This window comes from Streptomyces sp. NPDC047515 (genome assembly GCF_040643055.1).
Lineage (GTDB): Bacteria > Actinomycetota > Actinomycetes > Streptomycetales > Streptomycetaceae > Streptomyces.
Genome location: NZ_JBEYTM010000024.1, coordinates 1 through 56,034, shown reverse-complemented (window position 1 = coordinate 56,034; position 56,034 = coordinate 1). Strand labels below are relative to the sequence as shown.

Genomic DNA, 56,034 nt, shown 5'->3' with positions numbered 1-56,034 from the left:
CGGCGTAGAGCGCCTTGCCCTGCCGTACCGCCGAGTCCAGCGCGCCCATTGTCTCTTCGAGCGGGGTGTCCGGGTCGAAGCGGTGGGAGTAGAAGATGTCGACGTGGTCGAGCCCGAGCCGGGTGAGGCTCTGGTCCAGCGAGGAGAGCAGATTCTTCCTGGACCCCCACTCCCCGTACGGGCCGTCCCCCATCCGATAGCCCGCCTTCGTCGAGATGACGAGCTCGTCCCGGAGCCGGGCGAAGTCCGTTCCCAGCGCGCGTCCCATCGCGGTCTCGGCGGCGCCGGGCGGCGGTCCGTAGTTGTTGGCGAGGTCGAAGTGGGTGATGCCGAGATCGAAGGCCCGGCGCAGGATCCGGCCCTGGCTCTCCGGCGTCCGGTCGCCGCCGAAGTTGTGCCACAGGCCGAGGGAGACCGCGGGAAGCAGCAGACCGCTGCGCCCGGTGCGCCGGTAGGGCATGGAGTGGTAGCGGTCGGCGGACGGCAGGTACATGCGGGCTCCACGGAAGAGGGGCGGTTGCGGTGGGCAGGGTCCAGGTTCACGTCCAGGTTCACCGAGAACGATCCAGCAGTCCAACAGGAGATTCCGCTGGGATTCAGCGACTACATTTCTCAATCATGGAATTGCGCCAGCTGGAACACTTCGTCGCCGTCGCCGAGGAGGAGCACTTCACCCGTGCCGCCGAACGCCTCGCCGTGTCGCAGTCCGGCCTCTCCGCCTCCGTCCGGGCCCTGGAGCAGGAGCTGAGGACCCCGCTCTTCAGCCGCACCACGCGCAGCGTGCGGCTGACCGAGGCGGGACGCGCCCTGCTGGTGGAGGCGGAGCGCACACTGGCGGGCGCGCGGGCGGCCAGGGACGCTGTCGACGCGGTACGCGGACTGCTGCGCGGCACCCTGTCGGTGGGCGTCGAGCAGTGTGTGCCGGGGGTGCATCTTCCGCGTCTGCTGGCGGCGTTCCACCGCAGGCATCCGCTGATGGAGATCCGGCTCCGTCAGGAGGGCACCACGAGTCTGGTGGACGGGGTGGCCGCCGGGCGACTCGACGCCGCCTTCGCCGCGACCGTCAGCTCCGTCGAGTGGCGCGGTGAACTCCTCCCGCTGGCACGTGAGCCCATGGTCGTGCTCTGCGCCCCCGGCCACCGGTTCACGGCGGCGGACCGCGTCGCGTGGGACGAACTGACCGGTGAGTCCTTCATCGACTTCCATCCGGACTGGGGGCCGCGGCGAGCGGCGGACGGGGCCTTCGCCGAGGCGCGGGTGCGGCGCGCGGTGGGCCTGGAGGTGAACGACGTGCACAGCCTGCTGGAGCTGGTGCACGAGGGGCTCGGGATCGCTCTGGTGCCCCATCACTTCTCCCGCAAGCCCGAGGCGCGAGGGCTGACGGCGGTCGCGCTCGAAGGGCCTCGGCAGCCTTGCTACGAGAGTGCCGTGGTGCTCCCGGCGGTCCGGGCTATGAGCCCGGGCGCGCGGGAGTTGATGGCACTGCTGCGGAGCGGCGAGGGGACGTGAGGGCGGTCCGCCCGGACCTCAGCCGACGGCGGGCGTCGTGGCCAGTACGAACCAGCGCGCGGGCAGGTCGACACGGGTTCCGTCGGGCAGGTACGCGGTCTGGGCCAGGGCGGTGTCACCTTGGGCCAGCGTGGTCAGTCCGGCCGCCCGCAGCAGCCGGGGCACCTCCTCCGCGCTGACGCTCGCCGGTTTGAGCCCGTGCTCCAGCACCCGGCGCAGCTTCTCCGGCGGACCGTCCGGGCCCTGCGCCACCTGCTGGAGCACCGCCTTGGAGTCCGGGGTCAGCTCGGCGACGAACGCCCGGCCCCGCTCCCCCAGCAGCGTCGCGACCGCCGCGGCGACGGCGGGCCTGACCTCGGCCTCGCTCTGGTGGATCACCGCACGCATGTAGACGTTGGTGTCACCGATCCGTTCATGCAGGGCCGTCACGGCCTCGGAGTCGCCCAGGTCGAGCTGGGCGAATTCGACGACGCCCTCGGTGTCCGCGCGGCGTGCGTGCGCGATCGCCGCGTGCGAGAGGTCCACACCTATCGCGCGCCCGAAGCGGGTGGCGAGATAGCGGGTCTGGGTGCCGTTCCCGCAGCCGAGGTCGACGACGGGCAGTGCGGTGTCGGCGTACGGCAGGAGCAGTTCGGTGTGAGGGACGGAGCTGAGGGACGGGTCGGCGTCCCAGATCGCCTCACCGGGCGTGTCCGAGGTGGCGGACCAGTAGCCCTCCCACGCATCGCGGTACCGCTCCGACACGCCCATGGTCACTCCCGAGTCCATTGATTCCGAGGGATGTTGCTCAGGTCCGGACTACCGCCCCGGAGAGGTGGCGGCAAGACCACGCACAGCGTCCACCCCTCCGCGACGACATCCTTCACCAGGTGTGCGACCTGGGGCGCAGAACCCGGCCAAGTGCCCGTTCGAATCAGACCTCGTGGCCCACGAGTCCGTCCTCCTGTCAGTCCTCGTGCCCCAGTTGCAGGTCGCGTTCCGTGCGTCCGCCGCCGGCGACCTGGAGGACGGTGGCCACCGGCGGGTACCCGGCCGCGATCACCGTGTACTCACCGGTGGAGAGGTCCACGAACCGGAACGCCCCGTCGGGCCCGGTGGTGAGCGTGTCGACCACGTTGCCCGCCGCGTCCAGCAGCGTGACCCGGGCGTCCTCGACGGGCCGGCCACCGCTCGCCCGTACGATGCCGCGCAGCACCGCACCCCCGGCGAGTTCGATGTCCTGCCGGGTCTCCCTGGCGGCCTGCACGCTCACCGGCAGCGCGGCGGGCCGGAAGGCGGGGGCGCTGGCGGCGAGGGTGTACTCGCCGGCCACCAGCTCCGAGATCACGTAACCCCCCTCGCGACCGCTGCGGGTGGACGCGACCACGTCGCCGCGCACGTCGGTGAGGGTGACTGCGGCATCGCGCACCGGGATGCCGTCGGCGGTGACGACGATCCCGGCGAGACGCCCGGCACCGCCGAGCACCACGTCCAGCTCGACGGGCCGTTCGCCCACGGTGACACTGACGGCCTGCGGCTGGTGCCCGCCCGCCGCGGCGATGAGAACGTACGCACCGGCGCCGGGCACGCTCAACGCGTACCTCCCGTCCTCACCGCTCGCGCCCCGCCCGACCTGCTGCCCCTGGACGTCGATGAGGGTGAGGGCGGCGCTCGGGACCTTGGTGCCGTCGGGGTGCTGGACGCTGCCGCTCACCGGCACACCCGACAGGTACACGGGCGGCGGCGGGGCGGCGGCGGGGCGGGCTGCGGGGATCGGCGCCGACTCGGTGGTGGACTCGGCGGCGGATTCGGGGCTGTGGTGGGACACCAGCGGTTTCTCCTTGAGGAAGAAGGCGAGGAACAGGCCGAGCACGAGCACCGGCACGAGGTAGAGGAAGATCCGCGGCATCGCGTCGGCGTACGCCTGGATATAACTGTCGCGCAGCGCGGGCTCCATGGCGTGGACCAGCTGCGGGGAGATCGACTCGGGGTCGGGGAGGTCGGCGCCGGACGGCAGGCGGGCGGCGAGCGCGTCCGCGAGGCGGCCCGCGAAGAGCGTCCCGAAGACGGCGGCGCCGACGCTGCCGCCGATCTGCCGGAAGTAGTTGTTGGCGCTGGTGGCGGCGCCGAGGTCGGCAGGCTCCACGGAATTCTGGACCGCGAGCACCAGTACCGGCATGATCAGGCCGATCCCGATGCCGAGCACCGCCTGCGCCAAGCTGTATTCGAGGCGCGGGGTGTCCGTTTCGAGCCGGGAGAGCAGCCACATCCCGAGGACCGAGAACGCTCCGCCGAGGATCGGATAGACGCGGTATCGGCCGGTGCGGGAGATCAGCTGGCCGGAGACGACGGAAGCCCCGACGATGCCACCCATCATCGGGAGCATCAGGAGACCGGATTCGGTGGCCGAGGCGCCGTCGACCATCTGCAGGAAGGTCGGCAGATAGCTCGCGGCGCCGAACAGCGCGACTCCGACCACCGCGCCGACGAGGGCGGTGACATTGAAGATGGAGTCACGGAACAGCCGCAGCGGGATGATCGGTTCGGCTGCCCGGCGCTCGACGACGAGGAACAGCAGGGCCGTTCCGGCGGCTCCGGCGGCGAGCCCCAGGATCGTGCGTGACCCCCAGGCGTACTCCGTCCCGCCCCAACTGGTCAGCAGCACCAGACAGGTGGAGGCGGCCGCGAGCAGCAGGGCGCCGAGGATGTCGAGGCGCGACCGGACGGTGGACCGGGGAAGTTTGAGGACGACGGTGATGACGGCGAGGGTGATCAGGCCGAACGGGACGTTGATGTAGAAGCACCAGCGCCAGGAGGCGTGGTCGGTGAAGAACCCGCCCAGCAACGGCCCCGCGACCGAGGCGAGGCCGAAGGCGGCGCCGATGAGCCCCATGAACCGGCCGCGTTCCCGTGGCGGTACGACATCCGCGATGATCGCCTGGACACCGATCATGAGTCCGCCGCCGCCGATGCCCTGGACGGCCCGGAAGGCGATCAGCTCGTCCATGGTGCGGGACCAGCCGGCCAGCGCGGAACCGATGACGAAGACGACGATGGCGAACTGGAAGACGCCCTTGCGGCCGAAGAGATCGCCGAGCTTTCCGTAGATCGGCAGGCCGATGGTGGACGCGAGGAGGTACGCGGTGACGGCCCAGGACATCTTCTCCAGGCCGTGCAGCTCACCGACGATCTTCGGCAGTGCCGTGGCGACGATCATCTGATCGAGCGCCGCGAGCAGCAGCGTCAGCATCAGTCCGAGGAAGACCAGCCGGATGTGGCGGGGACTGGTCTCCGGCTCGGCGGACGGGGCGGGGGCGGCCTCCTCCCCGGCGGGCGGCGGCGAGGGCGGCGGAATCGGCAGCGTGGTCGCCGCCTCGGCGGCCCCCGTACCGTTCGGCTCGTCCTCCAACAGAGTGATCCCACCCACCACGTGCCGCTCCCCTCGTCGCGTCTGCGCCGCCCATTTCTCGCATTGCGCGATAAGGGACGGCAAACGCGACGAGGGGGCGCTGACAGCGCACTCGGGGGGCTTAGCTCCCGGTCGGAGCCACTACGGCGCACAACCGGCGGGCCGAGAAGACCACCCGAACCGGTGAGGCCGGTCAAGCGCGCGTGGAGCTACTTCTCGACCTCGGCGGCGAGGTTGCTCAGCAGCTCGTCGTAGATCCGCCCAAGCCCCTTGGGCGCGAAGGTCTTCTCGAAGAATCCGCCGATGCCTCCGGCGCCGTTCCAGACGGTCGAGACGACCGTCTTCGACTTGCCCTCACCGGCCGGAGTGACGGTCCAGGTGGTGACCATCGAGGAGTTGCGGTCCTTCTCCACGAGCTGCCCGTCGGTGGGCTCGGTGACCTCCAGCAGGCAGTCGCGCACCCGCTTGCTGGTGGCCTGGAGCTTCCAGTGGACGAGCGTGCCCTCGCCGTCGCCGCCCTCGCGCACCTCGTACTCGCTGAAGTGTCCGGGCAGCACCTTGCGCCGGGCCTCCTGGTAGTCGGCCAGCGCGTCGAACACCGTCTCCGCGTCCGCCGCGATGACTCGCTCCGTCGTTGCCTCGACCTGCGCCATGGCTGTTCCTCCAGCACTCGGTTGTTCGGGGGTGTGCTGAGCCAACCACCTCGGGGAACCTCCTTCAAAATCCGGGCCGGGACGAAGGGGAGAAAACGATCAAGGGAACAAGTGTTCTATTCTCTGTCCAGCGCTACCGAGGAGGCGTCCATGCGCTGGGACAATCTGGTCGAGAACACCCGGGAGGCCGGGACCGGCGCGCTCTTCGCCGCGGACGCGGTGACCACGCGCACCTTTGACACCCCCGAGTTCAGGGGGATCACCTTCCACGAGATCCGGGCACGCTCGATCGTGAACCGGGTGCCGGGCGCATCACGGATGCCGTTCGAGTGGACGGTCAATCCGTACCGGGGCTGCACGCACGCGTGCTTCGCCCGCAAGACCCACAGCTATCTGGACCTCGACACCGGGATCGGTTTCGACTCCCAGATCGTCGTCAAGATCAACGCCCCGGAACTGCTGCGCGAACGGCTGGCGTCCGGCCGCTGGCACGGCGCACACATCGCCATGGGGACCAATGTCGACTGCTATCAGCGCGCCGAGGGCCGTTACCGGTTGATGCCCGGCATCATCTCGGCGCTGCGCGATCACGCGAACCCGTTCTCCATCCTGACCAAGGGAACGCTCATCCTGCGCGACCTGGAGCTGCTGCGGCAGGCCGCCGAGGTCACCGACGTCGGCATCTCCGTCTCCGTGGGCTTCGTCGACGAGGGGCTGTGGCGCACCGTGGAGCCCGGCACCCCCTCCCCCGGGCGCCGCCTCGACGCCGTGCGCACCCTGAGCGAGAACGGCATCGACTGCGGCGTGCTGATGGCGCCCGTCGTCCCGTTCCTCGGCGACCATCCGGACCAGTTGCGCGCAACGGTCCGGGCGATCGCCGCGGCCGGGGCGACCTCGGTGACCCCGCTCGTGCTGCACCTGCGGCCCGGCGCCCGGGAGTGGTACATGCGATGGCTCGGGCAGCACCACCCCCGGCTGGTGCGGCGGTACGAGCGGCTGTACGCCGAGGGGCCCTACGCGCCCAAGTGGTACCAGCGGCGCATCACGCGCCACGTCCACGAGCTGGCGACCGAGTTCGGCATCGGCCCCTCGCACCACGGCCCGGCCCGCAGGCTCCCCGTACGCCGGGAGCAGCGGCCACCGCTCGACGGTCCCGGGTCCACCCAGCTGACCCTGCTCTGACCCGGCAGCCCCGGCACGGGCAGGGCCGGCACGGGCAGCCCCGGCACGGGCAGCCCCGGCACGGGCAGCCCCGGCACGGGCAGGGCCGGCGCGGGCAGGGCCGGCGCGGAAGAGACAGGCAAACGGGTCAACTCTCAGCAGAACATGTCCTCCCGGACGCGAATGCGGGGAGCATGCGGCGGGGGCTGCGCCACGCGCGGCCGTCTTTCCCCCACCACGGGAGGCCATATGACGAAACGTCCAGGAATTCTGTTCGCCGTCGGGGCGACGGTCGCCGGTCTGGTGACCGCCGCCCCTTCCCCGGCAACCGCCGACGCCGGCGCGCGGCGCGCCGCAGCCCAGCTCGATTGGACCGACTGCGGCACCGCGTCGTATCCGCGGCTGCAGTGCTCATCGGTCAGCACTCCGCTCGATCATGACGATCCGTCGGGCCGGCAGATCACCCTCGCCCTGTCCCGGATCCCGCACACCGCGAAGACCTTCCAGGGGCCCTTGCTGGTCAACCCGGGCGGCCCGGGGGGCAGCGGCCTGTCGATGGCCGGCTTCGTCGCGTCCTCGCTGCCGAAGGCCGTCGCCGCGCAGTACGACGTGATCGGCTTCGACCCGCGCGGCGTCGGGAAGAGCGAGCCCGCGCTCGACTGCGTGCCGAAGTACTTCGATCCGCTGCGTCCCGACTCGACGCCGAACTCGCCCGAGGTCGAGCAGGCCAACCGGAACCGGGCCGCCTCGTTCGCGAAGGCGTGCGGGGAGAAGTACCCGGACCTGCTGCCCCACATGGACACGGTCAGCGCCGCCAAGGACCTCGATGTGATCCGGCAGGCGACCGGCTCCCAGCAGCTCAACTACTTCGGCTACTCGTACGGGACCTACCTCGGCGCGGTGTACGCCAAGCTGTACCCGGAGCGGGTGCGGCGCCTGGTGCTCGACTCGAACGTGGACCCCGAGGGCGTCTGGTACGAGGACAACATCGGCCAGAACTACGCCTTCGACGCCCGCCACAAGGCGTTCGCCGCCTGGGTGGCGAGGCACGACACCACGTACGGGCTCGGCAGCGATCCGGCGAAGGTCGAGGGCGCCTGGTACGCGATGCGCGAAGCCGTCCGGGCCCACCCCGCGGGCGGGAGGGTCGGAGCGAGCGAACTGGAGGACACCTTCCTGCCGGGCGGCTACTACAACGGCTACTGGCCCTACCTGGCCGACGCGTTCGCCGCGTATGCGCACGACCACGACCAGGAAGCGCTCGTGGAGGCGTACAAGCGGTTCGGCGCGGTCGACTCGAAGGGCGACAACGGGTACTCCGTGTACTCGGCCGTGCAGTGCCGCGACACCCCGTGGCCCCGCCAGTGGAACACCTGGCGCAATGACAGCTGGAAGGTGCACGAGAAGGCACCCTTCTTCACCTGGAACAACACCTGGTACAACGCGCCATGCGCGGACTGGCCGGTGGAACCGCTGAACCCGGTACAGGTCTCCAACAGGAACCTGCCGCCGGTGCTGCTCTTCCAGGCCACCGAGGACGCGGCCACGCCGTACGAGGGCGGGATCACCCTGCACCGCAGGCTGCACGGTTCCAGCCTGGTCGTCGAGCAGGGCGGTGGAAATCACGGCATCACGCTGAGCGGCAACGACTGTCTGGACACCTATCTGGCCGACTATCTCGCCAAGGGCACCGTCCCGCGCGGCGAGGGCGGCCGGGCCGACGCGGACGCGGTCTGCGCCAAGTCCCCCGACCCGCAACCACTGACCGGCAGGGCCGCGGCGAAGGCGGCCGGGGGAACGGGTACCGGCAGCAGGGGCGGCATCCTGCACGGCCTGCTCGGCTTCCGCGGCTGACGGTCCGCGGACCGGGCCGATATCCGGTACGGGTCATCCTGGCGTATGCGTCAGGATGACCCGCATGACGATACGGACCGGGCCCGGTGTGCTCGTACGGGACATGGAGGTCGACGACTGCGAGGCCGTCGCGGAGGTCCGGGTGCGCGGCTGGCAGTCCGCGTACGCCGGGCTGATGCCGCAGTCGTATCTGGACGCCATGGACGTCGCCGAGGACGCGGAACTGCGCCGTGGATTCTTCGCCGAGGGCAACCCGGTGGTGAATGTGGCGGCCGAACGCGCGGGCCTCGGCGTGATCGGCTGGGGTTGCTACGGCCCGTACCGCGAGGACGGCAGGCGACTGGACCGGGGTGAGCTGTACGCGATCTATGTACTGCCCGAGCAGATCGGGACCGGGGCCGGGCGCGCCCTGATGGCGGAGCTGCTCGCTCGCGCCGCCGCGGACGGCTTCCCGGACCTGGCGCTCTGGGTGCTGAGGGAGAACGGCCCGGCCCGCCGCTTCTACGAGCGCGCCGGCTTCCTTCCCGACGGCGCCGAAGAGTCCTTCGAGGTGGACGGCGTGCTCGTGCCCGAGCTGCGGTACGTACGCGCTCTCGGGCTCCCCGGCACGGTCTGAACACGTCCGCGCCCACCGGCACACGGGGTGCCGCCCGGGGACGAGACATCCGCCCGTCCTCAGACCCCCCGCAGCCGGCTGAGCGCGTCGCGGGCCGCGCCGCCCAGCCGCGGGTGCGGGAGGGCCGCCTCCAGGAGGGGACGGGCCCGTTCGTCCCCCAGCTGTCCGAGCCCTTCCACGCAGGCCAGCGCCACGCGCCAGTGCGGTTCCTCCGGGCTCAGAAGCGGCTCCAGGGTGGTCATCAGCGCCGGTACGGACTCCGGGGCCCGGAGCGCCGTGAGCAGCCGCACCGGATGCAGGGCGTAGGCGGTGCGCAGGGTGTTGGTCGCCAGGGCGGCGGCGGCCCGGGGGGTGCGGGGGTCGCCGAGGCGCTCCAGGGCGTGGGCGGCGCAGACGCAGCGCTCCGGGTCGCGGTGGTTGAGCAGCAGGACAAGCGCCTCGAAGGCCCGCCGGTCACCGGCGCAGCCGAGCCGGAAGGCAGCGATCTCCCGCGCCCAGAGCGGGCGTTCGGCTTCCACGAGGACACCGGCCAGTTCCTCGTCGTCGTCGGTGGCGAGCAGCCTGTGGTACGCCGCGGACTCCCCCGCCTCGTCGGCCAGCCGGTCCGTCAGCGAGCGGAACTCCTCATCCATGACCCTCAGCGTATCGACGGGAACACTGTGTATCGAGAGCCGGGGTGAATGTGACATGGCGCACGGTGCCCCAGGACTGGCGCGCTCGTTACCCACCGGTTAAGTTCATGTGAGCGGGACACACTCCCCGCTTACTCCGGTGGCCTGGTGACGCAGCCACTCGGAGTGCTTGTCGGTTCGGCATCTTCGCGAGACGTGACTCCGGGACAGAGTCCGTCGCCCCTTCCCGGTCCGGGCGTGCCCAACACGCTCCGGCCCCGTGCACCACGACACGCAATTCCCGCACGCCAGGCGCCCATTCGTCCTCTCGACGCGCGCCGTGCTTCCTCACAGTCGTCACTCATTCTCTGGAGTCCCGTGATGGACACCCCGCTCAGCACCATCGCCGTCGTCGGCCTCGGCACCATGGGCACCGGCATCGCCGAGGTCCTCGCCCGCGCCGGCCACGAGGTCATCGGTATCGACATCAGCGAGGCGGCCACCCGTCAGGCCGTCGCCTCCCTGGAAGCCGCGACCGCCCGCGCCGTGCGGCGCGAGCGGATCACGGAGCAGGAGCGGAGCCACGTCCTCGCCCGGTTCCGCACCTTCGGTGACCTCCGGGCCGCCGCGGAGGCGGAGCTGGTCATCGAGGTCGTGCCCGAGTCGTACGAGATCAAGCAGCAGGTCTTCCGGGAGCTCGACACGGTCGTCTCCCCCACCGCGATCCTGGCGACCGGCACCAACGCCCTGTCGGTGACCCGGCTGGCCGCCGAGTCGCTGCACCCCGAGCGCGTACTCGGCCTGCACTTCTTCAATCCGGCGCCCGCGATGAAGCTGGTCGAGGTGGTCTCCTCGGTGCTGACCGCGCCGCCGGCCGTCGAGGCCGTCACCGAGCTGGCCCGCAGCCTGGGCAAGGAGCCGGTCGCGGTCGGGGACCGGCCGGGCTTCGTCGCCGACGGGCTGCTGTTCGGATACCTCAACCAGGCCGCCGCGATGTACGAGGCGAACTACGCCTCCCGTGAGGACATCGACGCGGCGATGAAGCTGGGCTGTGGCCTGCCGATGGGCCCGCTCGTCCTGCTCGACCTGATCGGGATCGACACCGCCCGCACCGTCCTGGAGGCGATGTACTCCGCGTCGCACGACCGGTTGCACGCCCCCGCTCCCGTGCTCAGGCAGCTCAGCGAGGCGGGGCTGACCGGCCGCAAGTCGGGCCGCGGCTTCTACACGTACACCGGACCCGGCAGTCCGACCGTGGTGCCGGACGCGCTGACCCCGCGCGAGAGCGCGGGAACGGCCACCGGGCGCACGGTGCGTTCGGTGGGGGTCGCGGGCTCCGGCACCATGGCTTCGGGGATCGCCGAGGTCTTCGCGAAGGCCGGCTACGACGTGGTGCTCGCCGCCCGCGGCCAGGAGAAGGCGGACGCGGCGAAGGTCCGGATCGGCAAGTCGCTGGAGCGTTCCGTCTCCAAGGGGCGGCTGACGGCCGAGGCGCGGGACGAGACACTGGCCCGGGTCACCGCGGCCGGTTCGCTCGACGTCTTCGCCGATGTCGATCTCGCGGTCGAGGCGGTCGCCGAGGACCTGACGGTCAAGCAGCAGCTGTTCGGGACGCTGGACAAGGTCTGCAAGCCCGGTGCCGTGCTCGCCACCACCACCTCGTCACTGCCGGTCGTGGCGATCGCGCGGGCCACCTCGCGTCCGCAGGACGTCATCGGGATGCACTTCTTCAACCCGGCGCCCGCGATGAAGCTGGTCGAGGTCGTCCGTACGGTGCTCACCGCGGACGACGTCCACGCCACCGTCCGTGAGGTGTGCGTCAGGGTCCGCAAACACCCGGTGGACTGCGGGGACCGGGCCGGTTTCATCGTGAACGCGCTACTGTTCCCCTATCTCAACAACGCGATCAAGATGGTCGAGGCGCACTACGCGAGCCTCGACGACATCGACGCCGCGATGAAGCTGGGCGGCGGCTACCCGATGGGCCCGTTCGAGCTCCTCGACGTCGTCGGGCTCGATGTCTCACTCGCCATCGAGAAGGTGCTGCACAGCGAGTTCCGCGACCCGGGCCTGGCCCCGGCGCCACTGCTCGAACATCTGGTGGCCGCCGGCTGCCTCGGTCGCAAGACGGGGCGCGGCTTCCGCGAATATGCCCGGCGCTGAGCCGGGGACCGGCTGGGGAGGGCTGCTCGACCCGTCGGGCGGCCCTCCCCCGCAGGCGCGTTCCCCCTCACCGATGCAGTACGTTCACACCATGTCCCAGCCCGCCAAGTCCCCCCGTGTCTCCGCCGCGCCCGACACCGCGGAGAGTGCCGCAGGCACCCGCGCCGCCGGTGCCGCAGGCACCCGCGCCGCAGCCCAACGGCTCAAAATGCGCCGCGAACTGGCCGCCGCGGCGATGGAGCTCTTCGCCACGAAGGGGTACGAGGCGACGACCGTCGACGAGATCGCGGGTGCCGCGGGCGTCGCCCGGCGAACCTTCTTCCGGCATTTCCGCTCCAAGGAAGAGGCGATCTTCCCCGACCACGACGACACCCTCGTGAGGGCCGAGGCCGTCCTCAACGCCGCCCCCGCGCATGAGCACCCGCTCGACACCGTCTGCCGCGGCATCAAGGAAGTCATGAAGATGTACGCGGCGAAGCCCGCGGTCTCCGTGGCGCGTTACAAGCTGACCCGCGAGGTTCCCACGCTGCGTGAGGCCGAAATCGCCTCGGTGGCCCGCTACGAGCGGCTGTTCACCCGGTATCTGCTGGGCCATTTCGACGAGCGCGACCACCATGTCGGCAATGACGACCCGTTGCTCGCCGAGGTCGCGGCATCCGCCGTCGTCACCGCGCACAACCATGTGCTGCGCCGCTGGCTGCGAGCGGGCGGCGAGGGCGATGTGGAGGCCCAGCTCGACCACGCCTTCTCGATCGTCCGCGACACGTTCGGGAGCGGCATCGGCGCGGGCCGGATCGCCGGTGCCGAACCGTCGAAGCAGCCGGCAGCCTTGGTGGCGCCCCAGGGCGAGGTACTGGTCGCGGTGGCGCGCACGGACGCGCCGCTCGACGAAGTGATGCGGACGATCCAGCAGGCGCTTGAGGACCGCTGAGCGAGGGGGCGGGCCGGCCGGTCCCACCACCCGGCCCGCGCGCCCGACGGCCGGGGGTGCCGAAACCCGGTTGCCCCGTCCGCACCCCGGTGCTGTGGTGTGCGGATGAATCATGATCGCGACACACTTCTGGCCCTTTTCGACCGCGAGATGCGCGAACGCGCCCGCCCCGACGGCCCCGGCGTCCGGATCGAACGCACCGGTGGCGTCGTACGCCAGGTCGGCACGGCCCACGACTGGAACGGTGTGGTCTGGTCGGCCCCGGACCTGGATCCGGCAGGCGCGGACGCGGCGATCGCGGCGCAGGTGGCGCACTGCACAGCTCTCGGACATGACGAGTTCGAGTGGAAGCTGTACGCGCACGACCGGCCGGCCGACCTGCCGGAGCGGCTTCTCGCCGCCGGTTTCGAGGCACAGGAGCCGGAGGCCCTGCTGGTCGCCCCGGTGGCGGACCTCTCGACGACGGTGGAGCTCCCCGAGGGCATCCGGCTGCGCACCGTGAGCGACGCGGACGATGTGGAGCTGATGGCCCGCGCCCACGAGCGGGCCTTCGGTTCGGACTGGTCGCGGCTGCGGCATCAGGTGCTGGCCAGGCTGGCCGAGGGTCCGGACGGTTTCGTGGGCGTCCTCGCGATGGCGGGCGACGAGCCGGTGAGCTCGGCCAGGATGGAGCTGTACCCGGGCACGGGCTTCGCAGGGCTCTGGGGCGGCGGAACGGTCCGGCCGTGGCGCGGCAGGGGCATCTACCGCGCCCTGGTCGCCTTCCGCGCCCGGATCGCGGCGGAGCGCGGCTACGACTACCTTCAGGTCGACGCCTCCGACCAGAGCAGCCCGATCCTCCAGCGACTCGGATTCCTGGCCCTCAGCACCACGACCCCGTACGTGTACCGGCCCTCGCGCTGACCGCATTCAGCAGGACGTAACCACCCAGAACACCCCTCCCCTTGCTCATGCGTGCCCTGCGGGTGACAAGTGAGAGAAATTGTTGGCACCGAGTGCCTTGCCAGGTGTCACGGAGTGCCATACGTTGAAGTTGTCCGGGCGGTCGGCGTGCTGAGATCTCGCGTACGCCGACTGTCCCCGCAAGCAAGGTGCCTGCGCGCCCGGACGCCTGCGTCACAGGCAAACCCTTCTGCTCCACAGAGCAAGCCGCAGCCTTACCAGCCGAACCGACGGCAGCACCTCCACACCACACAGCTCCCCGTCTGCTTGCAGGGACTCTCAAGCGTTCCCTCAGCGCCCCCATCCGCCGGAGGCACACCATGAAGGAAATCCTGGACGCGATCCAATCGCAGGACAGCACAGCCGCGGACTTCGCGGCCTTGTCCATCCCTGAGTCGTACCGCGCGGTGACCGTGCACAAGGACGAGACGGAGATGTTCGCCGGGCTGGAGACCCGCGACAAGGACCCCCGCAAGTCACTGCACCTCGACGAGGTCCCGGTGCCCGAACTCGGGCCCGGTGAGGCACTGGTCGCCGTCATGGCGAGCTCGGTCAACTACAACTCCGTGTGGACCTCGATCTTCGAGCCCATGGCCACCTTCGGCTTCCTGGAGCGCTACGGGAAGCTCAGCGAGCTCACCCGGCGCCACGACCTGCCGTACCACGTCATCGGCTCGGACCTCGCGGGCGTCGTCCTGCGCACCGGCCCCGGTGTCAACGCATGGCACCCCGGCGACGAGGTCGTCGCGCACTGCCTCTCGGTCGAGCTGGAGTCCTCGGACGGCCACAACGACACGATGCTCGACCCCGAGCAGCGCATCTGGGGCTTCGAGACCAACTTCGGCGGCCTGGCGGAGATCGCGCTCGTCAAGTCCAACCAGCTGATGCCGAAGCCTCAGCACCTCAGCTGGGAGGAGGCCGCGGCTCCGGGCCTGGTCAACTCCACCGCGTACCGCCAGCTCGTCTCGCGCAACGGCGCGGGCATGAAGCAGGGCGACAACGTCCTGATCTGGGGCGCCAGCGGCGGACTCGGTTCATACGCCACGCAGTTCGCCCTGGCGGGCGGCGCCAACCCGATCTGTGTCGTCTCCAGCGAGCAGAAGGCGGACATCTGCCGGAAGATGGGCGCCGAGGCGATCATCGACCGCAACGCCGAGGGCTACAGGTTCTGGAAGGACGAGCACCACCAGGACCCGCGCGAGTGGAAGCGGTTCGGCAAGCGCATCCGCGAGCTCACCGGCGGCGAGGACGTCGACATCGTCTTCGAGCATCCGGGCCGCGAGACGTTCGGCGCCTCGGTGTACGTGACCCGCAAGGGCGGCACGATCGTCACCTGCGCCTCGACGTCCGGCTACAACCACGAGTACGACAACCGCTACCTGTGGATGTCACTGAAGAGGATCGTGGGCTCGCACTTCGCCAACTACCGCGAGGCGTGGGAGGCCAACCGGCTCGTGGCCAAGGGAAAGATCCACCCGACGCTGTCGAAGGTCTACTCCCTGGAGGAGACCGGCCAGGCCGCGTACGACGTCCACCGCAACCTCCACCAGGGCAAGGTCGGCGTGCTGACGCTCGCCCCGCGCGAGGGCCTGGGCGTGCGCGACCACGAGCTGCGCGAGAAGCACCTCGACGCCATCAACCTGTTCCGTGACGCGTCGGCGGAGCGGACCGACGAGCACAGCAGGAACGTCTGACATGACAGGCCGCCAGAAGGACCGCCCGTGGCTCATGCGGACGTACGCCGGCCACTCGACCGCCGAGGCGTCCAACGAGCTCTACCGGCGCAACCTCGCCAAGGGCCAGACGGGCCTGTCGGTCGCCTTCGACCTGCCGACGCAGACCGGCTACGACCCCGACCACGTCCTCGCCCGCGGCGAGGTCGGCCGGGTCGGGGTGCCGGTGTCGCACCTGGGTGACATGCGCCTGCTGTTCCGGGACATCCCCCTGGAGCGGATGAACACCTCGATGACGATCAACGCCACCGCGATGTGGCTGCTGGCGCTCTACCAGGTGGTCGCGGAGGAACAGGGCGCCGACATCGCCGGGCTCCAGGGCACCACGCAGAACGACATCGTCAAGGAGTACCTCTCGCGCGGGACACACGTCTTCCCGCCCGGTCCCTCGCTGCGGCTGACCACCGACATGATCACGTACACGGTCAACCACATCCCGAGGTGGAACCCGATCAACATCTGCAGCTACCACCTGCAGGAGGCGGGAGCCACTCCGGTCCAGGAGATCGCGTACGCCCTGTCGACGGCCGTCGCGGTCCTGGACGCCGTGCGCGACTCCGGCCAGGTGCCCGAGGAGAAGTTCGGCAACGTGGTCGCCCGGATCTCCTTCTTCGTGAACGCGGGCGTCCGCTTCATCGAGGAGATGTGCAAGATGCGCGCCTTCGGCCGCATCTGGGACCGGATCACCCGCGAGCGGTACGGCATCACCGATGCCAAGCAGCGCCGCTTCCGCTACGGCGTCCAGGTCAACTCCCTCGGTCTGACCGAGGCACAGCCGGAGAACAACGTCCAGCGCATCGTCCTGGAGATGCTGGCCGTCACCCTGTCCAAGGACGCCCGTGCCCGCGCCGTCCAACTGCCGGCCTGGAACGAGGCGCTGGGGCTCCCCCGGCCCTGGGACCAGCAGTGGTCGCTCCGTATCCAGCAGGTGCTCGCGCACGAGAGCGATCTGCTGGAGTACGAGGACATCTTCGCGGGATCGCACGTGATCGAGGCCAAGGTCGACGAGTTGGTCACGGAGTCGCTCGCCGAGATCGACCGGATCGAGGCGATGGGCGGCGCCATGGCGGCCGTCGAGTCCGGCTATCTGAAGTCGGAGCTGGTCTCCTCGCATGCCGCACGCCGGGCCCGGATCGAGGGTGGCGAGGAGAAGATCGTAGGCGTCAACATCTACGGGACGACGGAACCCAACCCGCTCACGGCGGACCTCGACGGGGCCATCATGACGGTCGATCCCGCCAACGAGGCCGGGGTCGTCGCGGCCCTCCACGAGTGGCGCGACAACCGCGAGGAGGCCCGCGCCACCGACGCGCTGGCCGCGCTGAAGAAGGCCGCCGCAGGCACCGAGAACATGATGGAAGCGACCCTGGAGTGCGCCCGCGCGGGCGTCACGACCGGCGAGTGGTCCTGGGCGCTGCGTGATGTCTTCGGCGAGTTCCGGGCCCCGACGGGCGTCTCGTCCGCTCCGGTCGCGGTGACCGCGGAGCCCGGCACACCGCTCGCCCTGGTCCGCGAGAAGGTCGCCCGCACGGCAGCCGACCTGGGCGCCGGGCGGCTGCGGCTGCTGGTCGGCAAGCCGGGCCTGGACGGGCACTCCAACGGCGCCGAGCAGATCGCCGTACGGGCCCGTGACGCCGGATTCGAGGTCGTCTACCAGGGGATCAGGCTGACCCCCGAGCAGATCGTCTCGGCCGCCCTGGCCGAGGACGTGCACTGCGTCGGTCTGTCGATCCTGTCCGGCTCGCACGCCGAGCTCGTGCCGGACGTGCTCTCCCGGCTGCGCGAGGCGGGCGCCGCCGACATCCCGGTGATCGCCGGCGGGATCATTCCGCCCGCCGATGCCGCCGCCCTGGTCGGGGCCGGTGTCGCCGCCGTATTCACCCCGAAGGATTTCGGTATCACGGAGATCATCGGCCGTATCGTCGACGAGATCCGGAAAGCGAACAAGCTCGACCCTCTGGAGGTCCCCGCATGACTGCCGTCAACCGCCTGCGTCCGCGCCGCTCGTGCCTGGCCGTGCCCGGCTCGAACCCGCGGTTCCTGGAGAAGGCCCAGGGCCTCCCGGCCGACCAGGTCTTCCTCGACCTGGAGGACGCCTGCGCGCCGCTCGCCAAGGAGGGCGCCCGGCACACCATCGTCGACGCGCTGAACAACGGCGACTGGACGGGCAAGACCCGGGTCGTGCGGGTCAACGACTGGACGACCCACTGGACGTACCGCGATGTCATCACGGTCGTCGAGGGCGCCGGCCAGAACCTCGACTGCATCATGCTGCCCAAGGTCCAGGACGCCCAGCAGGTCGTCGCCCTCGATCTGCTGCTCACCCAGATCGAGAAGACGATGGGCTTCGAGGTCGGCAGGATCGGCATCGAGGCGCAGATCGAGAACGCCAAGGGCCTGGTGAACATCGACGACATCGCGGCCGCCTCGCCCCGCCTGGAGACCCTGATCTTCGGCCCGGCCGACTTCATGGCGTCGATCAACATGAAGACCCTGGTGGTCGGCCAGCAGCCGCCCGGGTACGGCGCCGACGCGTACCACTACATCCTGATGCGCATTCTGATGGCGGCCCGTACGCACGACCTCCAGGCGATCGACGGCCCGTTTCTGCAGATCCGCGACGTGGACGCGTACCGCGAGGTCGCGGGCCGCGCGGCGGCGCTGGGCTTCGACGGCAAGTGGGTGCTGCACCCCGGTCAGGTGGACGCGGCCAACGAGGTGTTCTCGCCCTCGCAGGAGGACTACGACCACGCGGAGCTGATTCTCGACGCGTACGAGTGGTGCACCTCCGAGGAGGGCGGCAAGAAGGGCTCGGCGATGCTGGGCGACGAGATGATCGACGAGGCGAGCCGCAAGATGGCGCTCGTCATCGCGGGCAAGGGCCGGGCGGCCGGTATGCAGCGCACCTCCAAGTTCGAAGCACCGGAGGCCTGATCATGCAGTTCGGACGCACCTTTGAGGAGTTCGAGGTCGGTGCAATCTACAAGCACTGGCCCGGAAAGACGGTCACCGAGTACGACGACCACCTCTTCTGTCTGCTGACCATGAATCATCACCCGCTGCACATGGACAGCAACTACGCGGAGAGGACGACCGACTTCGGAAAGAATGTTGTAGTCGGCAATTACATCTATTCCCTGCTGCTCGGCATGTCGGTTCCGGATGTCTCCGGAAAGGCGATCGCCAATCTTGAGGTCGAATCGCTGAAGCATGTCGCGCCGACCTTCCACGGCGACACGATCTACGGCGAGACGACCGTCCTGGACAAGACCCCGTCAAAGTCCAGAAGCGACCGCGGAATCGTCCATGTGGAGACGAGGGGATACAAGCAGGACGGCACGCTCGTCTGCGTGTTCCGTCGCAAGGTGATGGTCCCCACCGAGAGGTACATCAAGGAGCGTGGCGGAGAACAGCCCGGCCGCCCCGAGCTGAACCAGCCTTCGCAGAAGAACGTGGAGAAGTAGCCATGACACGACTCGCCCAGACTGCCGGTCTCAACGACGTCCAGCAGGAAATCCTCTCCACGGTCCGGGATTTCGTCGACAAGGAGATCCTTCCGGTCGCGACCCAGCTGGAACACCGTGACGAGTACCCGACCGAGATCGTCGAGGGGCTCAAGGAACTCGGCCTCTTCGGGCTGATGATTCCCGAGGAGTACGGGGGCCTGGGCGAGTCGCTTCTCACCTACGCGCTGTGCGTGGAGGAAATCGCCCGCGGCTGGATGAGCGTGTCGGGAATCATCAACACGCACTTCATCGTGGCGTACATGCTCAAGCAGCACGGCACCCAGGAACAGAAGGACACGTTCCTGCCCCGCATGGCGCTGGGCGAGGTCCGGGGCGCGTTCTCGATGTCCGAGCCGGCACTGGGCTCGGACGTCTCGGCGATCACCTCCAAGGGCGTCAGGGACGGCGAGGAGTACGTCCTGAACGGCCAGAAGATGTGGCTGACGAACGGCGGCACGTCCTCGCTCGTCGCCGTCCTGTGCCGGAGTGACGAAGGCCACCCCGAGGGCACCGCCCCGCACAAGTCGATGACGACGTTCCTGGTCGAGAAGGAGCCCGGATTCGGCGAGGTCCGCCCCGGCCTCACCATTCCCGGCAAAATCGACAAAATGGGTTACAAGGGTGTCGACACCACCGAACTCATCATGGACGGGCTACGTATTCCGGCCAATCGAGTGCTGGGCGGCACCACCGGTCGAGGGTTTTACCAAATGATGGACGGCGTCGAGGTCGGCCGGGTGAATGTGGCCGCGCGTGGCTGCGGTGTCGCTCAGCGTGCGTTCGAGCTGGGCGTTTCCTACGCCCAGCAGCGTCAGACCTTCGGAAAACCGATCGCCCAGCACCAGGCGATCCAGTTCAAGCTGGCCGAAATGGCCACCAAGGTCGAGGCCGCCCATGCGATGATGGTCAACGCAGCACGCAAAAAGGACTCCGGGGAGCGAAACGACCTGGAGGCAGGGATGGCGAAGTACCTCGCCTCCGAATACTGCAAGGAAGTCGTCGAGGACGCCTTCCGAATCCATGGCGGCTACGGCTTCTCCAAGGAGTACGAGATCGAGCGCCTCTACCGGGAGGCGCCGATGCTGCTGATCGGTGAAGGTACCGCCGAGATCCAGAAAATGATCATCGGGCGCCGACTCCTTGAGGAGTACCGGTTCCAGGGGTGATTGTCCCTTTCGAGGCGATTTAGTCGCGAAGAAGATCACACCCTGTCACCCTCAGGCGGTGCCTTCAAGCCGTCCGACTCGGCTGCTGGCTTGCCCAGTTGCTGCTCGCAACCGATAGCATCGCCGGAAAAGCCGCCGTCCCCCGTTGCCAGCGCGGCATCATCCGCTACGAAGGTCATCCATGCCCGACAGCCAAACCTCTGCACCGCGCGGCGGAGTCCGCCTTGCGCGCGGAGCTTCGCCGTGGCTCCTCCCGACCGTCGCCACCGCGGCGCTCAGCCTCACCCGGGCCCGCAAGTCCGGACGCTGGGCCGCGGTGGCCGTGCCCACCACCGCGCTCGCGGCGGGCATGCTGTGGTTCTTCCGCGACCCCGAGCGTGAGATCACCCAGGGCCGGGTCATTTCGCCGGCCGACGGCGTGGTGCAGAGCATCATGCCCTGGAAGGACGGGCGCACCCGCGTCGCGATCTTCATGAGCCCGCTGAATGTCCACGTCAACCGTGCGCCCCTGGCCGGCACGGTCACCTCGGTCGAGCACGTCCCCGGTGGATTCGTCCCGGCGTTCAACAAGGAGAGCGAGAACAACGAGCGCGTTGTCTGGCACTTCGACACCGAGCTCGGTGACATCGAGATGGTGCAGATCGCGGGTGCGGTCGCCCGTCGTATCGTCCCCTACGTCCCGCAGGGAACGAAGGTGGAACAGGGCGAGCGGATCGGTCTGATCCGTTTCGGCTCCCGGGTCGACATCTACCTTCCGGAAGGTATCGATGTCGCGGTCGAGGTCGGCCAGGCCACCACCGCGGGGGTGACTCGAATTGACCGTGATTGATCCCGACACACAAGCCGGCTGGGTGCCCGAGTCGGAGTCCGAGGAGGACGCCGGCGAGGACATGCCGCTCTCTCTGCGGCTGTCGATAGCGGACACCCTCACTCTTGGCAACGCCACCTGCGGCTTCATGGCGGTGTACTTCACCACCACCGGAATCCTCATCCCGCACCTCACGGGCAGCGACGAGAGCGGCATGGCCCGGCACTCCGCGGCCACCGCGGTGATACTGATGCTCCTGGCCGCGGTGTTCGACCTCTTCGACGGGCTCGTGGCACGCAAGCTGCGCTCCTCGCCGATGGGCGCCGAGCTGGACAACCTCTCGGACCTGATCAGCTTCGGGCTCGCCCCGGCGTACTTCGTTCTCGTGTACGGCATGGTCGCGGACGACGCACACCAGCGGGTTTCGGCGCTGGCGGCGATCGTGGTGCTGCTGGCGGTGGTGCTCAGGCTTGCCAGATTCTCCTGCGTGACCATGAAGGACGGCATGTTCCAGGGCATGCCGAGCCCCTTCGGAGCGCTCACGGTCGTCTCGATCGTGCTCCTGGAGCTGCCCTTCGTGCCGACGCTGCTCGCCATCGTCGGTGTGGCGTGGCTGATGGTCAGCAGGGTCGAGTACCCGAAGCCGCGGGGCGTCCTCGCGGTGGCCATGCTCAGCTGGATCGTGGCAGCGATGGGGCTCCTCGCCGCCTGGGCGTTCGACGCCCCCGGCGGTCAGCTGCTCCTCCAGACCGGCTGTGCGCTCCAGGTGGTCCTGGGAGCGGTCATCCCGCTCTTCGCGACGGCACGGAGGGTGAATACCTTCCGCGGCAATCGGCGTGAGGCACGGACAGCTCAGCTGCCGTAGCAGTACAGAACGCATATGGAAGGGCCCCGGGTGTTCCCCAGCACCCGGGGCCCTTCCGTACGCGCCGGGGCCGTATTGCTCCGTATTGCCTGGGCCGTCCCGCAGATGGCGTGGGTCGCATGCCGTGGGTACGGTCCGCGGACGGGCGGTCGGCGGGCACCACCGCGCCGCTTTCATCAGCCGGGTACGAGCGTCATCAGCCGGGTACGAGCACGGCGGCCCCATTGACGCGGTCGGCCGCCAGATCGTTCAGTGCCCGGTCCGCGCTGCTCAGCGGGTAGGTGCTCACCGTGGCCCGGATGCCCACCCGTCGGGCCAGGGCAAGGAATGCGCGGCCGTCCTCACGGGTGTTGGAGGTGACGCTGCGCAGATTGCGCTCCTGGAACAGATGGCGCTGGTAGTTCAGCACGGGAATGTCCGACAGATGGATCCCGGCGATGGCCAGGGTGCCCGACCTGTCCAGTGCCTCCATGGCCACCGGCACCAGGTCGCCGACGGGTGCGAACAGGATGGCCGAGTCCAGGGGCTCCGGCGGGCGGTCGTAGGCGCCGCCCGCCGACGCGGCGCCGAGCTCCAGAGCCAGCGCACGCGCCGCCGGGGAGCGGGTGAGCACGTGGACGGTGGCACCCTCGGCGAGGGCCACCTGGGCCGCGAGGTGGGCCGACGCTCCGAATCCGTAGATCCCGAGCCGTCCGCCCTCCGGCAGTGCGCTGCGCCGGAGCGAGCGGTACCCGATGATCCCCGCGCAGAGGAGCGGCGCGAGCCGGGCGGCGTCCTGATCCTCCGGAAGCCGGTAGGCGAACGCCTCCGGGACCAGCGCGGTGTCGGCGAAGCCGCCGTCCGCGTCCCAGCCCGTGTAGCTGGACCGCGGGCAGAGGTTCTCCCGGCCGCCACGGCAGTACCGGCAGCGTCCGCAGGTTCCGCGCAGCCAGGCCCCGCCCACCCGCTCACCGACGCGGAACAGGCCCGCCCCGTCGCCGACCGCCGCCACCCGGCCGACGATCTCGTGGCCGGGAACCGTGGAGGGGCGGTGCGGAAGGAGATCGCCCTCCGCCAGATGGAGGTCCGTGCGACAGACACCGCACGCCTCGACATCCAGCAGCAGCTCCCCCGGACCGGGATCAGGCACTCTGCGACGCACGTGCGCCAGGGGCCCGGTGCCGATCGGACCTGGTGCACGGACGGCCCAGACGCTCTGCTCGGCCGGGACGGACGCGGAGACTGCCACACATCCAGCCTGCGGCGGCGGAGTCGAGGAGGCAACCTCCTGCCGCCGGGCCCCTGCACCCGGCGGCAGGAGGGCTAAGGTTTCATCAGGGGCACTCCCAGACGCCCAGGGATGTCATGCACCGACACCGCAGCGCACCGGACAGTACCCAGGAGCTCCTGGTCACCCTCGGGCGTCTGGTCGATCAGGCGTTGGAGAACATCAGGCTCCAGCGAGCCCGCGCGGAGCTGGGCATGGCGCTGCAGCGGCACATGCTCCCGGCCGAGCTGCCGCAATTCCCCGGCATCCGGATCGCGGCCCGTTACTCGCCCTCGCAGGACGGTCTGGCCGTCGGCGGTGACTTCTACGACGCGTTCGCCATGAAGGACGGAGTGGCGGGGATCGCCATCGGCGATGTGCAGGGGCACGGGGTGGAGGCAGCCGCCTTCATGGGTGAGGCCCGTGCCAGTCTCAGGGCCCTCGCCAGCGTCACGGGTGACCCCGGGGAGGTGCTGGCCTGCGCCAACGACCTGCTGATCTCGCTGGGCTGTGACCTGTTCACGACCTGCTGTCTGCTGAGCGTCGTCCCGGAGAGCCGCGAGCTCTCCATTGCCCGCGCCGGGCACGTCCCGATCATCTGGGGCACCGACACGGGCGACTCGGGCGTCTCCCTGGACGCCGGCGGGGTGCCTCTCGGAATACTGCCCGGCCAGCAGTACCCCGTGACGCGTCGACGACTGGTACAGCCCGGGTATCTGGTCCTGGTGACGGACGGCGTCGTGGAAGGACCGGCCTACCCGATGGACGAGGGGCTGGCTGCCGTGTCCGGGCTGATCGCCTCGGCGGACGGGAGCGATCCCGAGGAGCTGGCTTCGAGGGTGATCCAGGTGGCGGACCTGACCGGTCATGAGGACGACGCCGCCGTCCTCGTCATCCGCTGCGACAGCGGGCCGGGCGCCGGCCGGGGCCTGTCCGGCGGACCGGATCCGCCTCCGTGATACGCCGGGCGGGTCCCGGCGCCGAGAAGCGCCGTGCGCCGGTTCCGCGGCCGCCGACCGTGCACCGGACGGGGGGCGTGCCCGTGGACGTCACGCGTTCGTCCGCTCCATCGGCGTGGCGTCGGCGCGCCTGACCGCTCGGGACTCCTCGGCCTGGTGTCTGATGCTGCTGTGGTGGACAACGCACGGCTCCGGCAGCACACGGCCACCGTCCTGACGTTCGTGGCAGTGGCCGTCAGCTACTACGCGACAGGCCGTCTGGGACTGCTCCAGCAACTGGTGCGCGGGCAGGTCACGCCCCTGTGGCCGCCGACCGGGATCGCGGTCGCGGCACTGCTCCTGTTCGGTGTGCGGGTCTGGCCCGGAATCGCGATCGGCGCCCTCGCCGTCAACATCTTCCTCGGGCCTTCCGTACTTCCCGTACTGGTCATAGCGGCCGGCAACACCCTTGCCCCGCTCTGCTCCTACCTGATGCTGCGCCGGGCCGGATTCCACAACGATCTCGACCGTCTGCGGGACGCGCTGGCGCTGGTCTTCCTCGGTGCGCTGGGCGGCATGCTGGTCAGCTCGACCGTGGGCACCGGCACCCTGGTCCTGTCGGGGGCGCTCCCCTCCGGTGAGTTCTGGCCGACGTGGTCGGTGTGGTGGACGGGCGACGCCATGGGCGTCATGGTCGTCACTCCGTTCCTGCTCGTCCTGCGCAGGTTCCGGTGGCCGGGCGACGCCGGCCTGTTCAGATGGGTCGAGGGGGCAGCCCTGGTGGCGTGCGCGGTGGCGGTCACCGTCGTGGCCACCGACGCCCAGGCCTCCCTGCTCTTCCTCGTGTTCCCCATCCTGATCTGGGCCGCCTTCCGCTTCGAGCGGGCCGGCGCCTCGTGCTGCGCACTGGGCGTGTCCCTCATCGCGATCCTCGCCGCCGGACGGATGGTCGGCCCCTTCGCCCATCGCGGTCTTCTCACCAACATGATCACGCTCCAGGCCTTCAACGGAGCCGTCTCGCTCACCGCTCTGCTGCTCGCGGCGGTCGTCACCGAACAGAACCGCACTTACCAGGAAATCAAGCGACTCTGCGTCCAACTCTCCGAGAAAGTGGCACGGCAGGACATCTGAATCACTCCATCGGCCGTGCGACGGGTGCGCGCCCCCGCGATCCGACGCAGGCTGATGGTCGAACGGCACCGCGACGAAGGCAACCGGACGCCGACATTCGGGCGGACGGGCGCCGTAAGAGGTGGAGCCATGCCCCGTGTGTCTGCGAATGTCCATGTATCCCGCCCCGCTGACGAGATCTTCTCGTTCCTACGGGATCCACGGAATCTGGCCGTGTGGTCGTCGACCATAGACCACGTGATCGAGGGCCCGATCATCACGGAATTCGGTGACGAGTACACCTGCAAGTTCCCGGGCAGGCGCCGGGCGCACCGTCTCACGTGCACCGCGAGCGCGCCCGTCGAGTACCTGGCCTTCCGCGGGGCCTGTATGTGGACCCCGCTGGGCCGTCACTCCCCGGAGCTCGAATTCCGGCTGAGTCCGAGCCGACACGGAACGATGGTCGATGTGTCGGTCAAGCCCCATCTGGACGGCGGGATGATCATTCTGGCCCCGTTCGTGACGATGGCGTGGCGTCGTGACCTGCCGTCGGAGCTTCGGTGTCTCGCGGAGCTGCTCACCGACGGCGACCTCACCGACGAAGGACAGGACGGTGGTAACGGAGCGGGCCCCGACTCCGACCCGAGTGACGGTCAGGACGCGGAGCCCTCCGTGGGCTGACCCGGTGGAAGCAGGGGGTGGGGTGCGTCCTGCTGCGCAAGCCCGCCCCACCCACCCCACACTCAGCCCACCCGCCCCTGCCGAAACAGAGAGCAGGCCCCCAGAACTCGCTCCGGCCCGCCTCGTCAGCCCTCCGTCTGTCCATGAGCGCCGGACGGGCTCGCGGGGCGGTCGCGATCCGGGTGGGCTACAGCAGGAAGTCGCGCGCGAGCGCCTCCGACGCACGTTCCAACAGCGGGCCCGCCTGGGCCATGGAGACCGCAGGGTCCGGTTCCAGGTCGGCGAGCGCGTACGCGCGGCTGATGCCCGCGGCGGTCAGTGCTTCCGGTGGCAGGGCGAGACGGCCGCAGACCGCCACCACCTCGATGCCCGCGGCGCGGGCGGCCGCGGCCACGCCTGCCGGGGCCTTGCCGTGGAGGGTCTGCTCGTCGAGCGACCCCTCCCCGGTGATCACCAGCGTGGCGCGCGCCAGCGCCGGGGCGAAGCCGAGGACGTCGAGCATCACCTCGATACCGGGACGGAACCGGGCGCCGAGAGCGACCAGCGCCCCGTATCCGATGCCGCCGGCCGCACCCGCCCCGGGCAGCGCAGCGTGTTCCGGGCCGAGGACGGACGCGTAGTGGGCGAGCGCGGCGTCGAGGGTCGCGATGTCCTCCTCCGTCGCGCCCTTCTGCCGGCCGTACACCTCCGGGGCACCCTTCGGGCCCGTCAGCGGGTTGTCGACGTCACTGGCGAGGATGAGGTCCACGTCGGCCATGCGCGGATCGAGGCCGGACAGGTCCGCCTCGGCCAGGTCGGCGAGCCCGCCGCCACCGGGACCGACGGGCTTGCCGTCCGCGTCCAGGAAGCGGGCCCCGAGTGCGGCCAGCATGCCCGCACCGCCGTCCGTGGTCGCGCTGCCGCCGACGCCGAACACGATCGTCCGGGCACCCGCGTCGAGCGCCGCGGCCAGCAGTTCGCCGGAGCCGTACGTCGTGGCCGTGAGCGGAGCGAACGTCCCGGCGGGGAGGTGCTGGAGGCCGGAGGCCTCGGCCATCTCCACCACCGCGGTGGTGTCGCGCAGCGCGTACGCCGCGGTCACCGGATCACCGAGCGGCCCGGTGACCAGCGCCTCACGGCGCTCGAACCCTGCGGCCACCGCCGCCGCCACCGTGCCGTCGCCACCGTCCGCCACGGGCAGGGTCTCGACCCCCACATCGGGGACGACGCGCCGCAGCCCGGCCGTCACCCGCTCCGCGACCTGCACGGCCGTGAGCGAGCCCTTGAACTTGTCCGCCGCGACGAGCACGCGTGCGGTCTCCATCACTGCTCCGTCCGCCACCTTGAATCCCTTGCTTTCGAACAGGCAGTCGCGCCGCCCCCGACCCTATCGGCAGCGCACAGCCGCTGCCCAGAGCCGTCTCACTCCGGCGCCTCCCCCACTACGCTGCCCGCGTGACCACCACTGACTACGCCACCTACATCGCGGGGCTCCCGCGGGTGCTGGCCGCCGCCGCCACCGTGTTCCGGGACGCCCGCGGGCACGTACTGCTCGTCGAGCCGAACTACCGGGAGGGCTGGGCGCTGCCCGGCGGGACCATCGAGTCCGACACCGGCGAGAGCCCCCGGCAGGCCGCGCACCGCGAGACGGTCGAGGAGATCGGTCTCGATGTGGAACCGGGGCGGCTGCTCGCGCTCGACTGGGCGCGCGGCCCGGAGCGGCCCCCGATCGCCGCGTATCTGTACGACGGCGGAGTGCTGGACGAGACCGCCCTGAAGGCGATCCGGCTGCAGGAGGAGGAACTCCTGTCCTGGGAGCTGGTCGACCGTGACGACCTCGGCCGTTATCTGCGCGACGATCTCGCGATGCGTCTGAGGGCGGCACTGGACGTGCTCGACTCGGGCGCCGGCGCGGTGGAACTGGAGGACGGCCGCCCGGTCGCCGGCTGACCCGCGGGCCCGCCCGCCTCCCGTGTGCACCGCTCGACGCGTTCAGCCGGTATTCCCGTTGTGTCCCGTTGCGTTGACGGACCGTCGGCTGATAGTCCGGTCGTCTGCTGCCGGACACCCTCGTTCATGTGTCATTGGTCCGCAGTGCACGCTCGACCGGCATCATCCGAACTCCACGACAGCGGAGGGATCATGCGCACGCACACGGGACACCTCGGCGGACTGCTGGCCACGATCGTCGCGGCGTTCGCCTGTACGGCGGTGGTCACCACGGCGTCGACCGCCACCGCGGAGCCGGCCTCGGCTCCGGCCGCACACCGCGAAGTGCCGCTGTCGGTCGACGGCGGCGCCTGGCAGTCGGGCCATGTCCAGGGCATGGCCATCGACCGCCGCAAGGGCTTCATGTACTTCTCGATGACCAACCTGCTGGTCAAGACCGATCTCAAGGGCAGGCCGGTCGGCTCGGTCACCGGCTTCACCGGCCACCTCGGCGATCTGGACTTCAACGAGAAGGACGGCAGGGTCTACGGCTCGCTGGAGTACAAGGAGGCGAAGTCCTTCTACATCGCGATCCTCGACGTCGACCGCATCACCCGGATGGACATGGACGCCGAGTCCACGGGGGTCGTCTCGACCGTCTACCTCAAGGAGGTCGTGAAGGACTTCACCGCCGACATGAACGGCGACGGCGTCTTCGACGGTGACACGGGCGATACACCCGACCACCGATACGGCTGCAGCGGCATCGACGGCGTCGCGTTCGGACCGGCGTTCGGTGACCGGCGCGGCAGTCGTGGTGAGCGCAGGCTGACGGTCGCGTACGGTGTGTACGCCAACACCAGCCGTACGGACAACGACCATCAGGTGCTGCTCCAGTACGACGTCACACGCTGGAAGAAGTACGAACGCCCGCTGACCGAGTCCGCCCCGCACACCAGCGGACCCGCCCACGTCGACGGCAAGTTCTTCGCCTACACCGGGAACACCACGTACGGCGTGCAGAACCTGGAGTACGACGGATACAGCGGCAACTGGCTGATGGCCGTCTACAAGGGCACCAAGCCCGGCTACCCGAACTACTCCGTCTTCGCGCTGGACGGTGCGAGGAAGCCGGTGCGCGGCATCGTCCGCGGGCAGCGGAAGCCGGAGCGCGGTCTGCTGCTCCCCCTGCTGCGTGCGGGGGCGCACGACGCCGCGACGGACACCTACGGGTGGCCGGCCCCGGGGCAGTACGGACAGTACGGGCTCGTCTCGCTCGACGACGGACGGTTCTACGTCGCGCGCAGCGGCACGGTCCAGGACGGCGGCGTCACCAAGCAGACCGCCCGCGCCGTGCTGAACACCTGGACCGGCGGGACCCCGTCGCCGTTCAGCCCGGTCCCGGCTTCTGCCGGGTCCACGGGATCCGGCACCGGGTGAAATGACCTCGCAGGCGGCGGCCGGTGCTGCATAGGCTCGTTCCATGACTCTCGTCGCGATCCTCAGCGGCGCCGGCATCTCCACGGACTCCGGCATCCCCGACTACCGTGGGCCCAACGGGCTCTGGCGCAAGGACCCGGAGGCCGAGAAGCTCGTCACCTACGACTTCTACATGGCCGATCCCGAGATCCGCCGCCGCTCCTGGCAGATGCGCCGTACCAGCGCGACCTGGGGCGCGGAGCCGAACGCGGCCCACCGCGCGGTGGCGGAGCTGGAGCGGTCCGGCGCCCCGGTGCGGGTCATCACCCAGAACGTCGACGGTCTGCATCAGCTCGCCGGTCTCCCCGCCCGCAAGGTCCTCGAACTGCACGGAACCGCGCGCGAGACGGTCTGCACCCGCTGCCGTGCCCGCTCCCCGATGGCCGAGGCGCTGGCCCGGGTCGAGGCGGGCGAGGCAGACCCGCCGTGCCCGGCCTGCGGAGGCATTCTGAAGTCGGCGACGGTCATGTTCGGTGAGCGGCTCGATCCGGTGGTGCTCGGTGAGGCGATGTCGATCGCCAAGGCGTGCGAGGTGTTCATCGCGGTGGGTACGACGCTGCAGGTACAGCCCGCCGCCTCGCTGGCCGGGATCGCGGTGGACAACGGGGCGCGGCTGATCGTGGTGAACGCGGAGCCCACGCCGTACGACGAACTGGCCGACGAGACCATCCGCGAGCCCATCGGCACGGCGCTGCCGGTGCTGCTGAAACGGCTGACCGCCACTTCGGGCCCGAGCGTGGGCCCCTGCGGAACGGACTCACCGGCCTGAGCACGGGTGCGGCCGAAAGATGACGCCAGTTGGACGTGAACGGGGCCGACGAAGTGGCGGAGCTGCTCGTGAAGTCCGGGTTCCGTGACAGGCCCGGCTGGTCCGTGAGGCGGACGCGAGGGAGAGCCCCCCGCATGCCTTCCTGCTGATGGTCGAGCCCGTGGCGGTCCGGTGGAGCCGGTGCACCTCCCCCGGTCACAGCACCGGGGCACCGCCTCGTCGCCCGTCGGACGGCCCTCAGTGATCGAGTTCCTGCTGTACGCGGCGAGAGGGACGGAACGTGTACAGGTCGAGGATCTCGGGCGGGTCCACCAGGCCGGGGCCGCCCGCCTCGACCCACGCGGCGATGTCCCGCACGGCATCCTGGTCATTGACCAGCCCGAGCCAGACCGGCCGGCCGCCCGCCCTGCGCCCCTGTGCCGAGGGCTGTACGACGACGACGTCGGCCTGCTCACAGGCGTCCAGGCACTCCACAGCTCGGACCGTGGCCGTTTCGCCGAGCGTGCGGCGCAGCTCGGCGAGCTGAGCGGCGTGGTCCACATCCGGGATCTTCGGTGCTCCGCAGCAGCAGCCGCGGCAGACACTGACGGTGGGCCGGGGCGTGCCCTGGGCGGGGACGGCCTTGCGGGCGCGGCGGCTCATGCGGGGGCACTTCCGGTGCGGGCGCGGATGATCACCGTGGGACTGTATCGATCCCCGCCTCCGGATCGAACACCTGCACTGCGCCGTCGGCCGGTGCGGTACTGTTGATGGCTGCGAAGGGGAGTAGCCCCGCAAACCGGTCGTCGACACACTGGAGCCCTCGGGTTCCCGGTGGCCGGGCCCGTAGAACGGTACGGGCGGGCGAGACCTTCGGTCAGGTATGACAGGCCCGCGCCCCGTGGGCGCTGACGTCATGCCGGGCCGAGTGGTCCTCCGAAAGCCCGCATGGCGCTTCGCGAAGGCCCGGGGCCCGGCTCTCACAGAAAGCCACCCGGAATGCACCTCGACCCCCTGGCGATCCTCACCGCCTTCGGGCTGATCTTTCTCGCGGAACTCCCCGACAAGACGATGTTCGCGTCGCTTGCCATGGGCACCCGCATGCGTCCGCTGTACGTCTGGTTCGGCACGTCGTCCGCGTTCATCGTGCACGTCGCCATCGCCGTCGGGGCGGGCAGCCTGATCGGAATGCTGCCCGGCTGGATCGTCAAGCTCGTCTCGGCTTCCCTCTTCGCGTTCGGGGCGTTCATGCTGCTGCGCAACGGCGGCGGCGAAGACGAGGAGGAAGGCGGCACCAAGACGGTGACCGGCTTCTGGCCGGTCTACTCGACCGCGTTCATGGCGGTCTTCATCAGCGAGTGGGGCGACCTCACCCAGATCACCACGGCCAACCTGGCCGCGAGCAACGGCACCTGGTCCACGGCCATCGGGTCCGCCGCCGCCCTGATGTCCGTCTCGGCGCTGGCGCTGCTCGCGGGGCAGTTCATCGCGAAGCGGGTGCCGCTCAAGACGGTTCAGCGGATCGGCGGGCTCTGCATGCTGGGACTGGCGATCTGGACACTGGTGGAGATCTTCATCGGCTGACGTACTCGCCGCATCGGTCCGCTCCAGCCCGGCTTGAGGACGGGCTCGGTCCGCCGAGCCCGTCCTCGCGTTTCCGGACCTGTCCTCGCGCTTCCGGACCCGTCCTCGCACTTCTTCGGGTGGGCGCCGTCACACGGCGTGGGCGCCGTCACGTGCTGCCGGTGTCAGAAGAGCGCTGGGATGGAGTCCTGCGTGCCGTTCTCGAAGGCCAGCAGCCGCTGCTTGCGGTCGAGTCCACCGCCGTAGCCGGTGAGGCTGCCCGAGGCGCCGATGACGCGGTGGCAGGGGACGATGATGCCCACCGGGTTCTTGCCGTTGGCGAGGCCCACCGCACGTGAGGCGCCGGGTTTGCCGAGGAGCTCGGCCAGTTCGCCGTACGAGCGGGTCTCGCCGTACGGAATCAGCTGGAGCTGCGCCCATACGCTGCGCTGGAACGGGGTGCCGTCCAGACGCAGTGGCAGGTCGAACTCGCGCAGTTCCCCGGCGAAGTAGGCGTCCAGCTGGCGGATCGTCTCCGTGAAGGCGCACGGGTCGGGGTCGCCGAAGGTCTCCTCGGGCGGGCGGTGCCGCTGATCGGTCATGTAGAGGCCCGCGAGGACGCCGTCGGTGGCGACGAGGGTGAGCGGACCGTACGGGCTGTCGACGACCGTGTGCCGCCGGGTCGCCTCGCGCGTATGCGTCGCGGTCATGGATGGACTTCCCAACTTGCTTATACGGGCAGGTGGTTGATGGGGTGATCATCCACGGTCCAAAGATACTGGACCGCGTACGCCCGCCAGGGCCGCCAGGCGGCCGCGCGGGCGGTGAGTGCCGCCGGCGTCGACGGGAGGCCGAGTTCCCCGGCCGCGCGCCGGATGCCGAGATCGGTGGGGAGGAAGGCGTCCGGGTCGCCGAGCGCCCGCATCGCGATCACGTCGACGGTCCAGGGTCCGAAGCCGGGAAGGGCGGCCAGTTCGACCCGGGCCTTCTCCCAGTCGCTGTCGGTACCGAGCCGCAGTGTGCCGTCGGCCAGTGCGGTGACCAGCGTGGTGAGGGTGGTGCGACGGCTGCGCGGCAGGGCGAGTTGTTCGGGGTCGAGCCCGGCGAGGGCCTCGGGCGTCGGGAAGAGATGGGTGAGGCCGCCCTCCGGGTCGTCGACCGGGAGGCCGTGCGCGGTGACCAGCCGGGCCGCGTGGGTGCGGGCGGCGGCGGTCGAGACCTGCTGGCCGAGCACCGCCCGTACGGCGAACTCCGCACCGTCGACGGTACGCGGCACCCGTCGGCCCGGGGCCTTGTCGACCAGGGGGGCGAGCGATGGATCGGAGCGCAGTTGGTCGTCGACGGCCACCGGGTCGGCGTCCAGGTCGAGCAGCCAGCGGCAGCGGCTGATCGCGAGGGTGAGATCGCGTGGATCGGTGAGGAGGAGCCGACAGCCGATGTGGTCGGGGTGCGGGGTGAGGGCGACGAGGCCGTGCCCGTACCTGAGGGTGAGCGTGCGGCGGTAGCCGCCGTCGCGCCACTCCTCGACACCGGGGACCGCGGTCGCGGCGAGGTGACCGAAGAGGTTGGTGGGGTTGAGCGGGGCCCGGTACGGCAGCCGCAGCGCTATCACGCCGGGTGTGGGCGACGGTGTCGCGGACCTGGCGGCACGGCTGCGCAGTTCGCCCGGGGCGAGCGCGAAGACCTCACGGACGGTGTCGTTGAAGGTGCGGATCGAGGAGAACCCGGCGGCGAAGGCGACCTCGGCCATGGGGAGGCCGGTCGTCTCGATGAGCAGCCGCGCGGTCTGGGCCCGCTGCGCGCGGGCCAGGGCGAGCGGGCCGGCGCCCAGCTCGGCGAGCAACTGGCGCTCGATCTGCCGTGCGGAGTAGCCCAGCCGGGCCGCGAGTCCGGGGACGCCCTCACGGTCGACCACACCGTCCCGGATCAGCCGCATCGCGCGGGCGACGGAGTCGGCGCGCACGTTCCACTCCGGGGAGCCGGGGGTGGTGTCGGGCCGGCAGCGCTTGCAGGCCCGGAATCCGGCCTGCTGACAGGCGGCGGCGCTGGGGTAGAAGGTCATGTTCTCGACCTTGGGCGGTACGACAGGGCAGCTGGGACGGCAGTAGATGCGGGTGGTCAGGACCGCTGTGAAGAACCAGCCGTCAAAGCGGGCGTCCTTGGACTGGACGGCCCGCACGCAGCGCGCGGTGTCGGTGTGCATGGTTCAAGGATCGGTCACCGGCCACCTGCGGGCTGGCGAAAATCCGACATCAACCTTGCACGGCCAGCACCTCTTCGAATTCGGCGTTTCGCGAATGAACATGAATGAACACAACTGAATGCGAGTGAATGCGAATCAACGCGAATGAATACGACCGAGTACCGATCACTCTTGAGCAGAATGATCCACAGGGCGATCAATAAGCATGAGCAGCGCCCTTATGACTCCCTCCCGGTCCCCGGCCCCAGCGTTCCCGTCGCCATTGCAGGACGGGCAGTCGAGTGCGGAGCACTCCCCGCAACTTGATAATGAGATCCATTTTCATGTACCTTCGAGCAGTGGTCGCAGCCACGGCACTGCCCGACCCGGTACGTACGACACGGGCCCGCAACGCTCACAGCTCCACGGCCACACAGACACACAGCCCCGGTCAGCCGATTCGGCCACCGGGGCTGCGCCATGTCACACCTTCGATGTCCCGCCATGTCACATCACCAGGGCCGTGCCATGTCACATCACCAGGCCCCTGTCATGTCACACCTTCACGCGGCTCGCCGCCGCAGCAGGGACGGCGCCGCGAACGGCCACCGAAGGGCGACTCCATCCGGGCCGGGCGACGGGCCGGCCGCACCCCTCCTGCCGGAGATCGCGACCGGCCACCTCCGCCGACGGACGCCTCACCAGGAGGACTTGGTGACTCCGGGGAGGAATCCGGCATGGGCCTGCTCACGTATGCGCACGCGGGAGAGACCGAACTTCCGCAGGTGTCCGCGCGGCCGTCCGTCCACGCCGTCACGGTTTCGCACCCGGGTCGCGCCGGCATCACGCGGCTGGCACCGGAGCTCATCCACGGCGGCGCGGCGCTCGGCATCCGTCGAGGACGGACGGCGGGCGATCTCCTTCAACTCGGCGCGACGGGCGGCGTACCGCTCGACGATCACCTTGCGCTTCTCGTTCTGCGCGATCTTGCTCTTCCTGTCCATCAGACCCTCACTCCCCTGGCACGGATCCGGGTGACGGCCGCCTCGATCCCGATGCCGTCGATCGTCCTGATCGCCTTGGCGCTGAGCCTCAGCCGGACGTTGCGGCCCTCACTCGGCAGCCAGTACCTCTTGCGCTGGATGTTGGGGTCGAACCGACGCGAAGTACGCCGATGCGAGTGGGAGATGTTGTTGCCGAACCCCGGCCGGGCGCCGGTCAGTTGGCAGTGGGCGGGCATGGCGTCACCTGCTCTCCACGGCGAACCGCGTATTGGAAATGGAAATCATTGCCATATAGTAGCGCCATGGCACGCAACGAACTACGCCCGGTCGTCAAGCTCCGCTCCACCGCGGGGACCGGCTACACCTACGTCACCCGCAAGAACCGCCGGAACGATCCCGAGCGCATGGTTCTGCGCAAGTACGACCCGGTCGCCCGCAAGCACGTCGACTTCCGCGAAGAGCGCTGACCGCTCCCCCGCCCGAACCAGAAGGACGCCTCATGAAGCCCGGAATCCACCCCGCGTACGGCCCCGTCGTCTTCCGCGACAAGGCCGCCGGCTCCGCCTTCCTCACCCGTTCCACCGCGACCAGCGACAAGACCGTCGAGTGGGAGGACGGCAACACCTACCCCGTCGTCGATGTCGAGATCTCCTCCGCGAGCCACCCCTTCTACACGGGCACCGCCCGTGTGCTGGACACCGCCGGCCGCGTCGAGCGGTTCGAGCGCCGCTACGGCCGCCGCGAGGCGAACTGATGCGAGACCAGTCGCGGTTGCCCGTCGTGATCGTGGGTGGGCTCCACTCCGATGCCCGCAAGGAGGTCGTGGAGGGACTGCTGCGCACCGTCCCCGGCAGCGTCGCCCTCCATCACGATCTGGCCACCGCCGCCGAAGGCACCGTACGGCGCGTCGTGCGGGACGTGTCGGGTGAGCTGTCCCGCGGTGACGCCCCGCTCGTCAACGACTGCGCCTGCTGTGCGCTGCGCGAGGACCTGGTCCCCGAGCTGGAGCGGCTGGCCGACAGCGGTTCGGCCAGGCTGGCGATCGTCGAGCTGTGGGACTCCGTCGAACCGAGGGCGATGGCCGAGGTCGTCGTCGCGCACGGCGCTCACGTACTGGAACTCACCAATGTCGTGACCGCCGTCGACCCCGCGCTCGTGCTGCCCTGCCTGGGGAACGGCGACGACCTGGCCGAGGCGGGGCTCGCCGCAGCCGCCACCGACCAGCGAACCGTGGGTGACACCTGGGCGCGACAGCTGGAGTACGCGCCCGTGCTCGCTCTCGTCGACAGCGAAGCGGCCGACGACGAGGACCGCGCGCTGCTCACCCAGCTCCACCCGACCGCGCGTCAGGTGCCCGCCGGTTCGGGCGAACTCGGCCAACTGGCCTTCGCCGGCTTCGACGTGGAGACGGCCGCCGCTGCCCAGCACCCCGCCTGCGCCCTGCTGCCGCAGGAGGCGGACCAGGCCGGGGTCGCCACGCTCGTCTGGCGTCGCCGCCGTCCCTTCCACCCCGAGCGGCTCTTCCAGGCGCTGGAGGATCTGTGCTGCGCGGCCGCACGCAGCCGTGGCCGGTTCTGGCTCGCCGACCGTCCCGACACCCTGCTGGCCTGGGACGCCGCCGGTGGTGCGCTCTGTGTGGAGAACGCCGGCCCATGGCTGGCCTCCCTGCCGGACGCGGCCTGGGACCTGGTGCCCCCGATGCGCAGGGCGGCGGCCTCGCTCGACTGGGACCCCGAGCAGGGTGACCGCTGCCAGCACCTCGTCTTCACTTCCCCGGGCCTCGATCGCGACGGGCTGGCCCGACTCCTCGAATCCTGTCTGCTCACCGACACCGAATACGCCGCGGGGCCGGAGGCGTGGAAACGGCTTCCAGCCCCCTTCGACTCGCTCCTCGATCCGGTCTCCTGACCGTCCTTCACCTGCGTGCGGCTCTGCGGCCGCTCCCCTCGCAGCTCACCTCCAAGGAATGCCCATGGCACGACGCACCGACCCCCACAAGCCGTTGAAGTCCCGCCCCAATCCGCTGGACACGGCCGGAATCACCTACATCGACTACAAGGACACCGACCTGCTGCGGAAGTTCATCTCGGACCGCGGCAAGATCCGCAGCCGTCGCGTCACCCGGGTGACCGCCCAGCAGCAGCGGCAGCTCGCGCGGGCGATCAGGAACGCTCGCGAGATGGCCCTGCTGCCCTACGCCCACCGGTGACCACACGCGCCGCGTGCGTTCGGCGGGCCCCCCGGCCCATCGGACGCACGCGGCGTCCAGGTGTCCGGTTCTCGTGAGCGCCGCGCCGGGCAGAAGGACCCTGGGTCGTTCGGTGAACCGGGCGCCAGTGTTCGGGTTCCATCCGTCTGGGTTCGTCAGGGTTGTCCCACCACACGCAGCCCCGGATGACACCGGGCACGTCACCGCCGACGGATTCTTCGACCGCCTGGTGCGCGGAGTTGCCCCGTCCCTGGACAGCTCGCCACTCCGCTGGGCCGCCGCCCGGTCGCTTGCCGGGTGGCGGCCTCGGAGCTGCGAGGATCCAGGCCTTGCGATGCTCAGGCCGCCCGCAAGCGCCTCCAGACCGCCTTCGCCGCGTGGTGGCCGGACATGCCGTGCACCCCCGGGCCGGGCGGAGTGGCCGAGGAGCACAGGAACACCGCCGGGTGCGCGGTCGCGTACGGCACGCGCGCGAGCTTCGGCCGGATCACCGTCTGGAGGCCGGCGTACGCTCCGCACGCGATGTCGCCGCCGACGTAATTGGCGTTGCGCAGGGCCAGTTGGGGCGGCCCCGCGACCGCTCGGGCGAGCACCAGGTCGCGGAAGCCGGGGGCGAAGCGCTCCAGTTGCCGCTCGATGACGTCGGTGGCATCGCCTTCCCAGCCTGCCGGAACATGTCCGTAGGCCCAGAAGACATGACGGCCCTCGGGTGCGCGGGACGGATCGACCAGGCTGGGCTGAGCGGTGATCAGGAACGGGACGCTGGGGTCGCGGCCGGCCACCGCGGCGCTCAGCGCGGCGTCGATCTCACCGGCCGTGGGGCCGATGTGGACCGTTCCGGCCCGGCGGGCCTCCTTCGCGGTCCAGGGGACGGGCCCCGAGAGCGCGTAGTCGATCTTGAAGCAGGAAGCCCCGTACCGATAGCCGCGATAGGCGTTGCCCAGCCCCGCGATACGCGCGAGGGCGGTCGGCGAGGTGTCGAAGATGTAGGCGCGGGCGGGCGGGAGCTCGTCGAGGCGCTTGACCTCCGTACCGGTACGGATCGTGCCGCCCTGTTCGCGCAGGTACGAGGCAAGGGCGTCGGAGATGGCCTGCGATCCGCCGCGCGGCACCGGCCAGCCCTTCTCGTGCGCGGCGAGGGCGAAGAGCAGGGCGATCCCTCCGGTGGCCACGCCGCTGACGGGGGCTATGGCATGGGCGCCGAGCCCGGCGATCAGACCGCGTGCCCTCGCGCCGCGAAAGCGGCGGGAGAGCAGCGTCGCGGGCTGGAGCGCGTCGAGACCGAAGCGCACCCAGCGGTACGGATCACGGGGCAGCCCGTCCCACGGAGTGCGCAGGAAGTCCTCGGCGAGGGTGTCCCAGTGACCGAGGAACGGGGCGACGAGCCTGCGGTAGGCCCCCGCGTCCTGAGCGCCCAGCGACATGGCGCTCTCTCCCACCGACCCGGTGAGCACGGCGGCCGAGCCGTCCGGAAAGGGGTGGGCGAGCGCCAGCTCGGGCTGGAGCCACTCCAGGCCGTGCCGGGCCAGCGGCATCGCGTTGAACGCGGGCGAGCCGATGCCCAGCGGGTGGACGGCGGAACAGGGGTCGTGACGGAAGCCGGGGAGCGTGAGCTCTTCGGTACGGGCACCGCCCCCGACGGTCTCGGCCGCCTCGAAGACCTCCACGGCGAAGCCACGGCGAGCCAATTCGGCTGCGGCGGTCAGTCCGTTGGGCCCCGCCCCCACGACGACAGCATCAAGCATCGACGGCACCTTCGGACTCCTTCGTCAGCCGACGGCCAGGACACCCAGGATATTCCGAGGCGCCGACAGCGACGTCGCGGGTAGGGTCGCCGCTCGATGAACACACCGAACTCTTCCTCGCCGCCCCGCCGTCCGTCCCACCCGCACCGCGCGTCGCACGACCGGGAACCGGAGGTCCGGCCATGATCGCCGAACTGCAGTGCGTGGTGCTCGACTGTCCCGATCCCGCACGCCTCGCCGAGTTCTACCACCACCTGCTCGGCGGAGAGGTCGATCGGCCGGACCCTCGGTGGGCAGTGGGTGACGGATGGGCGACGCTCCACACGACCGCCGGGCTGGTCCTCGCCTTCCAGCAGGTGGCGGACCACCGGCCGCCTCGATGGCCGGACCCGGCGCACCCTCAGCAGTTCCATCTGGACTTCGGTGTCCCGGATCTGGACGCGGCGCAGAGCCGGGTCGTGGCGGCGGGAGCGACGGTCCTCGACGACGGTGCCGGGTCGGGGCGGCCGTGGCGGATCTACGCGGACCCGGCGGGGCATCCGTTCTGCCTGGTCAGGCACGGTATCGGCGCGGTGTGACCGTACCTCGGGCCCTCAGTCCCGCTGGATGGCCGTGAGGCAGCGGGCCAGCAGACCCCGCAGGACTTCCCGTTCCTGCGGGGTGAACTCGTCGGCCAGGCGGCGTTCGATCCGTACCGCCCGCTCGTCGGCGCGCCGGAGCGTTTCGTGGCCCGCTTCGGTGAGACGGGTCTCCAGCATCTTCTGGTGCCGCTGGTGTGCCGAGCGGACCACCAGACCGCGTTCGTCCAGATGTTTCAGCACCGCCGCCATGGCCTGCGGGGTGACCAGGCAGGTACGCGCCAACGCGGCACCCGAGATGCCGGGGTTGTCGGCGAGCGCGAACAGCGCCGCGTACTGCGCGACGGTGAGTCCCGTGCCCTTGAGCGCCGCGCTCACACGGATACTCCATCGGCCTCCATGTTCCACGAGACCGCGTTCCACCAGGACGCGTGCCATCGAGAGGTGTTCCGCAAGGCCGTCCTGATCACCGGATCCACTCAGGGGCTGGGCCGGCACATCGCACTCGACCTGGCCCGCCGGGGTGCGACGCTGCTGCTGCACGGCAGGGACCGCGCACGGCTGGACGAGGCCGCCGCCGAGGCGCGTGCGGCAGGGGCCGGGGCCGTCGTACGCACGTATCTCGCCGATCTGGCCGACCTGGACCAGGTCCGGATCATGGCTGCCCGGATCCGCGACGCCGAGCCCCGGCTCGACGTCCTCGTCAGCAACGCCGCGATCGGCGGCGGCGCCACTCCGCTCCGCCGCGAGGTGACCCGCCAGGGCCATGAACTCCGTTTCGCTGTCAATTTTCTGACGCCGCGGCTGCTGACGCGTGAGCTGTTGCCCCAGCTCACCGCGTCCGCGCCCGCACGTGTCGTCGATCTGGCCTCGATGGGCCAGGCACCCGTCGACTTCGACGACGTCATGATGGAGCGTGGCTACGAGGGCCTATGACTCCGCCGGAAGCGCGGCGGCCGACCGGACGGCGGCCGACCGGGCGTCGCGCCGGTCGGGCGTCGCGCCGGTCGGGCAGCACACCCGTCGGACAGCGCCGCGGCCAGACAGTACCGGGGGCGGGCAGCGCTCCGGTCAGTCAGTTCCCGGGTCGGGCAGCTCTCCGGTCAGGCTTCGCTGCGCAGTGCCTGAAGGATGTGCTCGACGGTCGCCGCGTCGCGGGCCGCCGTGAACGGCAAGGTGTTGCCGCCGGTGACCCTGAACGGGGCGCCGGAGAGCGTGGCCTGGGCGCCACCCGCCTCGGTGACCAGGAGCAGCCCCGCCGCGTGGTCCCAGGCGTACTCCCAGTTGAAGGCGACCGCGTCCTGGTCGCCGCGCGCGACGGCGAGGTATTCGAGACCGGCCGAGCCGCAGGGGCGGGCGTCTATGCCCTCCACGCGCAGGCCGAGCAGGGCACGCTTCTGGGCATCCGTGGTGTAGTCGGGGTGCGACATGGCCACGCGCAGCACGGCGCCGGGTGCGGGCGAGCCGGAACGGATCGGCTCGCCGTTGAGCGTGGCGCCGCGGCCACGGACCGCGACCGCCATGTCGTCGAGCGCCGCCGCGTACGTCCAGGAGGCGAGGAGCTCGCCACGGTGGGCCAGCGCGACCAGGGTGCAGAAGCCCGGTTCGCCCCGGACGAACTGGCGGGTGCCGTCGACCGGGTCGACGATCCACACCGGTGCGTCGCCGCCCAGGGCGTCGTACACCTTCGGATCTGCGTGGACCGCCTCCTCACCGACGACCACCGAGCCGGGCAGGAGCCGGGTCAGGGAGACGGTGAGGCGTTCCTCGGCGAGGCGGTCGGCGGCGGTGACGAGGTCGTGCGGGCCACTCTTCTCGACGATCTCGTGCGCGGCGAGCTGCCGGTAGCGCGGCATGATCTCGGCGGCGGCCGCTGCGCGGACCGCCGCCTCGACCTCGGTCGGGCGCCCGGCGCCCCCGGTGTTCTCAGCGAGAAAGTCATCGATCACGACACCAGCTAAGCACGGCCCTCCGAGGGGCCGACGACCTGGTCATGGCGGGAAGGTGACCGGTCAGCGTCCAACGGCGTACCCCTGCATGCCGCGCGGGTTCGCGGCCGCGGAGAGCACCCCCGTCTCCGGGTCGCGGGCCACGGCACACATCCGCCCCTCGGACCAGGGGACGCCCACGGTGACGTCGTGGCCGCGGCGGCGCAGCTCCGCGACGACCTCCGGGTCCATGCCCTCCTCGACGGTGACGCTGCCGGGCCGCATCCCGCGCGGGAAGAAGGAGCCGGGGAAGCTGTCGTTGTGCCAGTTCGGGGCGTCGATGGCGCCTTGGAGGTCGAGGCCGCCACGGACCTCGGCGCGCAGGGCGACCGCCAGGAAGAAGTGGACCTGCCACTGGTCCTGCTGGTCGCCGCCGGGGGTGCCGAAGGCCATGACCGGGACGCCGTCGCGCAGGGCGAGGGACGGGGTGAGGGTGGTGCGGGGGCGACGTCCGGGGGTGAGGGAGTTCGGCAGGCCCTCGTCGAGGCAGGCCATCTGGAGGCGGGTGCCGAGCGGGAAGCCGAGCTCCGGCACGACCGGGTTGGACTGCAGCCAGCCGCCGCTGGGGGTGGCGGAGACCATGTTGCCCCAGCGGTCGACCACGTCGACATGGCAGGTGTCGCCACGGGTCGTACCGTCTGCGTCGACGGTCGGCTCCCCGATTCCGGCACGGGTCTTCGTCACGGTCGGTTCCTCGACCCCGGAACCGTTCTGCGCCACCGCCGGTTCACCGACGCCCGCCGTCGGGATGTCCAGGGCGTCGAAACCGGCTGCGCCGGCGGCGACTGCGTGGGCGTGTCCGCTGAGGACGGGGGTGCGGCCGTCCGGGCTGCCGGGCCGCAGTTCGCGCGAGGCCCGGTCGGTGATGAGGGCGCGTCGTTCGGCGTTGTAGGGCTCGGAGAGCAGCGTGTCGAGGGGTACGTCGGCCGCGTCGCCGTACCAGGCCTCGCGGTCGGCCATCGCGAGCTTGCAGCCCTCGATGAGCAGGTGGACGTATTCGGCGGAGCCGTACCGCGGCAGTTCGGCGGGGAGGAGCGCGAGCTGCTGGAGGAAGGCGGGGCCCTGGCTCCAGCCGCCCGCCTTGGCGAGCGTCCAGCCGTTCCAGTCGTACGTGGCGGGCGCCTCGTAGGACGCGGACCAGTCGGCCAGGTCGGTGGCGGTGAGGGTGCCGGTGTGGCGGGAGCCGCTGGTGTCCATGGTGGGGCGGGCGGCCTGGCGGACCAGGGCCTCGGCGATGAAGCCCTCGCTCCAGATCTTTCGTGCGGCGTCGATCCGGGCGATGCGGTCCTCGCTGCCGGTCTCCTCCGCCTCGGCGATCAGCCGGCGCCAGGTGGCGGCGAGTGCGGGGTTGCGGAACAGCTCGCCCGGCTGCGGCGACCTGCCACCGGGCAGATAGACGTCGGCGGAGGACTGCCACTCGGTCTCGAAGAGTTCGCGGACGGTCTCGACGGTCCGACCGACCCGCTCGACGGGGGCATGGCCGTCCTCGGCGTACCCGATCGCGTACCGCAGCACCTGGGCGACGGACTTGGTGCCGTGGTCGCGCAGCAGCAGCATCCAGGCGTCGAAGGCACCCGGCACGGCTGCGGCGAGCGGTCCGGTGCCGGGGACCAGGTCGAGGCCGAGGGAGCGATAGTGGGCGACGGTGGCGCCCGCGGGGGCCGGACCCTGGCCGCACAGCACCCGCACCTCGCCGTCCTTCGGCGCCAGGATCATCGGCACCTCACCGGCCGGCCCGTTGAGATGGGGCTCGACGACATGCAGGACGAACCCGGCGGCGACGGCGGCGTCGTACGCGTTGCCGCCGTCCTCCAGGACGGCCATCGCGGACTGCGAGGCGAGCCAGTGGGTGGAGGACACCATGCCGAACGTGCCCTGGAGTGTGGGACGGGTGGTGAACATACGGCCTCTCACGTCGCTGTTTCCGCGCATCGTCCCGACCGGTCGACGCTCGAATTCGGCCCTGGGGAGAATCTGGGGAGTCGCCGGCCGCGAGCGGCGCCTGGTTCGAGCGGGGAGGGCGTCACAGGCGCGGACTGGGCAATCAGCCGTCTTCCGCCACCCGGAAGCCCAGACAGACGACGACGGTGTGATCATCGACCGGAGTGCCCGCACGGTCCCAGAAGCGCCGGTGCACATCGCACCAGGCCTCAAGAGACTCGTCGCCCTCGCCCTCGGCCCTGGCGTGTTCCCAGGTGACATCACCGAAGGGCTTCACCTCTACGCTGATGAACTCCAGGGTGGCGACGCACCGGCCCTCGTTGTCCAGGAGAGCCTGCCGCTCACCGACGTACTCCAGGCCCTCGGTCTCTTCGGCGTACTCGTCGAGCAGACAGGTCGTGGCGGTCTTGGCACCTGTCAGAACCAAGGAATTGAGCTCGTCCCGCATGTCACCGGGCAAGCCCAGTTCCAGCGCACGCATACCGTTGACTCGCGGCCACATCGTCTCGTCATCTCACTCGGTGCAGCCTTTCGGTCCACAGGCGGCATACGCGTGATCATATGCGTACTTCACCGGCGACCGGATCGAGCCGGCCCAGCGCCGCTGACCTTCTGGTCGCCGGGGTGCAGGCGGCCGGTGCCGTGGCCGCAGCGGCGGAAGCGGCCCGTTCCTTCAATGAGCCCCGCTTCCGGCGATCCGCCTGCTCAAGGCTCAGGCACAACGGAAGCAGACCACGCCCCGAGCTCCACCCTCGGCCTCGGCGCGACCAGCGACCCCGCCCAGCCTTCCCGAGGAGAAGGCCTCGGGGACTGCCCTCGGGTGGAGTTGTCTGCCGGGTCCGCCGAGGTGCGCCGTTGGGGAGAATGGGGACGGTTCAAAAACGGCGAGGTGGGAGACGAGTATGGCGGGCAACGGCGGTCCGGTGACACTGCGCGGGATCGCGGAACAGCTCGGGCTGCACATCTCGACAGTCTCCCGAGTCCTCAACGGCCCGTCCGGGGAGCGGGGCCGCGCGGCCTCGGGCGAGACTGCGCGACGGATCCGCGAGCTGGCCGACGAACTCGGCTACCGGCCCAACCCCCACGCCACCAGCCTGCGCACCCGGCGCAGCAACCTGGTCGGGGTGCTCTTCCCCCGGCTGTCAGAGATCGTGGTGGCCACTATTTACGAGGGTGTGGAGGAGGAGGCGACCATGCGGGGGCTCTCCACCTTCGTCACCAACACCCACGACGACCCCACCACCCAGCGCGAGCGGATCGGAATGGTCCTGGGTCGCCGGGTGGACGGCCTCATCATCGGCGACGCACACCTGGACGGGGCCGCACTGGCCGACCCTGCCCTGGACGGCACGCCCTTCGTGCTCGTCAACCGCCGCACGGACACCGGCCACCTGGCGGTCACCTGCGACGACCACCTGGGCGGGCGACTCGTGGCCGAGCACTTCCTGTCACTGGGCCACCGCCAGGTGGCCGTCATCGCGGGTGAACCCTTCGCCAGCACCGGCACCGACCGCACCACCGGCTTCACCGACCGCTACCGCGAGGCCGGCCTCCCCCTGTCCGCCCACTGGGTGCGGCACTGCCGCTTCGACACGGCCGGCGGGCACCGGGCCGCCGTCGAGTTGCTGAGCGGGTCCGACCGGCCGACCGCGATCTTCGCCGTCAACGACCTCGCGGCGATCGGCACCATCGGCGCCGCACGCGACCTGGGCCTGCGTCTGGGTGAAGACCTCGCGCTCGCCGGGTTCAACGACACGCCCCTCGCCGCCGAACTGCCCGTCCCGCTCACCAGCGTCCACTCCCCCATGGCCGAGCAGGGCAGACGCGCCATACGGCTGCTGCTCCGCCGCATCGCCGGCGAGCCCGTCGCCTCGGAGATGCTCAGGCCCGATCTCGTGGTGCGGGCCTCCACGGGCACGCCGATCGGGCCGAGTCTGCGCTGAGCAGGAAAACGTACAGCCACCCTGATCGCCCGTCAGTTCCGTCCCGTCCGAGCCCGGTGGGCGTCCTTGCCCAAACGATTGGCGCAAACGATTGGGTGGAGAATACTGGCCACTCGACACGCGTCCGGCTATGGCAACGGGAGTGGCTTGGTGAGGTGGTTCGGCAGGCGGCGTGAGGCGACATCGGATCCCTGCGCGGAACCCCGCCAGGAGTTCGTCGCATCGCTGCGGGAGGGCGGCAGAGCGGCTGAGCTGACGGGACACCAGCACAGCGCGGAGAAGGCCGCCGAACGCTACGCGGAACTGGTCGCGCAAGCGGAACGCGTCCTGGGACCGCAGGACACCGACACATTGGCGTTACGGCATCAACTGGCCCACTGGACCGGTGAGTCCGGACAACCGGAAGTCGCAGTGCGACTGTTCGCCCGGCTGTTGGCCGACCGGGAGCGGGTGCAGGGACCGTGCCGTCGGGATACCGAACTGGCCCGGCATCAACTGGCGGACTGGCACGGCCGGTCGGGCCGGTCCGAGGAGGCCGTGCGCCGCTACGAAGGCATGCGCCGGTCCGCCGAGCGGGAAAACCGCACCGAAATGGCACTCACCCTGCTGTGCGAGGTGGGCTACTGGCAGCAGAAGAGCGGCGACAACGCGGCTGCGCTGCGCGCGTTCTCCCAGATGTTGCAGACCGCCCAACAGGAGCTCGGCCCCGGCCACCAGCTCGTCAACGTCGCCCGTCAGCGCTACGCCGAGGTCGCCGGTGGGCTGCCGTTCGGCAACGAGGGCGGCCACGACGGGCTGCAGGACCTCCTCGCGACGGCCGCCGCGGTCGAAGCCGCAGGAGACTTCCAGCGCGCGGGCCGGATGTACGGGCAGATAGCCGCGCGGTGCGAGCAACTCCATGGGGCGGGCAGCTCGCATACCCTCTCCGCGCACGTCACGCAGGCGAAGGCGGCGGTAAAGGCGGAGGACTACGCGACGGCTGTCCACTGTTTCGGGAAGGTGCTCGCGTGCATAAAGCTTCAGGGCCAGGGGCCGGGTTCGCCGGAGTACGACATCCTCCGCGGGCAGCGCGACGAGCTTGCCCGGATGGCCGGGCGCACGGTGCTTCGCATCACGGAACAGACCGCGACACTGTTGGGCGAGGCGGTGCAGGCCGCGGCGGAGACGGCATGCGCAGTGCTGGCACGCGAGGCCGGTGCGTCTCACGCGACCTGCCTCGCGGTCGTGAACGACGGCTCAGTGAGGCTCAAGCGCGGCTGGGTGCGCGCCACCCACTGACACTGCGTCTGCGGGTGTCACACGCCATGCTCGGATGCGACCAGCCCGGCGGGGTGTCTCACGCCGAGCAGGTGGTGAACGATGTTGCTGTCCATCTCGGCGAGGGACACCCCACCGTGCGGGACGCCCGTACGCTGCTGGCGGTGCTGAAGTCGGCGGCCGCGGGGTGAGTCCGGGCGTGCGGGGCGTGGTCACGGTCGGGGTGCTGCGGTGTTCGGCTTCGCCGTCGAGGGCATCGACTTCAAGAGCAGCTGGATCCGCATCAACTGCCAGGTGCGGCCGGCAGGTCGGCGAGCCGGTCCACGTCGCCGCGGCTCTCCCGGCCTTCCGGCGGGCGGCGCCCCGGGCCACCGCGGGACGTGACGGCGAGCTCGTTCGACGTGTCGGCAGTCAGGCGGAGTTCAGATGGACGCCGATCTGCAGGAACGCCTGGACGAGCGGGGCGGGCGGCACCGCGGGGGACATGACCTGGGAGCCGAAGTGGACGACCACGAGTTCCAGGCGCGGCGAGACGAACAGCCGCTGGCCATGGATGCCGCTGGCCATGTAGGAGTCGTAGGGGTCGTTCAGGACCCACCACAGGTCGTGATAGGAGAGCGTGGCCGGTGAGTCCTCGGGCGCCGCCGGGAAGCGGACGCGGCGGGGATAGCCGTCCGGCACACCGCTCGTGATCGTCGTGGCGACGCGCTCCGGGATCACCTGCCGCCCTTCCAACGCCCCGCCGCAGCGCAGCATCTCGCCGATGCGGGCCACATCACGCGCTGTGGCGCTGAAGCCTCCGCAAGCGGCCTCGACGCCGTCGCTGTCCAGGACGTAGTACGCGTCCTCCTCCGCACCGAGCTTGGACCACAGGAGTTCGCCGAGCAGGGCCGAGGTGCTCAAGCCCGTTATCCGGCGCAGAACTTCGGCGAGCGCTTCGACATTGCCGTTCTCGTAGCAGAACTCGGTTCCCGGCGCCCCCGTGGGCCGGGCGGTCAGGAGGTGTTCGCGGATGCTGGTGGGGCCGGCGTAGCCGAACGGCCGCAGTTGCGGGGCGATGACCGCGAAGTACCGCTGGGCCTCGGTCGGCTTGTCGTAAGCGCGGCCCGCGTAGCTCACCTGGGTCCCCATGTGCAGCAGGTCATCCACCCGTGCCTCCCCGAAGGCCGTTCCGCCGAGTTCGGGGACGTACGCGGACGCCGTGGCCGTGCGGTCGAGCAGCCCCTCATGGGCGAGCGTCGCAGCCATGAGGCCGAGGTAGGACTTGGCCGCCGAGGCGTTGAAGTGGGGGGTGTGCGCCTCCGCCCCGTGCAGGTAGCGCTCGTAGACGACCGAGCCGCGGTGCATCACCAGCATGGCGTCCGTCTGGGCGGCCGCGAACAGCTCCGGCAGTTTGAGCGTGCCCGCGCCGGTGGTGAGCAGGTCGACCGCGTCGAGGTCTGACGGACTTTCCGGCAGGTGGCGGGCCGGCTCCCGCCCTCGCCACACACGGCGGCTCGGTGAGAGTTCACGCCCAGCGGAGGTGAAGCGGCGGATCCAGGTGGGATCCATGTAGCCGCGGGTCCACAAGAGATCACTCAGCGGGGTCGTCCCGGTCATGCGTACTCCTGTCCGAGCATTATTTTACGAGGTAATCGTTAACGTACATATTGTTCGGTTTCTTGAGCAAGGCCTGACGGAAGATCGCCTGAACATGCGCGAACCGTTGACCCGCGAGTGGGTCGATCGTTACCTTGCCGTATCACTTGATCGATACCAGACGGTCTGTACGAGACCGTACTGCCGATCACACCTTCAGCCGGGCGCACCCGCGCCCCGGGGGTGGTCCCGCCCCCACCGCCTCCGCCTCCGCACCCGTTCCTCCCCGAGCCGCAGGAGTGCCCCATGGTCAAGCCATCCCGGTCCGCCTCCCACCCGCAGACGGCGGGGCCGCCGGACGTTGATTTCGACCGTCGGCGCGCCTGGCTGATCACCGCGCTGATCGTGACGTTCATGGTCATGAACTACGCGGACAAGTCCGTCCTGGGGCTCGCCGCAGTGCCGATCATGAAGGACCTGGGCATCAGCAACAGCACCTACGGCGTGATCTCCAGCTCGTACTCCCTGCTGTTCAGCCTTTCCGGACTGATCGTCGGTCTCTTCTCCAGGCGAGTCACCAGCCGACTGCTGCTGTTCACCATGGCCGCGGTGTGGGCGGTGGCCCAGCTGCCGGTGCTGTTCGTGGCGACCGTGCCGGCGTTGGTGGCGGGGCGGGTGCTGCTGGGCGCGGCCGAGGGCCCGGCTGCGCCCATGTCCATGCACGCGCTGTACACGTGGTTCCCCGAGGACCGGCGAGGCCTGCCGTCGGCGCTGCAGATCAGCGGTGCCGCCCTGGGCACGCTGGTCGCCGCGCCGGTCGTGACGTGGCTGATCAGCGCGTTCGGCTGGCGCTCGGCCTTCGCGGCACTGGCGGCGGCGAGCGCGGCGTGGAGCCTGCTCTGGTGGAAGGCGGGGCACGACGGACCGTACGGCCAGGATCACCCTCCCGCGCATGGGCCCGGGGCCGGACAGACGGCGCGGGTGCCGTATCGCAGGCTGCTGGTGAACGGCACCGTGCTGGGAAGCATCGCCGGCGCCTTCGGCGCTTCCTGGGCGCTGGCGTTGAGTCAGGCGTGGCTGCCCGTCTACCTGCGCACACAGCTCGGTATGCCGCCGGGCGGAGCCGCCGCGCTCATCAGCGGCGTCTCGGCTCTCAGCTTCATCCTGCTCCTGGCGGTGTCCCCGCTGGTCGACGCGCTCAGCCGGCGCGGGCTGTCCAGCCGCTGGTCGCGCGGCGCCCCGCAGGGGATCGCCGTCGCCGTCGCAGGCCTGGCCATGGCGGTCTTCCCGTTCGTCCAGGCGCGGGCGCTGCTCCTGGTGCTCGTCGCGGTGGCGTTCGGTGCGCACTCCATTGCGTTCCCGCTCCACTACATGACGACGGCCGCCGTCACTCCGTCCGCGCAGCGCGGGGCAGTCTTCGGCATCGTCGCGGCGACCGGCACCTTGCCCGGGTTGATCGCGCCTTATCTGACCGGGCGTCTGCTGGACTCCGCTGCATCGCAGAGCGCGGGCTATACGCAGGCGTTCCTGCTGTCCGCGGCCGTGATGCTGATATCGGGTCTGATCGCCCTGGGCGCCATCCGCCCCGAGCGTGACGCGCGGCGACTGGGCCTTCCTACTGCCGCGGCCGGGCCCGCGGCTCAGTCGCCCCCATCGGCATGAGCAGGCAGCACACCCTGCGGAGAACCTGAGCGACGCCCTCAGGCCGGCGACTTGAAGCCACTGGCCCAGTACCGGCCGTGCAGAGCCAGGTCCAGCAGCATGCGGACCACCTCCTCGGCGGGGAGCGACGGGGTGTCCTGCTCCACCCACCAGCGCAGGACCGCTGTCTGCTCCCCGACCCAGACCCGGGCCAGCAGTTCGGGGTCGATGCGGGGCTGGACCGCGTTGCGTTCGGCGCGAGCGCGGAACTCCTCGGCCGTGGCCTGTGCGCAGGTGTCCACGAACATCTGCAGCGGCTTGCCGTCGCCCTCGCCGCGCAACAGGATCCGGTACAGATCGCGCTCCTCGCGCGCGTGCCGCAGCATCTCCAGGACCGGCTTGCCCGTGAAGCCGACCGCGCTGTCGGCGACCGCAGGTGCCAGGCGCTCCGACAGCTCGGTGAGGAGATCCGAGGTCACGCGCGCGAACAGGTCCTCCTTGTCGCGGAAGTGCGCGTAGAAGGTCGCCCGTGCGACGTCTGCCCGCTCGGTGATGTCCTCGACCGTCAGCGCGCTGAAGCCGCGCTCCAGAACCAGCTCCACCAGGGCCGCCCCCAGGGCGCGACGTGACCGCCTTGTCCTTCTGTCCTCGGCCACCGGCTCCTCCTCGATCGTCCCGCCGCATGCGCGCGCCCAGTCTAGGAGACCCCTTGACACCAGAGGGGTTACTGAACAAAGTGTCCATTACTAGTCTCCTTGTAAACCTCTTGTTCCGGCCCTCCGCCACCGCCACCCTCAGCCCCCTCCTTCCGCCCTGGAGTAGGACTTCATGAACCTCGGCATCTACCTCACGCGCAGTGCCCGCTACTGGCCCCAGACCTCGGCCCTCGTCTGCGGGGACCGCTCCTGGAGCTTCGCCGACCTCGACCAGGCCACGAGCCGCCTGGCCTCCGCACTCACCGCCCGAGGTCTGCGCCCCGGTGACGCCGTCGCCTCCCTGGCCTGGAACTGCGGCGAGCTCGTCGAGGTCGAATTCGCCCTGTACAAGGCGGGGTTGACGCGTGCACCGATCAACGCGCGCCTCGGGCGCGGCGAGATCGAGCACATCCTGCGCTACGCGCCCGTACGCGTCCTGGTCTACGACGCCGCTCACCGCGAGGACGCACTCGCCGCGATCGCCGCGGTCGGCACGGATTGTCTGCCCGTCCTGATGGACGACCCGCAGCACAGCACTCAAGGCATGGACTCGCGCGAGGTCCGCTACAGCGACCTGCTGGCCGAAGGCGACGCGACGCCGTTCCGCGTCGAGGTGGGCGAGGACGAGCCGTGCGTGCTCAACTTCACCTCCGGCTCCACCGGCGCGCTCAAAGCCGCCGTGCAGACGGTCGGCAACCGGCTCGCGAACATGCGCAAGCAACTGATGGCAGATGAGTCCCGCCCTCGGCCCGGCACCCGCTACCTCGCCTGCGGCCCGATCACCCACGCCACCGGAATGGGCCTGCTGGCCGGTGTGTTCGGCGGCTCGACGACGTACGTCCTGCCCACCTGGAGTCCGCAGGGCTTCCTGGAGACGGTCGAGAAGGAGCGCATCACCGCCACGTTCCTCGTGCCGGCCATGGTCACCATGGTGCTGGCGCAATCCGGTGCAGCCGATCACGACCTGTCCTCGCTGACGAGTGTGCGCGTCGGCGGGGCACCCATCTCACCCCAGCGCCTGCGCGACGCCGTGGAGTTCTTCGGACCCGTCGTCGCCCAGGGATACGGGCTGGGGGAGACCACCAGCGTGGTCGCGGGCCTGAGCAGCGAGGAGATCGCGCGCGCCGTACGCGAGGACCCCGAGCTGCTCCAGTCCTGCGGGCGCGCCTCGTACGACACCGAGATCCGGGTCGTCGACGAGGGCGGCCGCGAGCTGGGCGCGCGTGAGGTGGGCGAGATCATCGTGCGCGGCCCGGACTGTGTCCAGGAGTACTGGCGCGAACCCGAGCTGTCCGCGGAGAGCTTCCGCGACGGCTGGGTACACACCGGTGACCTGGCCTGGGTGCGCGAGGACGGCTACCTCTTCATCGTCGACCGCAAGAAGGACATGATCATCTCCGGCGGCTTCAACATCTACTGCACCGAGGTCGAGGCCGCCCTGTACGAACACCCCGCCGTCCGGGAGGCCTGCGTCGTCGGCGTGCCCGACGAGCAGTGGGGTGAGGCCGTCAAGGCGGTCGTCGTGCCGCACGTCGGCTCGGCCGTCGCCGCCGACGAACTGATCGCCTTCTGCGCCGGACGGCTGGACCGCTTCAAGAAGCCGCGCTCGATCGACTTCGTGACCGAGCTGCCCCACAACCGCAACGGCAAGCTCGACCGCAAGGCCGTCCGCGAACCGTTCTGGGCCGACGCCCCCCGCCGCGTCAACTGACCCCACCCACACCGCACCACCTCCCCAGGAGCTCCCCCGTGACATTCTCCCTCCGTCCCACGTACGACGACCCGCGCACCGCCGAACTCGTCGAGCGGCTGCGCGACTACCTCGACGGCGAACTCGCCGACCATGAGCGCGAACGCGGCTTCACCCACGCCGACCGTCTCACCCGGGCCGACCTCGAACCGGTCTGGCGCCGCAGCCGCGAACTCGGCTTCTACGGCATCCACCTGCCCAAGGAGTACGGCGGCCAGGACCTCAGCTACACCCAACTCGCCGCGCTCAAGGAGGAGATCGGCGCCAGCGGACGCGTCCTCGCACACAGCGTCCTGGGCGACATGGGCGGGCCGTTGCGCGCGGGCGATATTCTCAAGCACGCCACCGAGCACCAGCTCAAGGCGTACCTGCTGCCGTTGATCCGCGGCGAGCGGGCATGCTGCTTCTCCCTCACCGAGACCGACGCCGGCTCCGACGTCCGCTCCATGCGAACCGTCGCCGTGCGCGACGGCGACGGCTACCGGCTGACCGGGCACAAGGTGTTCTCCTCCGCCGGCCCCTTCGCCGACTTCGCGATCGTCGTCGCCCGCATGGCCGGTACCGGCGAGCAGGAAGGCGAGAAGCCGCAGTTCTCCGCCTTTCTCGTCGACCTCGACAGCCCCGGCTGTCGGGTCGAGGACGGCGCGACCCCCATGTCCGGCGAGCACATCGAGAGCGACATCGTCCTCACGGACTGCTACGTCCCCGCCGCCAATCTCCTCGGCGAGGAGGGCAAGGGCATGCGCATCGCGCTCGGGCGAGTGACCACGAACCGGCTGCTGCACTGCCCGACCGTTCTCGGCGCCACCCGCCGCGCCCTCGAACTGACCCTGCACCGCGCCCGGACCCGGACGGTCGCCGGCGGCCAGCCCCTGCTCATGCTGCAGGCCATCCAGCACAAGGTCGCCGACATGGCCACCGACTTCTACGCCGCACGCTCCATGACCTATGCCGCGCTGGCGGCCCTGGACGCGGGCCGCGAGGCGCACACCGAGGCGTTCATGTGCAAGCTGTTCGTCGCCGAATCCGCCTTCCGCATCCTCGACGAGGCCGTCCAGATCCACGGCAAGGAAGGCCTCACCCAGGGCAACGAGATCGAGTACCTCTTCCGCAAGATCCGCATGTTCCGGATCCTGACGGGCACCTCCGAGATCCAGCGCAACGGCATCGCCAAACTCCTGGCGTTCAACGCCTGACCCGCCACCCCGCACCACCGGAAGGCGCTCCTCCGTGACCCCACCCTCACCCGCCGCGGCCCCGCGCTGGTCCGCCCTCACCGGCAAGCGCATCCTCGACCTCTCCCGTCTTCTGCCCGGCCCGTACGCCACGTCACTGCTCGCCGACCTCGGCGCAGACGTGATCAAGGTCGAGGACCCGGTCGGCGGCGACCCAGTTCGTTACGCCCCACCCCTCTTCGACACCCTGAACCGCAACAAGCGGTCCATCGCACTCGACCTGCGCACCGAGGACGGCCGGAACACCTTCCTGCGCCTTGCCCGCACCGCCGACGCGGTCGTCGAGAGCTTCCGCCCCGGTGTCCTCGACCGCCTCGGCCTCGGCTTCGACACCCTCCATGAGATCAACCCGCGGCTGGTGCTGTGCTCCCTCACCGGCTACGGACAGACCGGCCCGTATGCCACGAAGCCCGGCCATGAACTCAACTTCCTCGGCCTGTCCGGCTTCTTCGCCGTCCCCGGCCGCCTCGACGGGACCATCACCCGCCCCGGCGTACGCATCGGCGACATGGCGGGCGCCATGCACGCCGCCCTCGCTCTCACCGCCGCTCTGGCCGGCGACGGCGAGGGACAGCACATCGACGTGTCCCTCAGCGAGTCCATCACGGCCTGGTGCTCTCTCTTCGCCCTCCCGCTGCTGGCGGTCGAAGATCCGCTGTCGGCCGGACTCGTGCAGGGCGACAACGACGTCTTCACCACCGCCGACGGCCGACTGCTGTCCCTGGCCACCTTCGAGGACAAGTTCTGGCGCCGCCTGCGCACCGAACTCGCCCCCGAATTCCCCGAACTGGACACGGGCGACTACGATATTCGGGCCGACCGCACAGCAGCCAAGGAGCAGGTGCACGCCGTCCTCCGGAAGGTCTTCGCCTCCCGCGACTACGACTGGTGGCACCAGCGCCTCACCGAGATCGACGCCCCCTGGGCGCCGGTCTTCACCCGCCCCGCCGAGCTCCTGAACGACCCGCACGCCACGGCACGCGACCTCTTCGCCGAACCACACGCAGGCAGCACAACCCCGCAGACCCGCTTCCCGGTTACGTTCAGCGCCGGCCTCGACACCTTCCGCCGCCCCGCGCCGGGCCTCGGCGAAGACACCCAGGATCTGCTCACCGAAGTGGACACGCCCGGCTGACACGTCACGGCGATGCGGTCGGCAAGGTACTCGACTGCGGGCAGGTGTGGGGGCACGGACGACCGGGCAACCGCCCACCGGAAAGCAGGAGTTCGGAGCACCCGCGCACAACAGAATTCGACGCCAGGGAAGTTCACCGCTTCGGGGCCCGCAGGCCGGACGGGCGGCGGCTCAGAACCAGTCGTCGCGCCGGGGTGGTTCGCAGAGCTCGAAGACGACCTCTCCCGCCTCCGGATCACCCTCGGCGACCGGGCGCACCCGCGCGCCGACCGACACCAGATGCGGCGCGGCGCCGACGACTCTGCAGCGGAACACAAAGCCTTCGGGGAGCCGCACGAGGGACTCATTGCGTGCCGCCTCCGTGTAGCGGTGCACAACACCGGACCTCACCACAACACCCACTCCGGCGCTGTGTTCGGGCTTCAGATCACTTGACGCGCACACCGGACACAGCAGCCTCCGGAAGGAGGCCGTGCCGCACCAGCGGCAGCGGTGGTAGTTCAGGCCGGTCTTCTCATGCACCGTCTGCACGGTGCCACTTGATGACTGGGACACGTTTCGACCCCCTGCGCTCGGCTCGGATGCGCCGCGGCTGCGCGTCGGCGCGTCCGCACCATAGGGCACTGAGTGTCGATACGTAAAGGCACTCAGTGCCAAATCGCGGTCCGCCCAGGCATCAGTCCTGGCCGATGGCGGACTCGATCTGCTGCACGACGCGCCACATCGGAGCGCCCTTCGCGGCAACCATGACCACCACGTCACTGTCGGACGACGGCATGGACGCGCCCGCGGCACCCGCACTCCCCCACACCTGGCGCACCAGCCCGAGGGCATGGTCCACCGCGGCCTCGGCGTCCCCCGCGCCGCCCGAACGCAGCCAGGTCCGCAGCCCGTTGTTGTGTGCGGCGACCACAGAGGCGGCTATCACCTCGGCGCGCAACGCACCGTCCCCCGACTCGCCGTACCGGCCGCGGAGATGACCGGCCAGCGTCTGCTCGTACCGGCGCACCACGGACAGTTCGTACGTGCGCAGTCCGGGCACTTCCCGGGTGAGCCGGTAGCGCTGGACGGAGAATTCCGGGTTGGCGGAGTACATCCGCAGCACGAGCCGGGCCGCGTCGCACACCGCGTCGACCGGATCCACGTCACCGACCGTCGCGAGGAACGCGGTCATGTCGGCGAGGCAGCGCTCGTGATCCGGGAATACCGCGTCCTCCTTGGAGGGGAAGTACCGGAAGAACGACCGGCGCCCGACCCCGGCCCGCGCCACGATGTCGTCCACCGTGGTCTGCTCGAAGCCCCGCTCCAGGAAGAGCTGGAAGGCCGCTTCGGCAAGCACCTCCCGCATGGGGGCCTTCTTCGGTGGTCTGCGTGCGTCAGTCATGCGGGGAACGTAGCACCGGAGGGCTCTTTTTGGCACCAGGTTCCTTTACAGAGGGTACTGAGTGCCATATGGTCGTTCCTACGAACCACACCCAGGTAGGAGAGCCGGCGTGAGCTTGAGGATCGTTGTCTGTGTGAAGTACGTGCCCGACGCCACGGGTGACCGGCATTTCGCCGATGATCTGACGTTG

The 56,034-nt window shown here is 70.3% G+C and carries 53 protein-coding genes and 2 pseudogenes (1 of these 55 only partly in view); 34 read left to right on the top strand and 21 right to left on the bottom strand.

Translation table 11 applies throughout. The annotated features are described in order from the left end of the window. On the bottom strand, positions 1–493 hold the beginning of the coding sequence (locus ABZ826_RS20845; RefSeq protein ID WP_361450087.1) for an aldo/keto reductase. 509 nt of this gene lie to the left of the window's left edge; the window shows 493 of its 1,002 coding nt (coding positions 1–493); it begins with the start codon at positions 491–493; its stop codon lies off the left edge, out of view. Positions 494–618: 125 nt separating this feature from the next. Here ABZ826_RS20845 and ABZ826_RS20840 point away from each other — a divergent pair, with 125 nt between their 5' ends. Further along, a complete protein-coding gene (locus ABZ826_RS20840) occupies positions 619–1,509 on the top strand; it encodes a LysR family transcriptional regulator (RefSeq protein ID WP_361450084.1) in 891 nt (296 codons plus the stop codon). A gap of 18 nt (positions 1,510–1,527) precedes the next feature. Here ABZ826_RS20840 and ABZ826_RS20835 read toward each other — a convergent pair whose 3' ends face one another. From ABZ826_RS20835 to ABZ826_RS20825, 3 genes are all read right to left on the bottom strand, one after another. Beyond that, positions 1,528–2,259: a class I SAM-dependent methyltransferase gene (locus ABZ826_RS20835; RefSeq protein WP_361450081.1), complete on the bottom strand. Its 732-nt coding sequence runs from the start codon at positions 2,257–2,259 to the stop codon at positions 1,528–1,530. Between the two features lie 196 nt (positions 2,260–2,455). Beyond that, positions 2,456–4,918 carry an MFS transporter gene (locus ABZ826_RS20830; RefSeq protein WP_361450078.1) on the bottom strand — a complete coding sequence of 821 codons (2,463 nt, stop codon included), beginning with the start codon at positions 4,916–4,918 and terminating at the stop codon, positions 2,456–2,458. Between the two features lie 188 nt (positions 4,919–5,106). After that, positions 5,107–5,550 carry an SRPBCC family protein gene (locus ABZ826_RS20825; RefSeq protein WP_361450075.1) on the bottom strand — a complete coding sequence of 148 codons (444 nt, stop codon included), beginning with the start codon at positions 5,548–5,550 and terminating at the stop codon, positions 5,107–5,109. Between the two features lie 150 nt (positions 5,551–5,700). Here ABZ826_RS20825 and ABZ826_RS20820 point away from each other — a divergent pair, with 150 nt between their 5' ends. From ABZ826_RS20820 to ABZ826_RS20810, 3 genes are all read left to right on the top strand, one after another. After that, positions 5,701–6,732, top strand: coding sequence for an Rv2578c family radical SAM protein (locus ABZ826_RS20820; RefSeq protein WP_361450072.1), 1,032 nt, complete (start codon positions 5,701–5,703; stop codon positions 6,730–6,732). Between the two features lie 228 nt (positions 6,733–6,960). Beyond that, on the top strand, positions 6,961–8,565 hold the full coding sequence (locus ABZ826_RS20815) for an alpha/beta hydrolase (protein WP_361450069.1): 1,605 nt from the start codon (positions 6,961–6,963) through the stop codon (positions 8,563–8,565). 64 nt (positions 8,566–8,629) lie between these two features. Continuing rightward, on the top strand, positions 8,630–9,181 hold the full coding sequence (locus ABZ826_RS20810; protein WP_361450066.1) for a GNAT family N-acetyltransferase: 552 nt from the start codon (positions 8,630–8,632) through the stop codon (positions 9,179–9,181). 59 nt (positions 9,182–9,240) lie between these two features. Here the strand turns inward: ABZ826_RS20810 and ABZ826_RS20805 are convergent, their stop codons facing one another. Further along, positions 9,241–9,813 (bottom strand): adenylosuccinate lyase, encoded by a 573-nt coding sequence (locus tag ABZ826_RS20805; protein WP_361450063.1) that lies wholly within the window; start codon positions 9,811–9,813, stop codon positions 9,241–9,243. 360 nt (positions 9,814–10,173) lie between these two features. Here ABZ826_RS20805 and ABZ826_RS20800 point away from each other — a divergent pair, with 360 nt between their 5' ends. From ABZ826_RS20800 to pssA, 10 genes are all read left to right on the top strand, one after another. Then, entirely contained in the window at positions 10,174–11,955 is a 1,782-nt protein-coding gene (locus tag ABZ826_RS20800) for a 3-hydroxybutyryl-CoA dehydrogenase (protein WP_361450060.1), read from the top strand. Positions 11,956–12,046: 91 nt separating this feature from the next. Next, the gene (locus ABZ826_RS20795; protein ID WP_361450057.1) at positions 12,047–12,886 is read left to right on the top strand and encodes a TetR family transcriptional regulator; all 840 of its coding nucleotides are present in this window, start codon (positions 12,047–12,049) and stop codon (positions 12,884–12,886) included. A gap of 105 nt (positions 12,887–12,991) precedes the next feature. Further along, positions 12,992–13,789, top strand: coding sequence for a GNAT family N-acetyltransferase (locus ABZ826_RS20790; protein WP_361450054.1), 798 nt, complete (start codon positions 12,992–12,994; stop codon positions 13,787–13,789). A 359-nt stretch (positions 13,790–14,148) separates the two neighbouring features. Continuing rightward, entirely contained in the window at positions 14,149–15,522 is a 1,374-nt protein-coding gene (gene ccrA, locus ABZ826_RS20785) for a crotonyl-CoA carboxylase/reductase (protein ID WP_361450051.1), read from the top strand. Position 15,523: 1 nt separating this feature from the next. After that, entirely contained in the window at positions 15,524–17,536 is a 2,013-nt protein-coding gene (locus ABZ826_RS20780) for a protein meaA (RefSeq protein ID WP_361450048.1), read from the top strand. Next, positions 17,533–18,495 (top strand): CoA ester lyase, encoded by a 963-nt coding sequence (locus tag ABZ826_RS20775; RefSeq protein ID WP_361450045.1) that lies wholly within the window; start codon positions 17,533–17,535, stop codon positions 18,493–18,495. Before ABZ826_RS20780 ends, ABZ826_RS20775 begins: the two co-directional genes overlap by 4 nt. Before the next feature lie 2 nt (positions 18,496–18,497). Continuing rightward, the gene (locus ABZ826_RS20770) at positions 18,498–19,025 is read left to right on the top strand and encodes a MaoC family dehydratase (protein ID WP_361450042.1); all 528 of its coding nucleotides are present in this window, start codon (positions 18,498–18,500) and stop codon (positions 19,023–19,025) included. 2 nt (positions 19,026–19,027) lie between these two features. After that, entirely contained in the window at positions 19,028–20,233 is a 1,206-nt protein-coding gene (locus ABZ826_RS20765) for an acyl-CoA dehydrogenase family protein (protein ID WP_361450039.1), read from the top strand. Between the two features lie 181 nt (positions 20,234–20,414). Continuing rightward, complete coding sequence (locus ABZ826_RS20760; RefSeq protein WP_351080572.1) at positions 20,415–21,062, top strand: phosphatidylserine decarboxylase; 648 nt, start codon at positions 20,415–20,417, stop codon at positions 21,060–21,062. After that, complete coding sequence (gene pssA, locus ABZ826_RS20755) at positions 21,049–21,906, top strand: CDP-diacylglycerol--serine O-phosphatidyltransferase (protein WP_266728447.1); 858 nt, start codon at positions 21,049–21,051, stop codon at positions 21,904–21,906. Before ABZ826_RS20760 ends, pssA begins: the two co-directional genes overlap by 14 nt. Before the next feature lie 196 nt (positions 21,907–22,102). Here pssA and ABZ826_RS20750 read toward each other — a convergent pair whose 3' ends face one another. Further along, positions 22,103–23,134 carry a zinc-binding alcohol dehydrogenase family protein gene (locus tag ABZ826_RS20750; protein WP_361450034.1) on the bottom strand — a complete coding sequence of 344 codons (1,032 nt, stop codon included), beginning with the start codon at positions 23,132–23,134 and terminating at the stop codon, positions 22,103–22,105. 116 nt (positions 23,135–23,250) lie between these two features. On the opposite strand from ABZ826_RS20750, the gene ABZ826_RS20745 reads away from it, so the two are divergent. The 3 genes from ABZ826_RS20745 to ABZ826_RS20735 all read left to right on the top strand — a co-directional run bounded on the left by ABZ826_RS20745 (position 23,251) and on the right by ABZ826_RS20735 (position 25,881). After that, positions 23,251–24,111, top strand: coding sequence for a PP2C family protein-serine/threonine phosphatase (locus ABZ826_RS20745; RefSeq protein WP_361450031.1), 861 nt, complete (start codon positions 23,251–23,253; stop codon positions 24,109–24,111). Between the two features lie 156 nt (positions 24,112–24,267). Beyond that, positions 24,268–25,221 (top strand): MASE1 domain-containing protein, encoded by a 954-nt coding sequence (locus ABZ826_RS20740; RefSeq protein WP_361450028.1) that lies wholly within the window; start codon positions 24,268–24,270, stop codon positions 25,219–25,221. Between the two features lie 54 nt (positions 25,222–25,275). Then, positions 25,276–25,881 carry an SRPBCC family protein gene (locus tag ABZ826_RS20735; RefSeq protein ID WP_361450025.1) on the top strand — a complete coding sequence of 202 codons (606 nt, stop codon included), beginning with the start codon at positions 25,276–25,278 and terminating at the stop codon, positions 25,879–25,881. Between the two features lie 187 nt (positions 25,882–26,068). On the opposite strand, the gene ABZ826_RS20730 is transcribed toward ABZ826_RS20735, so the two are convergent. Then, positions 26,069–27,184, bottom strand: coding sequence for a glycerate kinase (locus ABZ826_RS20730; RefSeq protein WP_361450022.1), 1,116 nt, complete (start codon positions 27,182–27,184; stop codon positions 26,069–26,071). A 131-nt stretch (positions 27,185–27,315) separates the two neighbouring features. Between ABZ826_RS20730 and ABZ826_RS20725 the strand changes: the two genes are divergently transcribed. From ABZ826_RS20725 to ABZ826_RS20715, 3 genes are all read left to right on the top strand, one after another. Further along, the gene (locus tag ABZ826_RS20725) at positions 27,316–27,810 is read left to right on the top strand and encodes an NUDIX hydrolase (RefSeq protein ID WP_361450019.1); all 495 of its coding nucleotides are present in this window, start codon (positions 27,316–27,318) and stop codon (positions 27,808–27,810) included. Positions 27,811–28,002: 192 nt separating this feature from the next. After that, positions 28,003–29,229 (top strand): hypothetical protein, encoded by a 1,227-nt coding sequence (locus ABZ826_RS20720; protein ID WP_361450016.1) that lies wholly within the window; start codon positions 28,003–28,005, stop codon positions 29,227–29,229. A gap of 43 nt (positions 29,230–29,272) precedes the next feature. Continuing rightward, positions 29,273–30,037, top strand: coding sequence for a Sir2 family NAD-dependent protein deacetylase (locus ABZ826_RS20715; RefSeq protein ID WP_361450013.1), 765 nt, complete (start codon positions 29,273–29,275; stop codon positions 30,035–30,037). 237 nt (positions 30,038–30,274) lie between these two features. Here ABZ826_RS20715 and ABZ826_RS20710 read toward each other — a convergent pair whose 3' ends face one another. Continuing rightward, the gene (locus ABZ826_RS20710; RefSeq protein WP_361450010.1) at positions 30,275–30,679 is read right to left on the bottom strand and encodes a (2Fe-2S) ferredoxin domain-containing protein; all 405 of its coding nucleotides are present in this window, start codon (positions 30,677–30,679) and stop codon (positions 30,275–30,277) included. A 336-nt stretch (positions 30,680–31,015) separates the two neighbouring features. Here ABZ826_RS20710 and ABZ826_RS20705 point away from each other — a divergent pair, with 336 nt between their 5' ends. Continuing rightward, a complete protein-coding gene (locus tag ABZ826_RS20705; RefSeq protein WP_361450007.1) occupies positions 31,016–31,600 on the top strand; it encodes a TMEM165/GDT1 family protein in 585 nt (194 codons plus the stop codon). 164 nt (positions 31,601–31,764) lie between these two features. Here ABZ826_RS20705 and ABZ826_RS20700 read toward each other — a convergent pair whose 3' ends face one another. The 4 genes from ABZ826_RS20700 to rpmB form a co-directional block, all read right to left on the bottom strand. Next, positions 31,765–32,289, bottom strand: coding sequence for a methylated-DNA--[protein]-cysteine S-methyltransferase (locus ABZ826_RS20700; RefSeq protein ID WP_361450004.1), 525 nt, complete (start codon positions 32,287–32,289; stop codon positions 31,765–31,767). A 20-nt stretch (positions 32,290–32,309) separates the two neighbouring features. Continuing rightward, the gene (locus ABZ826_RS20695; protein ID WP_361450001.1) at positions 32,310–33,782 is read right to left on the bottom strand and encodes an AlkA N-terminal domain-containing protein; all 1,473 of its coding nucleotides are present in this window, start codon (positions 33,780–33,782) and stop codon (positions 32,310–32,312) included. A gap of 677 nt (positions 33,783–34,459) precedes the next feature. Beyond that, positions 34,460–34,765, bottom strand: a complete 306-nt coding sequence (gene rpsN / locus ABZ826_RS20690; RefSeq protein WP_361449998.1) for a 30S ribosomal protein S14 — start codon at positions 34,763–34,765, stop codon at positions 34,460–34,462. Further along, the gene (rpmB, locus tag ABZ826_RS20685; protein ID WP_361449995.1) at positions 34,765–35,001 is read right to left on the bottom strand and encodes a 50S ribosomal protein L28; all 237 of its coding nucleotides are present in this window, start codon (positions 34,999–35,001) and stop codon (positions 34,765–34,767) included. The genes rpsN and rpmB overlap by 1 nt, the downstream gene beginning before the upstream one ends. A gap of 66 nt (positions 35,002–35,067) precedes the next feature. Here rpmB and rpmG point away from each other — a divergent pair, with 66 nt between their 5' ends. The 4 genes from rpmG to rpsR all read left to right on the top strand — a co-directional run bounded on the left by rpmG (position 35,068) and on the right by rpsR (position 36,974). Continuing rightward, positions 35,068–35,232 carry a 50S ribosomal protein L33 gene (gene rpmG, locus ABZ826_RS20680; protein WP_327371185.1) on the top strand — a complete coding sequence of 55 codons (165 nt, stop codon included), beginning with the start codon at positions 35,068–35,070 and terminating at the stop codon, positions 35,230–35,232. Positions 35,233–35,264: 32 nt separating this feature from the next. Next, the gene (locus ABZ826_RS20675; protein WP_361449992.1) at positions 35,265–35,519 is read left to right on the top strand and encodes a type B 50S ribosomal protein L31; all 255 of its coding nucleotides are present in this window, start codon (positions 35,265–35,267) and stop codon (positions 35,517–35,519) included. Further along, a complete protein-coding gene (locus ABZ826_RS20670) occupies positions 35,519–36,673 on the top strand; it encodes a GTP-binding protein (protein ID WP_361449989.1) in 1,155 nt (384 codons plus the stop codon). The genes ABZ826_RS20675 and ABZ826_RS20670 overlap by 1 nt, the downstream gene beginning before the upstream one ends. A 64-nt stretch (positions 36,674–36,737) precedes the next feature. Next, the gene (gene rpsR / locus ABZ826_RS20665; RefSeq protein ID WP_361449986.1) at positions 36,738–36,974 is read left to right on the top strand and encodes a 30S ribosomal protein S18; all 237 of its coding nucleotides are present in this window, start codon (positions 36,738–36,740) and stop codon (positions 36,972–36,974) included. 338 nt (positions 36,975–37,312) lie between these two features. Here rpsR and ABZ826_RS20660 read toward each other — a convergent pair whose 3' ends face one another. Next, the gene (locus ABZ826_RS20660; protein ID WP_361449983.1) at positions 37,313–38,728 is read right to left on the bottom strand and encodes an NAD(P)/FAD-dependent oxidoreductase; all 1,416 of its coding nucleotides are present in this window, start codon (positions 38,726–38,728) and stop codon (positions 37,313–37,315) included. Positions 38,729–38,901: 173 nt separating this feature from the next. Here ABZ826_RS20660 and ABZ826_RS20655 point away from each other — a divergent pair, with 173 nt between their 5' ends. Further along, positions 38,902–39,297 (top strand): VOC family protein, encoded by a 396-nt coding sequence (locus ABZ826_RS20655; protein WP_361449980.1) that lies wholly within the window; start codon positions 38,902–38,904, stop codon positions 39,295–39,297. Positions 39,298–39,312: 15 nt separating this feature from the next. Here ABZ826_RS20655 and ABZ826_RS20650 read toward each other — a convergent pair whose 3' ends face one another. Continuing rightward, positions 39,313–39,675: a MarR family transcriptional regulator gene (locus ABZ826_RS20650; protein ID WP_361449977.1), complete on the bottom strand. Its 363-nt coding sequence runs from the start codon at positions 39,673–39,675 to the stop codon at positions 39,313–39,315. Between the two features lie 21 nt (positions 39,676–39,696). On the opposite strand from ABZ826_RS20650, the pseudogene ABZ826_RS20645 reads away from it, so the two are divergent. Then, positions 39,697–40,230, top strand: a pseudogene (locus ABZ826_RS20645) (SDR family NAD(P)-dependent oxidoreductase); the annotation flags it as partial. A gap of 170 nt (positions 40,231–40,400) precedes the next feature. Here ABZ826_RS20645 and ABZ826_RS20640 read toward each other — a convergent pair. From ABZ826_RS20640 to ABZ826_RS20630, 3 genes are all read right to left on the bottom strand, one after another. After that, the gene (locus tag ABZ826_RS20640; protein ID WP_361449974.1) at positions 40,401–41,246 is read right to left on the bottom strand and encodes an inositol monophosphatase family protein; all 846 of its coding nucleotides are present in this window, start codon (positions 41,244–41,246) and stop codon (positions 40,401–40,403) included. 63 nt (positions 41,247–41,309) lie between these two features. Further along, on the bottom strand, positions 41,310–43,187 hold the full coding sequence (locus ABZ826_RS20635; RefSeq protein WP_361449971.1) for a gamma-glutamyltransferase: 1,878 nt from the start codon (positions 43,185–43,187) through the stop codon (positions 41,310–41,312). 142 nt (positions 43,188–43,329) lie between these two features. After that, the gene (locus ABZ826_RS20630) at positions 43,330–43,707 is read right to left on the bottom strand and encodes an ASCH domain-containing protein (protein WP_361449968.1); all 378 of its coding nucleotides are present in this window, start codon (positions 43,705–43,707) and stop codon (positions 43,330–43,332) included. A gap of 421 nt (positions 43,708–44,128) precedes the next feature. On the opposite strand from ABZ826_RS20630, the gene ABZ826_RS20625 reads away from it, so the two are divergent. Together ABZ826_RS20625 and ABZ826_RS20620 are read left to right on the top strand one after the other, a co-directional pair. Next, on the top strand, positions 44,129–45,169 hold the full coding sequence (locus ABZ826_RS20625; RefSeq protein ID WP_361449965.1) for a substrate-binding domain-containing protein: 1,041 nt from the start codon (positions 44,129–44,131) through the stop codon (positions 45,167–45,169). 150 nt (positions 45,170–45,319) lie between these two features. Then, entirely contained in the window at positions 45,320–46,447 is a 1,128-nt protein-coding gene (locus ABZ826_RS20620; protein ID WP_361449962.1) for a tetratricopeptide repeat protein, read from the top strand. A gap of 390 nt (positions 46,448–46,837) precedes the next feature. Here the strand turns inward: ABZ826_RS20620 and ABZ826_RS20615 are convergent, their stop codons facing one another. Then, the gene (locus ABZ826_RS20615) at positions 46,838–48,025 is read right to left on the bottom strand and encodes a serine hydrolase (RefSeq protein ID WP_361449959.1); all 1,188 of its coding nucleotides are present in this window, start codon (positions 48,023–48,025) and stop codon (positions 46,838–46,840) included. Positions 48,026–48,310: 285 nt separating this feature from the next. Between ABZ826_RS20615 and ABZ826_RS20610 the strand changes: the two genes are divergently transcribed. Beyond that, the gene (locus ABZ826_RS20610; RefSeq protein WP_361449956.1) at positions 48,311–49,666 is read left to right on the top strand and encodes an MFS transporter; all 1,356 of its coding nucleotides are present in this window, start codon (positions 48,311–48,313) and stop codon (positions 49,664–49,666) included. 38 nt (positions 49,667–49,704) lie between these two features. Here ABZ826_RS20610 and ABZ826_RS20605 read toward each other — a convergent pair whose 3' ends face one another. After that, entirely contained in the window at positions 49,705–50,301 is a 597-nt protein-coding gene (locus tag ABZ826_RS20605; RefSeq protein WP_361449953.1) for a helix-turn-helix domain-containing protein, read from the bottom strand. Between the two features lie 172 nt (positions 50,302–50,473). On the opposite strand from ABZ826_RS20605, the gene ABZ826_RS20600 reads away from it, so the two are divergent. Genes ABZ826_RS20600 through ABZ826_RS20590 form a run of 3 tightly spaced genes read left to right on the top strand, consistent with a single transcriptional unit; the run spans position 50,474 to position 54,460 of the window. After that, positions 50,474–52,051, top strand: a complete 1,578-nt coding sequence (locus ABZ826_RS20600; RefSeq protein WP_361449950.1) for an AMP-binding protein — start codon at positions 50,474–50,476, stop codon at positions 52,049–52,051. A gap of 38 nt (positions 52,052–52,089) precedes the next feature. Then, positions 52,090–53,286: an acyl-CoA dehydrogenase gene (locus ABZ826_RS20595; RefSeq protein ID WP_361449947.1), complete on the top strand. Its 1,197-nt coding sequence runs from the start codon at positions 52,090–52,092 to the stop codon at positions 53,284–53,286. A 34-nt stretch (positions 53,287–53,320) separates the two neighbouring features. Then, positions 53,321–54,460 (top strand): CoA transferase, encoded by a 1,140-nt coding sequence (locus ABZ826_RS20590; protein WP_361449944.1) that lies wholly within the window; start codon positions 53,321–53,323, stop codon positions 54,458–54,460. A 171-nt stretch (positions 54,461–54,631) separates the two neighbouring features. Here ABZ826_RS20590 and ABZ826_RS20585 read toward each other — a convergent pair whose 3' ends face one another. Continuing rightward, on the bottom strand, positions 54,632–54,991 hold the full coding sequence (locus tag ABZ826_RS20585) for a hypothetical protein (protein WP_361449941.1): 360 nt from the start codon (positions 54,989–54,991) through the stop codon (positions 54,632–54,634). A gap of 145 nt (positions 54,992–55,136) precedes the next feature. After that, the gene (locus ABZ826_RS20580) at positions 55,137–55,808 is read right to left on the bottom strand and encodes a TetR family transcriptional regulator (protein WP_361450209.1); all 672 of its coding nucleotides are present in this window, start codon (positions 55,806–55,808) and stop codon (positions 55,137–55,139) included. 145 nt (positions 55,809–55,953) lie between these two features. Here ABZ826_RS20580 and ABZ826_RS20575 point away from each other — a divergent pair. After that, positions 55,954–56,034 (top strand): annotated as a pseudogene (locus ABZ826_RS20575) (electron transfer flavoprotein subunit beta); the annotation flags it as partial.

Excerpts from the sequence above, each read along its gene's own strand:
- ABZ826_RS20840 (WP_361450084.1), top strand. The coding sequence starts at position 619 with ATGGAATTGCGCCAGCTGGAACACTTCGTCGCCGTCGCCGAGGAGGAG.
- ABZ826_RS20835 (WP_361450081.1), bottom strand. The coding sequence starts at position 2,259 with ATGGGCGTGTCGGAGCGGTACCGCGATGCGTGGGAGGGCTACTGGTCC.
- ABZ826_RS20825 (WP_361450075.1), bottom strand. The coding sequence starts at position 5,550 with ATGGCGCAGGTCGAGGCAACGACGGAGCGAGTCATCGCGGCGGACGCG.
- ABZ826_RS20820 (WP_361450072.1), top strand. The coding sequence starts at position 5,701 with ATGCGCTGGGACAATCTGGTCGAGAACACCCGGGAGGCCGGGACCGGC.
- ABZ826_RS20815 (WP_361450069.1), top strand. The coding sequence starts at position 6,961 with ATGACGAAACGTCCAGGAATTCTGTTCGCCGTCGGGGCGACGGTCGCC.
- ABZ826_RS20810 (WP_361450066.1), top strand. The coding sequence starts at position 8,630 with ATGACGATACGGACCGGGCCCGGTGTGCTCGTACGGGACATGGAGGTC.
- ABZ826_RS20805 (WP_361450063.1), bottom strand. The coding sequence starts at position 9,813 with ATGGATGAGGAGTTCCGCTCGCTGACGGACCGGCTGGCCGACGAGGCG.
- ABZ826_RS20800 (WP_361450060.1), top strand. The coding sequence starts at position 10,174 with ATGGACACCCCGCTCAGCACCATCGCCGTCGTCGGCCTCGGCACCATG.
- ABZ826_RS20795 (WP_361450057.1), top strand. The coding sequence starts at position 12,047 with ATGTCCCAGCCCGCCAAGTCCCCCCGTGTCTCCGCCGCGCCCGACACC.
- ABZ826_RS20790 (WP_361450054.1), top strand. The coding sequence starts at position 12,992 with ATGAATCATGATCGCGACACACTTCTGGCCCTTTTCGACCGCGAGATG.
- ccrA (WP_361450051.1), top strand. The coding sequence starts at position 14,149 with ATGAAGGAAATCCTGGACGCGATCCAATCGCAGGACAGCACAGCCGCG.
- ABZ826_RS20780 (WP_361450048.1), top strand. The coding sequence starts at position 15,524 with ATGACAGGCCGCCAGAAGGACCGCCCGTGGCTCATGCGGACGTACGCC.
- ABZ826_RS20775 (WP_361450045.1), top strand. The coding sequence starts at position 17,533 with ATGACTGCCGTCAACCGCCTGCGTCCGCGCCGCTCGTGCCTGGCCGTG.
- ABZ826_RS20770 (WP_361450042.1), top strand. The coding sequence starts at position 18,498 with ATGCAGTTCGGACGCACCTTTGAGGAGTTCGAGGTCGGTGCAATCTAC.
- ABZ826_RS20765 (WP_361450039.1), top strand. The coding sequence starts at position 19,028 with ATGACACGACTCGCCCAGACTGCCGGTCTCAACGACGTCCAGCAGGAA.
- ABZ826_RS20760 (WP_351080572.1), top strand. The coding sequence starts at position 20,415 with ATGCCCGACAGCCAAACCTCTGCACCGCGCGGCGGAGTCCGCCTTGCG.
- ABZ826_RS20745 (WP_361450031.1), top strand. The coding sequence starts at position 23,251 with ATGCACCGACACCGCAGCGCACCGGACAGTACCCAGGAGCTCCTGGTC.
- ABZ826_RS20735 (WP_361450025.1), top strand. The coding sequence starts at position 25,276 with ATGGTCGAACGGCACCGCGACGAAGGCAACCGGACGCCGACATTCGGG.
- ABZ826_RS20730 (WP_361450022.1), bottom strand. The coding sequence starts at position 27,184 with ATGGAGACCGCACGCGTGCTCGTCGCGGCGGACAAGTTCAAGGGCTCG.
- ABZ826_RS20720 (WP_361450016.1), top strand. The coding sequence starts at position 28,003 with ATGCGCACGCACACGGGACACCTCGGCGGACTGCTGGCCACGATCGTC.
- ABZ826_RS20715 (WP_361450013.1), top strand. The coding sequence starts at position 29,273 with ATGACTCTCGTCGCGATCCTCAGCGGCGCCGGCATCTCCACGGACTCC.
- ABZ826_RS20710 (WP_361450010.1), bottom strand. The coding sequence starts at position 30,679 with ATGAGCCGCCGCGCCCGCAAGGCCGTCCCCGCCCAGGGCACGCCCCGG.
- ABZ826_RS20705 (WP_361450007.1), top strand. The coding sequence starts at position 31,016 with ATGCACCTCGACCCCCTGGCGATCCTCACCGCCTTCGGGCTGATCTTT.
- ABZ826_RS20700 (WP_361450004.1), bottom strand. The coding sequence starts at position 32,289 with ATGACCGCGACGCATACGCGCGAGGCGACCCGGCGGCACACGGTCGTC.
- ABZ826_RS20695 (WP_361450001.1), bottom strand. The coding sequence starts at position 33,782 with ATGCACACCGACACCGCGCGCTGCGTGCGGGCCGTCCAGTCCAAGGAC.
- rpsN (WP_361449998.1), bottom strand. The coding sequence starts at position 34,765 with ATGGACAGGAAGAGCAAGATCGCGCAGAACGAGAAGCGCAAGGTGATC.
- rpmB (WP_361449995.1), bottom strand. The coding sequence starts at position 35,001 with ATGCCCGCCCACTGCCAACTGACCGGCGCCCGGCCGGGGTTCGGCAAC.
- rpmG (WP_327371185.1), top strand. The coding sequence starts at position 35,068 with ATGGCACGCAACGAACTACGCCCGGTCGTCAAGCTCCGCTCCACCGCG.
- ABZ826_RS20675 (WP_361449992.1), top strand. The coding sequence starts at position 35,265 with ATGAAGCCCGGAATCCACCCCGCGTACGGCCCCGTCGTCTTCCGCGAC.
- ABZ826_RS20670 (WP_361449989.1), top strand. The coding sequence starts at position 35,519 with ATGCGAGACCAGTCGCGGTTGCCCGTCGTGATCGTGGGTGGGCTCCAC.
- rpsR (WP_361449986.1), top strand. The coding sequence starts at position 36,738 with ATGGCACGACGCACCGACCCCCACAAGCCGTTGAAGTCCCGCCCCAAT.
- ABZ826_RS20655 (WP_361449980.1), top strand. The coding sequence starts at position 38,902 with ATGATCGCCGAACTGCAGTGCGTGGTGCTCGACTGTCCCGATCCCGCA.
- ABZ826_RS20635 (WP_361449971.1), bottom strand. The coding sequence starts at position 43,187 with ATGTTCACCACCCGTCCCACACTCCAGGGCACGTTCGGCATGGTGTCC.
- ABZ826_RS20630 (WP_361449968.1), bottom strand. The coding sequence starts at position 43,707 with ATGCGTGCGCTGGAACTGGGCTTGCCCGGTGACATGCGGGACGAGCTC.
- ABZ826_RS20625 (WP_361449965.1), top strand. The coding sequence starts at position 44,129 with ATGGCGGGCAACGGCGGTCCGGTGACACTGCGCGGGATCGCGGAACAG.
- ABZ826_RS20615 (WP_361449959.1), bottom strand. The coding sequence starts at position 48,025 with ATGACCGGGACGACCCCGCTGAGTGATCTCTTGTGGACCCGCGGCTAC.
- ABZ826_RS20610 (WP_361449956.1), top strand. The coding sequence starts at position 48,311 with ATGGTCAAGCCATCCCGGTCCGCCTCCCACCCGCAGACGGCGGGGCCG.
- ABZ826_RS20600 (WP_361449950.1), top strand. The coding sequence starts at position 50,474 with ATGAACCTCGGCATCTACCTCACGCGCAGTGCCCGCTACTGGCCCCAG.
- ABZ826_RS20580 (WP_361450209.1), bottom strand. The coding sequence starts at position 55,808 with ATGCGGGAGGTGCTTGCCGAAGCGGCCTTCCAGCTCTTCCTGGAGCGG.